Raw genomic sequence first — 53,028 nt, 5'->3', positions numbered from 1 at the left:
ATACAAATGAGGCCGGCTATGCGGGCCACTGCGTTGTTGACGGCAGATCCTATGCCTGCCTCCTCCGTTGGCACCGCACCGAGAATGGCTGCGGTGAGTGGTGCAACCAGGGTGGCAAGGCCCACGCCGAACACCACTTGGCCGGGGAAGACCTGCGTCCAATAATCCAACGGTTCCTGGATGGACAGCGACATGAGGAACCCGGCACCGCACAGCAAGGGGCCCGCCGCCATGAACCACCGGGGCCCGTGCTTACCGGCCAGTCCGCCGAAGTACGAGGCAGCCAGCATAAGGATCACGGTTCCGGGCAGCAGGGCGATCCCCGCCGTCGTGGCACCCATGCCGCCCACCTGCTGAAGGTAAATGCCCAGGACGAAGAATCCCAGGGAAATGGCACCGTAGATGGCCAGGGTGGCCAGGTTGCCCCAGCCGAAATTCCGGATGCCGAACAGCCGCAGCGGCAGCATAGGTTCTGCGGTCCTGTTCTCATGGAGCAGGAAAAGCACCAAGGCAAGGGCGCCCACCACCAACGGCAGCCACACCTGCGGGGCCGACCACCCCAGACGACCCTGCTCAATGAAGGCAAAGACCGGGCCGCCAAGCCCCACCATCGCCAGGGCAGCTCCTGTGTAGTCGATCTTCTTCCTCTTGTCCCTTGCGGCATCGGAACTTCGCAGCCGCACCAGCATCGGCCAGATCACCGCGGCTGGAATGACGTTGATGAAGAAGATGACACGCCAGGACAGCAGGTCAACGGAGACGCCCCCGATCAAAGGCGCAACGATCGCCGCCGCACTCGTCCAACCGGACCATTGGCCGATGGCCTTGGATTGGGCCGGACCGGAGAACGCCGTCACGATCATCGCCAAGGAACTTGGTACCAGGAGCGCGCCGGCAATCCCCTGCAGCGCGCGGGAGATCACCAACATTTCGCCGTTCCATGCCAAGCCGCACAGAACCGAGGTGACTGCGAACCCGGCCAGTCCCCATTCGAGGATCCTCGCCCTGCCAAAATGGTCCGACAACGAACCGGCAACAAGGATGAGGGAACCCAAGGTCAGCAGGTAGGCATCCACCACCCATTGTTGGATCACCAGGCCGCCGCCCAGTTCGCGCCCGATCGCCGGCAGGGCGAGATTAACCACAAAGCCATCCAGGATGGCGATGAAAGATGCCACGATCGCCACCGCCAGGACCCGCCGCTGCAAGGGTGTGCTGGGTGGCAGGGCCGCTTCAGCCGTCATGTGCACAGCCTACGCTTGCCGTATCGTTGAGTGGTGATCAGCAGACGTGATGCCGCTTTGGCCCTTGATATCTCCATGGAAATGGCCCAGCGCCACGGCATCCCGCCACGGCTGTCGGAATCGGACCTTCGTGATCTCCAGGACAACCCGCCGCAATGGTTGGTCCAGTCCCGCGCAAACCGTACCGGCAAACGTCCGGTGTGGGTGCACCTGGACTGCGCGGTCTGCAACTACTCCGAGGCAGTCAGGCCCAAGAAATGGTGGCCGGAGTTCTCATTCGTCTACTGCGGGCATCACCGCAGCAGGGAGCTGCCCGAGTTGTTCGCCGGGGACGTACGAACCGAGTATGAGGGTATCGGCAGCCGCTTCGTGGGCGTCGTGGACGTCCGCGCCGAAGACCAATAACCTCCTTCGGTCGTCCTGGCATCTGACCGGGAAGCCAAGGCTGCCTCAGCCCATTTCCGACGGAACCGCAACCAGCCCCACCAGATTTCCCTCCCGCAGAACCGTCAAGGGGAACGGCTGGCCGATCGCCTCCTCGAAGAGCAGCTTCTGCAGGCTCTCGGCACTGGAAACGGCCCGTCCTTGCGCTTGGAGAACCACATCCCCCGGCTGCAACCCGGACAACTCGGCCGGTGAACCGGCGATCACTTCCACGACGCGCAGCCCTTCCTTCTGGCCCGTGCGCACCACCGCGCTCGCGTCGAGCGGTATGGGTGTGCTCACCAGACCCAGATAGGCCCGGTGGACGCGACCATCCTTGAGAAGGGACGAGATGATCCGCTGGGTTGTCCTATTAATGGGAACCGCCAGGCCAAGTCCCAGCCCGGCAACGGCGGTATTGATGCCCACAATGCGCCCCTTGGTGTCAGCCAGCGCTCCCCCGGAGTTCCCGGGGTTCAGTGCTGCGTCGGTTTGGATCACATCTTCGATCACCCGCCTGTGCTCCCCTGCACGCACCGGAATGGACCTTCCGAGTCCGCTGACAACACCCGCCGTCACGGAGCCGGACAGCCCCAAGGGATTACCGACGGCGATGACCAACTGGCCCACCCGCAGGAATTCCGCGTTCCCCAACACAGCGGGAGGCGGGGTTCTGCCCAGTCCCCTAACCACGGCGAGGTCGGACAACGGATCGGCGCCCACCAGTTCGACGTCGCTTTGCTTGCCGTCAGCGAAGACGGCCCGGCCGGACTCGGTCCCGGCAACGACGTGGGCGTTGGTGAGCAGGTAGCCGTCGACGGTGAAGACCACAGCCGAGCCGCTACCCACCCGAACCCGGCCGTTGCGCCGGGTGCTGACCATCTCGATGGCGGCCACATGCGGCGTCACCGAGCCGGCCACGCGGATGACCGTTTGCGAGTACGCGTCCAGGACGTCGACGTCGTCGGCTTCGGTCCCGTTGCCCGGTCCAGTCCTGTTGTCTTCGAATGCAAACTCCTGACCGGCGTCCATCATGTTGCCTCCTGCCACCCGGCCGATGCCCCTGCGGGCCTATCCACTACAACCGATGCGCCGGGTCCCCTAGTCCTGTCCCGGCTACGCCGTGGGTGAACCTGCCGCGATGTACCGGCCGCGGAGTGGCCCCTGCCCCAGCGCCGGGCTTCCCCAGCACGGCACCGCCGGGCTGCAAGAGGGCAAAAGAAAGCCCCCGGACAAGTGTCCGAGGGCTTTCAGGGGTGGAGATGGGGGGAATTGAACCCCCGTCCGATGTCGTGTTGTCAGGGCTTCTCCGGGCGCAGTTTGCGTCGGATTTTCTCGGCCCCAGCCATCCTGCAAACAGGTGGCTGATCCAGGCCCAGTCATCTAAAAGTCCCGTTTACCCCAATGACGAAGGCAAACAGCAGTGGCTATCTAAATGACGCCAGGAACCGGGGCGATAGCAACCCCGGGCTGACGGACTGTCTTACTGCTTAGGCAGCAAGAGCGAAGTCAGTGCGCTTAGATTCGGCACTTATTGGTTTGCAGACAGCGTTAACGAGATAATTCTGCATCCTCGGCCCGCTTCACCTGTCGCGACTAACATCGTCGAAACCGATCATCCCCGTATTTTGTTACCAAACCGGCGTTTGCTCATCACTCCCGCCGGACTACCAATCATAACGCATGTTCCCCGAAGATCATTCCCGGGAACCCGCGCGGGTTCCGCGACCCGCTACGAGCGTCGGTTACGTTCCCGCAATTCGCGCAACGACTCGCGCTTGTCCTGCTGCTCCCGCAGCGTTTGGCGCTTGTCGTAGTCCTTCTTACCGCGGGCGATCGCGATTTCCACTTTTGCCCGCCCATCCAGGAAGTACAGCTGAAGGGGCACCACCGTGAACCCGGACTCGCGGATTTTGTGCGAAATCTTGTCCAGTTCTTCCCGGTGCAGCAAGAGCTTACGACGCCGGCGCGCGGCGTGGTTGGTCCAGCTCCCCTGGTTGTACTCCGGGATGTGGATGCCCTCCATCCACAACTCATCGTCATAGAAGGTGCAAAAGCCGTCCACCATGGAGGCATGGCCTTCACGGAGGGACTTCACCTCGGTACCCATCAGGGCAATGCCTGCCTCGTAGGTATCGAGGATCAGGTAGTTGTGCCGGGCCTTCCGATTGGTGGCCACTACCTTACGGCCACTTTCTTTGGGCACGGTAGAACTCCTTGCTGGTTGCGGATTCCAACCCAGTGTACGCCAGGGATGAGCCGGCTCTGTGCCGTGGCGGAATCAGTTCGCTCAGGGGAAAAAGACGCTACAGGAGGGTCATGGGATCCACGGCTGCACCGTTCAGCCACGTCTCAAAGTGCGCGTGGCAGCCGGTTGAGTTGCCGGTGCTTCCCGAGTAGGCGATCAGCTGGCCTTGCGAGACCCGCTGCCCGTTTGCCACCACGATGCTGCTGTTGTGGTAGTAAATGGTGGTCAACGAGTTTCCCTGAACAACCCCATGGGAAAGCTTGACGCGCCAACCGCCACCATCAGCGGAATTCCACCCGGAGTTGAACACCTCGCCGGCCGCCGCGGCATAGACCGGCGTGCCACACGATGCACCGAAGTCGATGCCCGTGTGCATGTAGCCTCCCGTGCCGTAGAAGTCGATGGTGCCCGGCGGGGTGGCTCGCCAGCCGAACCCGGAAGTGATGGGCACGTAGTTGGCAAACGGGTGCCGCAGGCCAAAGGCCGACGGCGACCCTACCGGCGGAACGTACACCGGCTCCGGCGGGGCCGGCTTGCCCTGCGCCGCAGCGGCGGCTGCGGCTGCCGCAGCCGCTTCGGCGGCGAGCCGGCGCTGCTCGGCCTCCCACGCCTCGCGCAACTTTCGATCGCGCTCCTCGATTTCGGCTGCCACGGTGTTCTGCTCGGCCTTGACCCGTGCGAGGTCCGCCTCGATGCCGGGCTTGGCTGCTTGGAGCTGGCTGTTGAGCCGGGTGGTGTCCTCAATCAGCTTGTCGACCTCGGCCTTCTTGCTGGCCGCTTCGTCCCGAGCGGCCTTTTCGCGTTCGAGGGCTGCGTCAGCCTTCGCCTTGAGGTCCTGAATCTCAGCTTCCACTGCTGCCAACCGCGCCTGCGAGTTGACGTTGGTGGCGTTTTGCTGGGTCAGCTTGGTCATCGCGGCGTTCTGGCTGCGCATCGCCTGATCGGCAAGGTCCATGGACTCTGTCAGGCTGCCCGATTCGTCCGATCCGAAGAGCAAGGCAATGTTGGTCGGCACCCCGCCTGACTTGTAGGCCTGGGAAGCAATCTGCCCGATCAACTTCTTGGTATCGGTGATCTTCTGCTTGTCGCTCTCAAGCTGCTCGGTGATCTTGGCCTTGTTCTGCTGCGCCAGTTCAACCCTGGCCGCCAATGCCTCGACTTCCTTGACGGCACTGGCCACCCGGCCCTGGGCTTCCAGGAGCGCTTGCTGGGCACCGGGAAGGCGGCCCTGGTAGATCACCAGATCCCCGGCCGCCTTCGCGATCTTTGCGTCGACGAATTCGAGGGATGCCTGGACCCGGGCAGATTCAGCCTCAAGGGCTGCCTGCTGGTCGTCCAGATTGTCTGCTTGCGCGGCCGGAACGCCCGAAAGGAGGCTTGCAGCCAGGCCGGCCGCTACGACGGCACCCAGAATCCTTGCTTGTCCGGACGCGAGGCGCCGGCGAAGAGACGTCCGGTCCATCGTGCTCATGGGGGTTCCTTTGCGTTTGCCGGCGTCGGGGGTTTGTTCTCGATCCACGGCTAAACCTTCAAGTAGCGCCGGAGGGTCAACAACGAGGATATCCCGGCCAGGCCGCCGCCAAGTGCAATGAGCACCGGTGCCAGTACCAGAACCTGCGTCGACGAGATGAACGGTGTATTCAAGAACTGCCTGGAGAGATCACCGTTGAGCCAGAAGTGCGCCATCAGCCACAGCGTGAGGGAGGCCAGGACAGCACCCACGACGGCGGCTATCACCCCTTCCAGGATGAACGGCAGCTGGATGACTGTCTTGGATGCACCTACAAGCCGCATGATGCCCGTTTCACGCCGCCTGCTGAACGCCGAGAGCCTGATGGTGGTGGTGATCAGCAGCACTGCGCAGAAGATCATCACGGCTGCGACGCCGACGGCAACCACCGAGGCACCGTTCATCCAGGAGAAGATCCTCTCCAGGACCTGCCTCTGGTCGCTGACTGTCTCGACGCCCGGCTGGGAGGAGAAGGTCTCGCTGATGATCTGGTACTTTTCCGGGTTCTTCATGTTGATCCGGAACGAAGCCGGCAACTGGTCCTCGGTGACCGAATCCACGATCGGCGAGTTGGAGAACTGGTCTTTGAAGTGTTTGTAGGCCTCGGCCTGCGACTCGAATTGGAAGTCGTTGACGTACTGCTTTACGGCCGGCGATTCGAGCATTGCCCGGATATTGTCCTGCTGCTCTTTCGTGGCGGGTCCGGAGGCACAACCAACGGTGGTGGAGCCATCGTTGCACAGGAAGACAGCAACCTGGACTTTGTCGTACCAGTAGCCCTTCATCTGGTTGATCTGCATTTGGAGCATCCCGGCTGCTCCCACGAACGTCAGCGACACGAAGGTCACCAGCACCACGGAGATCACCATGGACAGGTTCCGGCGCAACCCGCTGCCGATTTCCCCGAGGATAAACAGAAGCCTCACAGCTGGGCCCCCTGGGCGCGGTTGATTTCTTCGTCGCTTGCATCGCGGAGCCTCCGCGACTCCCCCACCACGGGAATCATGGACGTGTAAAGGGCCTTGGCTTCATCGCGGATGATCTTGCCGTTCTGCAGTTCCACCACGCGGCGGCGCATCTCGTTGACGATGTCGTCGTCGTGGGTGGCCATGACCACGGTGGTGCCGTTCTGGTTGATCTTGTCCAGGACGCCCATGATGCCCATGGACGTGATGGGGTCGAGGTTGCCGGTGGGTTCATCGGCCAGCAGGATTCCAGGCCGGTTGACGACCGCCCGGGCAATGGCAACACGCTGTTGCTCACCGCCGGACAGTTCATGCGGCATGCGGCGCTCTTTGCCTTCGAGGCCCACGGTTTTGAGGACTTCCGGGACGGTCTCGCGGATGATGGAGCGGCTCTTGCCGATCACCTGCATGGCGAAAGCCACGTTGGCAAAGACGTTTTTCTGCGGCAGGAGGCGGAAGTCCTGGAAGACCACCCCGATGCCGCGGCGAAGTTTGGGGACGCGCCAGCTTGAAATGTTGGCGACGTTCTGGCCGGCCACGTAGACAGAGCCGGACGTCGCTTTGTCTTCCTTCAGGATCAGCCTCAGGAAAGTGGACTTACCCGAGCCCGAGGCGCCCACGAGGAAGGTGAATTCACCGCGGTTGATCTCAAGGCTGACAGCATCGAGCGCCGGTCGCGCGTTCTGCTCGTAGACCTTGGTGACATTCTCAAATCTGATCATGACCCTCTTGACCCCGCCGGACATGACTTTTTGGCCCAGTCCAACAGCCGGAGCGCGGGCTTTCGAATGGGGGAAGTGAGAGCACCGGCCTCTCGACTATACGCAGGGGCAGGTGGCGATTTGGGCGGTTTGACGGGCGTGTCGCCAAAACCGCACCCAGTGGGGCGCTCCCCGTCACCGACACTTCCCGTTTGCCGCCCTGCTACGGGCGAGGGGTGTCCGGACCTACTCGGCGGCGTTGCGGTTGCCGGTGCGCCAGCGGATGCCTGCATCGATGAAGTCATCGATGTCGCCGTCGAGCACCGCGGAAGTATTTCCTACCTCGTGCTCGGTCCGGAGGTCCTTCACCATCTGGTACGGGTTCAGTACGTACGAGCGCATCTGGTCACCCCAGGATGCTTTGACGTCGCCGGCCAGGGCCTTCTTCTCGGCATCCTGCTGCTCTTTCTTGAGCAACAGCAAACGCGACTGGAGTACCCTCAGCGCGGCAGCACGGTTTTGCAGCTGTGACTTCTCGTTCTGCATGGACACCACAATTCCGGTGGGAATGTGGGTGAGCCTGACGGCCGAGTCGGTAGTGTTGACGGACTGTCCGCCGGGGCCGGAAGAGCGGAAAACATCCACGCGGATCTCATTGTCCGGGATCTCGATCGAGTCGGTCTGCTCAATCAGCGGGATGACTTCCACTGCGGCAAATGACGTTTGCCGCCGGCCTTGGTTGTCAAAGGGGCTGATGCGGACCAGGCGGTGCGTGCCTGCCTCGACGCTCAGGGTGCCGAAAGCATATGGAGCCTTCACTTCGAACGTGGCCGACTTCAGTCCCGCTTCTTCGGCATAGGAGGTGTCCATGACAGTGGTCGGGTAGCCATGGCGCTCTGCCCACCGCAGGTACATGCGCAACAGCATCTCGGCAAAGTCGGCGGCATCCACACCGCCCGCTCCTGCACGGATGGTCACGACGGCTTCACGTTCGTCATACTCGCCGGACAGCAGTGTCACGACCTCGAGTTCCGCGAGCGCCTTGCGGATGGATTCGAGCTCCTTTTCAGCTTCGGCCATCGAGGCCTCGTCGCCCTCGTCCTGGCCCAGTTCCACGAGGACTTCCAGATCGTCAATCCTCGCGGCGAGCTTGCTGAGGCGTTCCACCTCGGACTGGCGATGGGACAGGCGTGACGTCACTACCTGGGCCGACGCGGGATCGTCCCACAGGTCCGGGGCTCCGGCTTGCTCGCTCAACTCCGCGATTTCGGCCTTGAGGCCCTCGACATCGCTGACGTCTTCGATGGAGCTGTAAGTGGCGCGGAGCGCGCGGATTTCTGCGGGAAAGTCAATCTCAGCCATGGTCATTCAAGCCTACGCTATTGGCGGCACACGCCTTGTTCGGTTGCAGAAGGGCCCGGTTCGGGCGTCATTGAGTCAACCGTGACCTCGCGGCTGACGTGGCTTCCACGTAGATGCCTTCAGGAAGCAGGAAGCTGACCACCGGCGGATGGGCTACAGCGGACAGGGTCACCAGCGCAGTTCCTCCAGGACTGCTTCTTGTCCCCGGTTCGATGTGCAGCTTGTCATGGTGGGCATAGGCGTCACTGGCTGCCAAGTACGTCTGGACAGCAGCGGACACCCGTTCATCGCCCAATGACACGGAGGGCGCGGCGCCACCTTCCATGTCTCCGGCCATGAAAGTGTCCGACGCTGCGAGCGCGGCACCGTCGGCCAGGGACAGAAGCTTCTTGTGCTCTATATAGACGGCGGAAACGGCCATGACTACCGAGGCCGTCAACAGCGCCAGGAGGACAAATCCAATGGACAGCACGGCTATCTGCCCCTCCTCTTTGGGATGGGTTTCCTGCCGGCTCATCTGAAGCGGCCGGCCTTCTGTGTTGCAGAGGCATCCAAGTGGGCAGCATCGAGTTTCAAGACATCCCCAAACGGCACCATGGGCAGCTGTACTGACAGGTGGACTGAAACGGACACCGTTGCCCCGGGCGAGGGGCATTGGGGCCTGTCGCACGAGACATCCACGGTTGCTGCCTCTGCCGTGTAGCCATAGTCGCCCAACGCGACGGCCACCGCTTCCTCGGCAGCTGCCAGCGCCTGCCCGGGCTCCGGTTCGGACACAAAGACCTTGGCCGCTTGGTCGGCAGCGGCCACGACTGCGAACATGCCCGCCTGTATCTGGCCGATGGTGACAATGAAGTAGACAACAGGAACCATGAGCATGACAGACAAGAGCAGGAACTCAACCGCCGCACTGCCGGTCTCATCCTCAACCAGCCGCAGCATTCCCCGCCTTGGAACGTGGAGCCGTGATGACCGCATGGCCCGTGACCTGCAATGCGTGGCCAGGACCGATCAGGCCGAAGATCGGCAATGGAGCCTTGACGGTCACCTCGAGTGTGGACCGACCCTCAATGTCGATTTCCCTGGTACTGATATCGGATCCGAACCCGCTGTTGAGGCTCGTGCCGATCAGTTCGTTCGTCCTGGCTACGGCGTCAGCCGGGGTCCGATCCGCCAGTGCGCCGTATCTGGCCCCCGAGGCAGCAGCGTCAATCAGCAGGTTTCGGACATGCAGGACCAGCATCAGTTGGATGACCGACATGAACAGAAGCGTCAGCACTCCCCCCACAAGGACAAAGTCGACGACGGCGGATCCGCGTTCCCGTGCTCCGCTGTCCGTGGGAGGAGACCCGTCCGTCGCCCAAACCATCACTTGCCTACTTTGGCGATGGCCTGGTTGAAGAGGCCCTCAAGTGCCGGAGACGCCAAGGCCAGGAGGCCTGCAACCAGGATCGCTGACATCAATGTGATTGTGGCCTGATTTCACCTTCCGCATCTGCCGCGCCAAGAGACAGGCAGCTCCTGTAGATATCATGAGGCGTGATCTCAGCAGAAACTGTCACCGACGTCGCGAACTCTCCCCAGGTAGTGGCTGCCATCTGGGTGGCAAGTGGCGCACTGTTTGTTGGGCTGGTCAATGTTGGGGTGACGATTTGGCAAGGGCATTTGACTCGCACCGGCACAGCCTCTCGAGAGAACCGTGAACAGTGGTGGGACCGTTTTGTCTGGGCAGCCGAACGTGTGGAAGGGCCGGACGACGATTATCGGGAGCTCGGCGCCACTGTGCTACGTCAGCTCGCTTCCGTAGACTGGGTGGAAGCCAGTGATAAAGACATGATTGACGCGATCTTGGAAGACGTGACTGACGAGATTAGCGATGCGGACGTCGAGGAGGCATCTGATGAGCAAAATAACTAAAGCGCACATCATTGCAGCGCGGGGTCGCAAACAAATCCTGGAGGGGCAGAAGAAGCCCGTGCCAGCCAAGATTGAAAAGCTGGCCGCGCTGAGTTTGGCCAAGTTCCCGTCGACGCAAGACCGGCAATCGGCAATTAGCGCCGTACAGCAGCCAGCACCAGGCGTGGGTTCGACCGGCCGGACAAACGCTGCCTATCGTGGCCGAACGACTGTTCGCAATGCCAAGGCCGGAGAATTCATCAATAAGGCCTTGACGCGCAATTCTGGGAACCGAAAGTCTGTTGGAACCAGCATGAAGCCCAAGGGTTAAGTTCCCGGACCTACATCACCATCGAGGGACAACGGTAACGTGCGCTCGCGGGCGCCCCGGCTTGACGACGACGCGGTGAATGAGTCGTGACACCAGATCGCGCTTCGTGTCCATCGGCAGGATGGTCCAGTTTTCCAGCAGCTCTGGCACGAGCGAAGACGGCGGCCGGGTGGCGACAACTTGGGCGTCCCGCATGGAGGTTTCGATGTCGCCGCGTTGGGCTTCGATTTCGTCTCGCAGTCGGCGGTAGGTGTCATCGGGGATTGTCCCGTCGAGCATTTTGTTGGTGAGTTGGTCCAGTCGAGTTCCGAGCTTCACGAGCTGAGTTTTGAGGTGCGCGACTTTGTCGGTTGCTTTGGCGGCTTGCTGCTGGGCTTGGACTGCGTGCTCGGCTTCGGAGTCAATGTCGGCGGCCACGGATTCCAGCCAGGCAAGGAAGTCCTTCTCAACGGTGCTGGTCATGACGTAGCCGCCGTCGTGCTTGCGTTTGCTGCTGACGGCGGCGCATTTGTACTTGGGAGCACGGCCAGCTCCGAAGAGGCCAGCGTGCATTGCCGCACCGCATTCGCAGCGGATCATTCCGGAGAACAGGTAGGTGGACCGTTCGCTGCGCCTGTAAACCCTGCGGGCGCTTCTACGGGCTTGGTACTCGGTCCATTCGTCCTCCGTGATGATCGGCTCGTGGATGCCGGGAACCCGTTCTCCGTGGTGGGTGATGTACCCGGCCCCGAATCCTTGGTCGAGGATTCGTCGGACGGTCCGGTCTGACCAGAGCCCGTCTGAGGAGACGCCGTAGCCGGTGACTGGGCGGGTCGGGCCGTCGTTGAGCCACTTGACTAAGGCGTAGACCGACTGCCCGGCAATGTAGCGCCTGTAAAGTTCCGCGAGGACGGGGCCCGTTACTGGGTCGGGGGTGAATCCCGTTTCCTTGGTGTATTGATATCCGAAACGGGGCTTTCCATTCGCAGGGACACCGGTCTTCACCCGGCGGGCGTGCGCTTCCTTCCACTGCTCCCCCATCCGCTCCGACTCGAAGGCCGCCAGCTCAGCCAGCATGCCCCGGGCGAACCGTCCCGAGGACGTGGAGGTGTCCATAGGTTCCGTCGCTGACTCAAGGCGCCCCCCGATACCCTCAACACGGTCAACAGCGATAGCCCAGTCCAGACGGTTCCTGGACACACGACTGACCTTCCACACCACCAGGACGTCAGCGGTTCCGGCTTCGATAATGCCGATGGCTCGCTCGACCTGCCGGCGCTTCCAGAAGCGCCCGGTCATGTCCAGATCCGAGATGGTTTCCACGATCTCGTACCCGCTGCGCTCGCAGTGCTGTTCGATGGCTGCGAGTTGCAGTTCTGGGCTGATCATTCCGTCGCGTTCTTTGGACACGCGAATGTAGGCGACAGCCCGTTGGGGCGAGTCAGGTACTGCCTTGAGATTGGCCCTCGGCATGGCATTCTTCCTGTTCTTGGGTGTGCGTGCGTGGGGTGTTTAGAGCTGTTGTAGCTCAATGGCGAGGAGCGTTGCCCATTCCTTCGATGTCAGGTGGTCGAAACGGTCCTGCAGGACTTCCTCTGTGACCCAGAGTTCATCGGCAAGTTCCGGGAACGATCTAGCCCAACGTAGGCCCTTGACCAGCTGGTCGATGGTGACGAGCCTCCGGGCGGCTTCTGCCCGGACTTCAGCTTCTACCGCGACAGGCTGACACCCGGTGTGTTTCCGTTCGACATGGATGAGTTCATGTGTGAGCGCGCAGCGGCGCTCGACCTGATCCAGGCCTTTATTGAGCCAAATCCTATCTACGCCGTTGGTACGTCCAGGAGCGCCGTCGGGCATGACGACCCAGGACAGACGGACGTGGGTTAGGGCGCGAAGGATCCCCCATGGATGAAACACAATTCGCGACAGTACAGGCTGGCTATGACATCAAGCGGCCCAGACGTCCAGCCTCACTCTTTGGATCTTCAAGCGCTGCTCAGGTTGGGCCTCGATTCCCTTTACCAGGTACAGGTGAGGCTCGGGTCTCAACTCTTCAATAACGAACTGCAGGCCGGCGACGATCGTGGCGGATTCGAGCGCAAATCCCCTGATGCCGGCGTGCTTTCCCATCCTGTGGCAGATCCACTGAAGTCCGTTATCGAAGATCGCCCGACGCTCATCCTCAATTCGATGCTGATTGCGGTCCTTCGTAATAATCGCTTCATATCCACGACGCCGGATCTCAGTGAATAGCTCGACATCCTTAACCTTGGTCAGATCTTCGTCCTGGGCGGTACCGAATTCGTGGTTGAGGTAAACGGCGGCAAGAGGCTTGGCGACCAAAGGGCTGAGGTTCTCATCCAGAAAGAATTTCACGCGGCCAAGCCTCGCTTCATAGAGCGAACCTCAGCATCGAAAGACAAGGCGTCGGCTGCGCCGGCCACGGAAACGCTCGGGTAATACAGCGGAACTTCCTCAACAGTGATGGTGTCGTTATCGACCAGGGAGGCGATTGTGTCATAGGTGACGCGAGTACCGTCCACAGTGGGCCACCCGCCGACGCGGCCGGGTAGAACTTCCAGATGGGCACGGGGGCGCAAGAAATTCACGACCTCACGACCACTGCGATTCACGAACGAATCAAATACCTCTTCAAAGGTGAACAGGCTGATTTGCCCAGGAGCCTTGACCAGATCAACTACGCGTCCCTCCTCATCAGCTACGCCAATGCTCTTGCCGTCAGTGCCGAATCGATACTGCGAGGGATGCTCGGTGAAAGCGAGCGGATCAAGATTCGCATAAGCCTTTCGGATCTTCTGCAGAGATATCTGACTCCGAAGGAAAGCGACGGTGCGAATGGCAACAAGATCCCGAAACGAATAGACGGCAGGATTCGTGTCCTGAATTTCAGGTACAACAAGGCCCCGCTGACGCCAACGAGTCAACTGCGAGACAGACGTCCCTGTGAGAACCGCTGTCAAGTCAATGGGAAATGCCATAATCGTTCACCTCCTTCATGCAGGGCAACCTTGTTAGGCGCAATGATATGGCACGAGCTCCGGTCAGCCTCTGCGCAAAGCCCACTCATTCAGCATCGTCACGATCTTGCGACTCTTCCCCACGCTCAGACCATTCGCGCTCGCGATCCTCGTGACTGGTCGGGCCGGTATACGCTGCCAACTCTTGCCAGTTGTCTGGCAGCGGGATGTTGCCGTCCGAGGGATCGCCCGATACGTCCGGGATCATCTTCTGTCCAGCGCGAGCGTTACGGCGCTCGCTGGCTTTGCTGAAGTCGATGGGTCCGTTGCGTCCGTGAAGCAGTTCATTCCTTACCGCCCTTTCATTGGGCTCAGGGGACTCCCGAAGGCCACCTAAAACAACGAGGAGCATTTGCTTTTCGCGTTCACCCAGGGTCGGGTCACGGCGTATTGCTTCCTCCGTTGTCAGGTCTGCGCTGTTGTAGGTGACAATGCCCATGCTGGCTAGCGCCGCTTGGGCCACCATTGCCTTGCTAACACCCAACCCATCCGCGAGAGCGGAGACGGTTTCGATGTTGAGCGTTACAACCGGGTTGTTCCTGATCCTTGAGATGTTCGATTTGCTCAGCTTGTGCCCCTTGCTGGCTGCACGGGCGACTACGTCAGGATCTGACCAGCCATTGGCGGACCGGACGTCATCGATGAGTGCTGCTAGTGCGTGGCGTTGCTTCACAACATTGAATCTTTCTGCGAACGGATAGGAATGTCGAACGAGTGGACACTAGGGATGGATGCCCTGTGGACACTAGAAATTTCCGAACTTTCCCCAACTCTGCCATAGGAACAGGGCTTTTTGGGCTTGCGGAGTGGACACTGCAATGTTTACGATGGACACACAGACTGGACACAAGGACAGGAAGGCAGTACAGTGACTATCACGTCGATCGCCCGACCGGCGACAAAACTAGGAGATATCTGGATGATCCTCAAAGATCCCAAGAAGCTTGCGAAGCTCATGGTGATCCAGGAAGTCGGCCAGAGGGAGCTGGCGCGAGCCGCCGGATGGAAGGCTCACTCTTATTTAGGGCGCCTGCTCGCGGGGACGGCATCCCATGTCGATCCCGAACCAGCGGCCCGAATCGCGTCATATCTGGGCGTAGGCGTGGACGATCTTTTCTTGGTCAGGGTGGACAGTTCAAGTGTCCAAAGTGGACAGACGGAAAAGATTCACAGTCGAAGTCACAGTGTTCGCAACCAAAGGAGGATGCACGCATGAGCGGTTACCGCACCGTCCATCGTGTTCAGTCCGTGGTCGAGCACCCCACGGATCTCTACCCGAGCGGCGTCTCTGTTCAGCAGCATCGGGTCGAGGTGATCGCTTGGAATGCGGAGGCGCCGTCCTTGGTGTCGATCAGCTCGGGCTACGACAAAGAGGTCACTATGTTCCAGGTCGAGGATCTGGACTTGTTCATCGAGTTGCTGCAGCAGACGAAGGCGCTGCTTGAAGCAGCACCCAAAGGCCCCGGTGCGGCAGCATCTTCCCCCGCTGCTGTCGCGCCGGTCACCAAGGAAAGAGAGGAAGCATCATGAAGTGGTTCCTCGCCGGAGCCGCTCTGCTCGCGGGCGTTGGCATCTGGCGACTTGGCCTTTGGGTGAGTGACGCGGCAACTACCGATTTTGTAGGGCCTTGGTCTCTGACTGTCGGGATTGCTGCGGGAACAGCCGCCGTAACCGTCTGGCTAATTTCTGATGAGGCCGGTTTGTGATGCGGAACCGGCCATGCCTCACCCAGTCACCGAGGGCGAGAGCAAGCTCCTCACTGATTGGCTCCCTACCAGCAAAACGGGTCTTTTCACGGAGCATCTCTGCGCCTGACGTTCGGCCTTTTTTGGTGAGCATCAGTATGCGAGCTACGCCGCTGGAGAGCCCGGTCATGTGGAAGGTGTACGAACCAGGAGGGCGTTCCTTTGAAACCTCCTCTAGGAAGCTTCCAGCTTCCCTGATGAGTTCGAGGCTCGCTTCCATCCGCTCGGCCCTCTCGGCCGAAAGGCGTTCGATCCGCTTGGTTATAAGGACCGTGAGCCAAGGAATAACGATTGCGACCACCACCCCGAAGGCAAAAGTGATTGTGCCCGAGGAAAGTGCGTCACCGAGATTGAACGGCGCGGTTTCCGCGTATACGAGCAAAGGCGCTACCAGAGGATTCCCCATTTTTCCCTATCCCTCAGTTTCCCCCGCGACACCCGCAGGGGGCAGTAAAAAGGCGGTCCAGTTTCATTCCGCCAAGAACCAACTGGACCGCCCGTAAGTAACCCAAGAGCCAGGCACCTGATCTGAACAAGGCCTGGCTCTCGAATCAGAAATGAGTCTACCAATGATGATCAGAAGACTTCGGCAGCTCCCACCGGAAGCCCGCCCCCATATTGCCGCCGCTGGCAGGGTCCTCGCGCAGGCCACGGCAAGGATGAACACCATGAGCCCTCGGGAGATAGCCGAGGCTGCCTACACGCCCGGGGGCCCGTCGAGGGAGCAGCTGGAGAAGCTCGCAGAGGCCCGACTTATGGGTCAGTCCATCCGGCACACTCCACCTGCAGAGGTGGCTTGATGATGGACCGCAATGAAGCAACGGACCTATTGCCTCGCCATGCGTATTTCCACGCCGTGGACAGGCAAGGTGAGACCGACGCCATTGTGGAGAAAATGATCCCGTTCGAGCAGAGCCGCCGGCACAAGCTGCTGCTCTCCGCCGTCCAGGACGCGGAGAACCTGATCACCGCTCTCAAGACCACACGCCAGTTCGACCGCCACGGCAACATTGAACTGGTGCTTCCCCAGATATCGGATGCCCTCGCGGACGCGGTGATGAAGACGAGGAACTTCATCGCGGACGTTGAAACCTGCGCTGACCGCTATCGCAAGACCGTGACTGACTCTTCCGAGGCTGCCGGGGGGCAGCCCGTTGAACCGGCGGCTGCCGTCGAATCCCCCGACGTGCCGGCGGCAGCTGCCCCATCCCCGATGACCGTTCGTGTGCTGCTGGATCCGCGCGTCGCGAAGGGGCTGGATGAGTCGGCGGAGTCCATTCCGAAGCCCGGCCCGCATCTGTCATCGGGGACGGTCTTTGATCCGGCTCGTCCATGGCGGAACCAGCTGGCGAGCCTTGATCGTGCTGCCGCCGGCAGGGCCCAGCAGCTGAGGGGTGGCGGAAGATGACGAAGACGAGGAAGAAGTCGTTCGCGGTGGTGCATCCCATCGGTCATCGCCCGTTCCAGGACACGTGCGAGTTGTACTACCGCAGCAGTGCGGAGTTCAAGCAGCAGATGACTGCTTACGCACGTCGTAAGTGGCCTTTGCCGCAGGTCATTGAGATCGATATGTCCACGAACACGATTGTCGTGAACGGAGTCGATCGGGGGAAGTTCTCGGAGCATGAGTACCGGGAGTCCGCACAGCGGGCCATTCAGACAGGGATTGACCTGTGATGCGCCCGTCGGCGCGGGTCGGCCAGAATCGCCGCCGCGCTTTCTTGTACGGGCCTCTGGTCATCCTCGGTGCCACCTTGGTCTTGATGATGACGGGCACCGCGAACGGCGTTTACCTCGCTGGTCTGTTGATTCTCTTGGCGGGCGCGGGTGGCTTCGTTCTTGAGTCAGGGCCGCAGCCCAGGCGCAGAAGATGATGACCGGCGATTGGGGGCGCCGATGACAGATAGACCACCCGGCGCCCGCCCCGGCGCCGGCCCTTTACCCCAGACAGCGGACGCTGTCCCGGTCCTTGCTCAGAAGGACCAGGAGAACGTCCACCGCCAGAGGCAGGTACCAGCCACAGAACAAGAGTGGCTTGGCAACCCAGTAGTCCGTGATGACGCTGCGTTGCGCCTTCTCCGCATCGAACGAACCACCACCCGCGCCCTTTCTGCGCTGCAGGATGGCGAACTCGATGCTGCCATCAGCCGGCTGCAGGCCGCGCTGACCCTTGCCCTGGCGGAGCAAGCAATTACGACACCTTGCGAAGGACAATCATGACCACCATCGAACACAGAAGAATCGCCGTCGAGGATCTGATCGACAACCCAGACAATCCCCGTTCTGATCTTGGACCGGATCAGGATCTCGTGGAGCTGGCCAACAGCTTGGCCAAGGACGGCAATACGGACGACTGCCACGTCGTGCCCGTCACTGACGGCGAGGACGCCGGCAAGTGGATGCTGTTGGAGGGCCACCGACGGAAGGCTGCAGCACTCCTTGGCAACGTCACAGAGCTGGATTGCAAGATTCGGCATGACCTGGACACGAAGGCGAAGCAGATCGCTTTCATGATCACGGCGAACACGCATCGTGAGAACTTCACGGAGATGGACACGGCCCGTGGAGTGCAGTCCCTGCTGGACTGCGAGGGCATGAACGTCAAGGCTGTCGCTAAGTCGCTGAGTCGGGGTGAGAAGTACGTCCGGTCCCGGTCGAAGATGACGAAGCTATCGACGGCCGCCCAGGGCAAGATCGAGGACTCGACTCTGAACATCGAGCAGGCGATGGAGCTGCTCACTTTCGCCGATGACAAGGAAGCCGAAGAGCGGCTGTTGAAGGTAGCGGACAAACCCAATGACTGGGAGGTTCGTCTTGCCGCGGAGAAGGAACTGCGTGCATGGCGGGAAAACCTGCCGCGGCTGACGGCCGAATTGCAGGGCGCCGGTGTTGAAGTCGCTGACCGCCCGGAAGGGCCGCAGTGGGAATGGAAGGACTTTTCCCCCACATATGCCGACCATGAGATCACTGAGGCCGTGGAGCGCGATCTCGTTGCAATCGTCCACCCCGACTTCCCGAAGATCACTTGGGCCCGCAAACGTGAAGCCCAGAAGCCGTGGACCCCTCCTGAGAAAACTCCTGAGGAAATCGCGGCCGCGGTTCGCCGCGGCGAGATTATCCGCGGCTTGGAGCTGGCGGCGCCGGTTCGTGAGGCGTTCCTTAGGGGCGCCCTGAAGAAACCGGAGGCCAGTGTCGTGCATCAGCTGGCGCTGGACATGGCCGAACAGCTTCCTCTCGCCGCCGTGGGGTTTTGGCTTGGCATCGAAGAGCACGAGGAGATTGATGACCAGGAAATCGTTGACGGGATCGCCAAGCTTTCCACCGACCAGTTGATCGTCCTGAACCACCTGGTACGTCACGGCGGGAACAAAGAGGAACTGCTCGCAGACCTAGCTGCTTGGGGACGCGACACAGGCTACATGTCCACAGGACCCTGGCGTGAATCGCTGGAGCACTCCTACAGCTACAAGTGGACAGAAGCCGAGCTGGACGCCATCCAGTACTTCGCCGCCCAGAAGGCCGCCACTGCAGAAGGTGACGACGATGACGAAGCCTAGCCACTTCCTCAAGCGCAATGCCGACAACGAGCCCGTCTGCGGCTGCGGCTTCCGCCCCGCCATCCTGGACGATGCCGCACCTGTCGGAATCCAGTGGAAGGCAAAGCGTGACGTCCTGGACCACGTGGACGCGCTATCCGGCTTCCGTCCATCTGCGCCGTTTGACGGGAGCCAGGACCGGAAATTCCCCCGGGCTGGCGTCCGCCCAGGCGCCAGCGGCCGCTGGAAGCTCACGCTCTGGGACGAGGAAGGTGTGATGCACCCTCTTCCACTGAAGAGCCAATGGCACGACACGGCGCGGGAAGCGTTCGAGTTCGGCCAGCTCATTATCGGGGCGCATTGGCGGTCCGGCACACGCCTCAACGGAACGGGCCGCTGATGCCCTGGACGCGACTGGAAAAGCACTGGCAACAGCAGAAGTTCCGGGTCTACCGGAACCGCCACGACGAAGCCCTACGGATCAGCGCGGCGCTCACCATCCGCCGTCAGAACCTCCTCGCAGAGATCCTCGCCGACGACCTTGACGGACTCGACACCATCCATAAGTCCCGCCGCCTCCGCCAAACCGAAGACGAACTGGACCGCGCCCGCATCGACCTCATATCAGCCAGGGCAGCCCTCGAAGCCGAAGAAGCCCAGCACTATACCCACGAACCACGAGAGGCCAGAAGATGACAGCCACGATCACCGACCCCACCACAACCACAGAACCGGCGCTCGCAGATCTGGCGATTACTGCCACCGGCGCCGAATGGCTGAGGAAGCTCGCAGCGGTGGGTGCTGCAGTATCTTCCCGGCCTGCCGTGCCGATCCTCAGTTTCGTCGTGTTGGAGTGCAATCGCGGAAAGGCCACGCTTACCGGTTATGACTACTCGACCTCAGCCGTCGTCAAACTGAACAATGAAGCCGTTGGGGCATTGCGTAACGGCAAGGCCCTGGCCCCGCATTCCTGGCTGGTCCGAACGATCCGCGTGCTGACGGCCCGGAAGAGGGACATTCCCGTGACTGTGGCCGCGAAGACGCTTCTCGGCCGGCCGATGATCACCGTCACTGCCGCTGGTTTCACCATTCCCCGGCTTCATGATGCCCCGCTTTCGGAGTATCCGGACCTCCCCGCCTATGGCGAGCTGGACACGTTTGAACTGGACCGGGATGCGCTGGCGTCCGCCATGGACCGGGCTTCTATCGCTGCCAGCTTCGACGAGACGCTTCCTATCCTGACCGCTATCGAGATGCAGAGCAATGGTAGGTCGCTGACGCTCCAGTCAACGGACCGCTACCGTTTGTCCTCGGAAACGCTCAAGTTGACGAAGGAAGTCCAAGACTTCAGGTTCCTTCTCCCGGCCAAGACGTGGAAGGCCATCGCCAGGCACCTCAATGGCGAGAAGGTCACCCTCGGTGTTCTGGTCTCCGGGGATGTTCACGGAAAGGACGGCGGCCGGGCGAGCATACACCTGGCGTCAGGTGACTCCGCATTCACGCTGACGGGCGTCCTAGGTGACTACCCCAAGATCAAATCCCTGTTCGATCTGGACTTCGGCATGACCTTGGAAGTCAATCGCAGAGATCTGATCGACCAGGTCATCGTTGCCCGGGAACTGAATGACTACAACGAGCCCGGCTTGCTGAAAATCGGGCCTAGCGCCGTGACCCTCGCGCCGAGCTTTGCCGAGGGAGGAAGCGAAGTCGCTACCCCTATCCTCCTGGCGGATACCACCAACATCGACGCCCCTGACATAGCCGCCTACAACCCACAGTTCCTCCTGGATGCGCTGAAGGCGATCAACACCGACGTAGTGCGTTTCTCCTTCTACAACATGGTCAAACCGACATGCATCTCGCCTGTCACGGCCAAAGGCGAAAAGCCCAGCACGTACAGACACCTGCTCATGCCGGTACGCCTGCCTCACCGTGTTGGAGGCGAGTGAACCGTGACCGAGGCAGAAGAAGACGCGATGCTGGCTCAGCTGCTCAGTCGCCCGGCGAAGATCGCCACGTGCAGCGCGTGCAGGAAAGCCCTCAACGGCCAGGACGAGTGTGATTGCTCATGACCGTCGGTATCGAAGCACCACGGCTGAAGGCCCTCACGGTCAAGAACCCTTGGGCATGGGCGATCATCAACGCAGGGAAGAACGTCGAGAACCGCTCACAACCAACCTCGCACCGGGGAACGCTCTACATCCACATCGCCAAGCGCGATGACGAAGCAGGCCACGAGAACGAAGCAATCAGGCAGGCCCGGGCTGAAGCTTCCCAAGCTGTCAGGAACCACCTTCAGCTGCAGGGCTACGTCCTCGGCACCGTGGAAGTCGTGGGCTGCCACCACTCCTCCGACTGCAAGACCAAGGACGGCTACTGCTCCGAATGGGCCCGGCCCGGTTTCTACCACTGGGAGCTATCCCAGCCCCGCCCGCTCGCATGCCCGTTCCCGGAAGTAGGCAAGCTCAACATCTGGAACCTGGAGGCGACATCATGACCAAGAAACCACTGGAGCTAACCATCTTCGCCCCTGTGCCGGAACAACCCACGGCGGCCCGGGCCGCCCTCACCGAGAAGATCCTGGCCTTCGGGGCACACATGGCGTGGCACGCGGATCGCACGCGAGAGCACATCCTTTCCCGTAAGAAACGACTTGCGGACACCGAACTGGCAGCAGAGTTCTGGCACGCATCGCAGGTCGCGACCTACGCCCGCGCTCGCATCGACTGGGGTATGGACAGCTGGTTCGGGACATCGGCTGACAGGGCCGAGGACATCGAGCATGTGCTCCAGCGGTTCGCCGAGCTGCCCCACTTCGACGAGGAGGAATCGTGACCGTCGAAGACGAGCGACCAAGAGATAAGACACCCATCCTGACAGCGAAGCTCGACCAGCTGCTCCACGAACATCCTGACTTTTACGCCCAAATCTTCCCGGCCAAGGAGGGACCAGCAATGGGATCAATCGGCCAGACGGCGAGCTCTGCCGAAAGTCGAAGATCGGCGGCTGATGAGCCACGCATGGTGTAACAACTGCGGCCACTACCACGGAGCCCCAGGCAACAGCTGGCCGTCTTGCAACGGCTTCATCTACCCCGAAGAAAAACAAGGAATCCGCCGATGCGCATGCACCGGCCCAACCACTGAACGAGAGGATGCATAGTGACCAGCAAGTACGACGCCGCCTACATGAAGCGCTGGAAGATCGACCACGACCACGGCCTCACCCGAACCACCACACCCGCCCGCGCCAGCGAACACATTCGCCAGCTCGTCAGCCAACACGGCGTCAGAATCCGGTCAATTGCAGACGCCGCCGGCATATCAGCAGGCACCATCAGCCTGCTGAATCGCGGCAAACAAACCAGCATCAAACGCACCTACGAAGCCAAGATCCTCGCAGTCACCGCCGAAAAGATCTTCAATCGCAGCCTGAGCACCGGCTTCGTCCCAAACATCGGCGCCCGCCGACGTTTGCAGGCTCTCATGGCAATCGGCTGGCGACACCAGGACCTGACAAAGCGGGTCGGATTCAGCACAGGCACAATGATGCACCAACGCGGAAACTACATCAGCCAGTTCAAGCACGAGGCAGTGCTGAAGGTCTATGACCAGCTATGGAACGTACCTGGCCCAGCCGATGGCCGCACCATGACCCGCGTGGCCAAAGCAGGATACGCGCCACCCTTGGCCTGGGACGACGAAACCATAGACGACCCCGCAGCCGCGCCGGACCTCGGAACCCCTCTAAACAGCCGAGGCCGGCCAGCACTAGGCGAAGCCAGGATCAAGAAGATAGACGCGCTCGCCGAAGATGTCGATTATCTGCGCCGCACCGGAGCCGGCATCGAAGAGATCGAGCAGCGAACGGGAAAACGCTGGGCCGACATCCGTTCAGAGCTCCACCGTGCCGGACATCAGGAAGTCTGCGACAAGCTACTGATCCAGCTGGACAACCCAAAGCGAGCCCCGCGGAAGGCCGCGGCGTGAGAACTACAAGAATCAACACCCAGGTCCCGAAGAAAGAAGGTCCACCCAGTGCCATGGCTGAAGCAGGGCGACGCGGCGGCGAATCACCCCATCGTCCTCGCAGCTGTGGAAATGGAAGACGCGGATGACCGAATCCTCAACGAATGCTTCGGCTTCGTGGCCCGCTGCGCCACCCAGGCTGCAGCGTATGAGCAGGACTACATCATCAGCGTCGGCACCGCCCGGCAGATGGCCGGATCACTGGGCCGCTACAACGAACTTATAAAAGCTGCGAAGTACTGCGGCTACCTCACCGAAACCAAGATCACCGTGGAAGGCGAAGAACGCAAAGCCTTCAAACTGGTTGAAGACAATGACCTCTTCCACATGATCCTCAAGGCAGAAAGAGAGTGGAACAACCAGAGGAAGAGAGACACCCGCAACCCCGAGCTCACGTGGAGAGTTAGAGCCCGCGACGGCGACGCCTGCCGCTACTGCGGCAAATCCGTGGCTTGGGGAGACACCAAGTCAGGGCGCGGCGCAACCTACGACCACACCAACCCCGGCCAGGCCGGCACCGTAGACACCCTCGTTGTCTGCTGCCGGGAGTGCAACGGACGCAGACAAGATGACCCCGAAAGCAACTGGAAGACCCTCCCAGTCCCGGCAGAGCCCCTCATCGGCGAAGCAACGGCCGCTTTCATCGCCAAACACGGCACCCCGATAGAACCCACCTACACCCGACCAGGCACACCGGCCGCCACCAAAGCGGCAACGGACGAGACGCAAGCCGTAGAGCAGCCCACGCAGGCAGCTCCGGCACACAAAGAGGCAACGGCACACTCCGGCCCCGAAAGCGACTCCGCAGCACACAAAGCCACGGTCAGGCACTCCCCGGCAGCAACGGCACACCCTGCTGTAACGGCACACCCGGCTGTAACGGCACGAAGGACCAACACCAGACCAAATCCGGACCCAGGACACAGGTATCCCGGATCTGGATTTGTCGGGACGGGTAGGGACGGGACGGGTCAGGCAGGTAAGGGAAGTGCAGGGCAGGAAGCCCCGCTCACCTCCCAGGGCAAACCCAAGAACCAAACCAGAAGAAGACGCCCCCGCAACCGAGGACGAAACTGAACATGCGTACCAAACGACTTTCATCACACAACTCACCATCAGAAGACCAACTGCAGGGGTCTGTCCTGGAACTGGCCCAATACTTCGGATACGAACTGCGCTACCACAACCCAGATAGCCGGCGCTCGCAGGCAGGCTTTCCGGATCTCGTTCTCGGCAGCTTGTCCAGGAGGCGAGTCCTGTTCCGTGAACTGAAGACTTCAACGGGTCGGGTGCGCCCTGCCCAGGTCCTTTGCTTGAAGATCCTCGAATTGGCCGGCCTCGATGTTGGTGTGTGGCGTCCCGAGGATCTGCACAGCGGACGAATCCAGCGAGAACTGAGAGGGGACAAATGACCACCTGCACGACGGAGGATTGCAACCGGCAGACTTCGCTCTACCTGTGCACTGACTGCATCGTGGAGTTGGATTCACTGCTTGCTGATGTCGGCCCACTGCTGCAGTTTATCGGTGGAGCCATCGATCAGACGGCTGTGACCAGGAGCCCGGGCGCAAGCGGTGGCGGTGGCGGTGTAGCGAAGTCCCGGCCTGCCATGAATGTGGATGCTTACCTGCTGCGGGCATGGCTGCACCAGCTCCCGGCCCGTGCATACGACGCGGCAGCGGACAACCCCGACGCTGGGAAGATCCTGTTCATGGCCCGCGACTGGATCCAGAAGGCCCGCGACCTTGTGTGGGGGCCGGAAGACTCCCGGGTCTACGGGCGCTGCGAGGAACCACTTGAAGGAGAAGATGGGGACGATAGCCCGATCCCCTGCGATGGGCGACTGGTTGCCCATCCAGACGACGCCACGGTCAAGTGCCCCGAGTGCAATACAGTCCACAACGTCAGCGATGTACTGGCGAAGCTGAGACGCAAGGTAAGAGGGGAGCCAATGACACCATCGGGAGTCAGGGACCTGCTGCGGGCTAAGGCGAAAGCGGTCATCACCAAGAAGGACATCGAGAACTGGGTTAGCAGGGGAAAACTGCGCTACGTGCTAGACCACGTCAGCAGCAACAGCAGAGACCGGAAGATCTACTACCCAGGAGACGTACTGCAAGTGTTCGAAGACATGAGGGCACGCAATAGAGCGTTGATGTGATTTTGTAGCTCAGAATGTAGTACCCTCAAAACGAGGGGATAGCTGTCCCTAAAGCTTTTGGAAGGCCTCGACGGATTACCGTCGGGGCCTTCGTCGTGTCCGAAGGTGGTGACGCTGGCGTGAACGGCATGAGCATCCCCGCTTGGTCGGGACGCCGGGCAGGTGAAGCGCTTCTCAAGGTCAAGGCCGAGGGGCGCCGCAAGGACAAGCCCTGCATCATCTGTAAGCAGGGCATCGACTACTCGCTGACCTACCCGCATGAGCAGTCCTGCAGCGTGCAGCACGTGAAGTCACGGAAGCTGTACCCGCATCTGACGTGGGAGCCCAGCAACTGGGAGCCAGCCCATCTGTCTTGCAATAAGGCAGCTGGCCCGGGTGAAGACCTCGGCATGGGCGTCACATCCGAGGACTGGTAACCGTGCCCCGGACAGTCGTTGTGCTGTGTGGCCCACCAGGTGCCGGCAAGACCACGGCGGCCAGGCAGTCAGGCCTGCAGGTCTTCGACCGCGACGACCGGCAGTGGTCAAGTGAGAAGCAGTTCACCGAGGCGCTCGCCGCGCTCGGCTCGGATCGACGGGCTCAAGCTGTGGTCATCAGGACCGGGGCAACGTCGGCGGCCCGGGCCAAGGCGGCGCAGCTGGTCGCTGCCACTCACGTCTACTTGCTGACCTCCGATCAGAACGAGCTGGCCCATCGCATCAGGCAACGAGACCGGGCCGACAAGGTCACCACCCTTGTTGGTGTCAGGACTTGGTTCGAACGATTCGACCGTGCTGACGGCGTCAGGGACTTCCCCGGCTGGTCCGGGATCCATGAACCGGACCTAGGGGTGGTATCCGACAACTGGTAGGCCACCAAAAAATCCAGCCTGCCGCCGTCCCGGACACTCCCCGCCTGCACCTCCCTCTCCCCCCGGGCTCGCGCCGCATGGATTTGATCCGAAAACGTTGAATTGGCGGGGAAAACGGACCCATCATCTTACCCGAAAGGCCGGTTCGAATATGGCAATTGCTGGCAATCTCACACTGGTCATTTCAGCCCGTATCGGTGACGGCGAACCGCACGATATCGGTGAGATTGAACTGCCCGTCGTGACTGAGCAGATTCACACAGTTGGGAACGTCTCGATCACCGCCCGCACTCGCGTCGACGAAGCGGAGCTTGCCAACAAGCTCAAAGATTTCGCCGCTGCAGTCGGTGACGAACTGGCGGATGCGGTTCCGGAGCGGGCTAGTGACCGCCTGCGAAGGATGATCGGCCCCGCATTAGAGATCGATCCCCCGTCCCCCGACTTCACCGCCCGGTTGGCCGAGTCAAAACGTCTGACGGCCGAGACCTTCATTCCGTCCTTCCTGGACCTGCCCGAGCACGTCATCATAGGAGCCCGCCAGGAAGGCAAAACACGTTTGGCTTTGAAATGGCTGGACGATGCCCATGAAGGCGTGACACGTGTCTTGATCGTCAAAGACAGTCACCAGGCCGAACAGCTCAACCTTGAACGTGGACGCCCACGCCGAGACGCCAGCATCATCGGCTACCGGACCCTGATTAACCAAGGCGCTCGCAAGGGTGTCGAGTACGGCATCGACGAGACAGACCAGATCCTTGCGGACCTTCTGGGCTTGAGGTCCTCGCTGCGGCTGGTGACCGTCTGCCACGCCGACACGCGGCAATCAGAGCCGTAGCATGCACGATCGCCGAGCCTTTAGGGAAGCTCACGAAGGCGGCGAATCGATCCGAGGGATCAGCAGAGGCCGCGGGGCCTCTCGGAACGCTGTGCGCCGGGCCCTGCGCCCCGGCGCAAGAGAGAGCTACTATCGGCCCTCAGCGTCCGAGGACGCCGAACCAGCCGTGCGGGACGTTCTGGCCGACTACCCAGCAATGAGCGTCTCGGATATCGCCCTGCTGATCGACTGGCGGAAGTCCCGTCGGCAACTGTCAGAACTGGTGGCCCGGCTGCGGCCCCGGACCGTCTCCGAATGGCCTGCCATTGAGGCCCGCCCGTTGCACTCGATCACCATCGGCCGCCTGTCCACGAAGCCGCTCGACGTCGGCAAGATGAACATCGGGGAGTTGAACCTATGACCAAGCGCAAACCGTCCGACGCCCATGAGCCAGTCGAGGCCCCCGACCACCTGCCCAAACCCGTAGCGGACGTGTGGCGCGAAATCGTGGCCAGCAATGACCTCGTGGGAAAGGTTGACCGGGTCGCACTGGAAACCTACTGCACCCTCACCGCCCGCCTACGCGAAGCCCGCGGCCGCATCGAAGACGAAGGCATGGTTGTCACCGACACCCGGGGCAAGGTCATCCCTCACCCCGCGCTCGCTGTCGAGAGGTCCACTGCCGAGCAGATCCGAGTGTGGGGCGACCGCTTTGCCCCTCTCGTGAAGCCGACCAGGAAGAGCGGCTACATCGCCGACGCGACCGCCCGAACTATCACCGAGGCCAAGCACCTGCACGGGGCGCGCTTCGCCGGTCCCGTCGCTGCGTTGAAGACGCTGGCGTGGATGATCGACGAAGCCCAGCGGGACAGCATGGAGGCCCTTCAAAAGGCCATGACCACGACGGTCCCCCAGTATCTGAAAGCCTGCGCCGAGCTGCAGGTAACACCGGCCTCGATCCCGGGTGTCGGAGTTCCCGCCGCTGTACCTGCAGAGGGCGATGCGCCGGCCGATGAGTCCAAGCCGGAGGGTGCGAGTGTCACAGACTTCCAAGCTCGCGCCAGGGCACGCCGCTCCGGTTAGTGGCCCTAACGCGGTTGACCCGGGTGACTACTATCGCCAGGTCTGCCACGTTCCAGAACCAGATCAGACCGGGGTTAAGAAGCCTAAGATCTACGGCTACGCCGAGCCTCGGATCTGCACTCCGCCGCTGCGGGCGTTGACGCCGGACACAACGCTTGGTTATGACGTCATCGACTTCGCACGCGATGTCCTGGGCGTGGATCTGTATCCGTGGCAGAAGGTGCTGCTGTGCCGGATGCTGGAGCTGCTCCCTGATGGCTCTCTGAGGTTCCGGACGGCAGTTGTGCTGATCGCCCGGCAGAACGGCAAGAGCACGCTGTCACAGGTGCTGGCGCTGTGGTTCATGATCGTCTGGGGCTGGCCCCTGGTCATGGGGACCGCGCAGGATCTCGAAACCGCTGAGGAAGTTTGGCAGGGTGCCGTAGACCTCGTGGAAGAGGACGAGAACCTATCCAAGCTCCTAAAGCGAGTCGTGAAGGTCAACGGCAAGAAGGCCCTCGAGCTGAAGCCGCAAGACGCGGACACCAAGACGGGCAAGAAGACTGGCCCCCGGTACAAGGTCAAGGCAGCCAACCGCCGCGCTGGCCGTGGCTTCACTGGCAACCTCATCATGCTCGACGAACTGCGTGAACATCAGAACTGGGAAGCTTGGGGCGCGATCACCAAGACGACCATGGCGCAGGCCGAGGCGCTGATCCTTGCCCTGTCCAATGCCGGCGATATGACCTCCATTGTTCTGAAGTACCTCCGGAAGATGGCCCACGAGGCCATCGGGGATCCGGACGGCATCTGTGAAGAAATCGGAGCTGCGGGGCCGACGGCGCTCGACGTCGCTGATCTGGTTGAGGGCGATCTTGACGACATCGACGATGACGAGCTGGCCGAGTTCGAACAGGACGAAGACACCCTCGGCCTCTGGGAATGGTCCATGGCCCCCGGAACGGACAAGCGCGACCGTAAGGGGTGGGCACAAGCCAACCCTTCCCTGAATTGGAACCCGGGCTTCACCGAGCGCACCATCGCCGCAGCCTGCCGCACGGACCCCGAATGGGTCTTCCGCACTGAGGTCGGCTGCCAATGGTCAGAGGGCACCTTAACGGGGCCGTTCCCGCCAGGTGCGTGGGACAAAGGCAAGAACGTCCTGGTCAACCGTGACGACGGAACAGTGGGCGTTGCCGACGATGATCGGATCGTTCCGGGCTCCCCAGTATGGGCGGGTGTGGATCAATCGCACGACCGGTCCATGACCTACATCGCCTTTGGTGGCTTCAGGGCCGATGGGAAGTACCAGGTCGAAGTCGTGACCGCCCGGCCCGGCTCGGACTGGGTCAAGGAATGGCTGATGGACGACAAGCGCCGGGGCAGGATCAAGGCGGTTGCCGGCCAGTCCAGGGGCGCGCCGATCTCTCCACTGATGGAGGATCTGGAGGCCGACGAAGAGTTCACCATCCCGGTTGTTGAGTGGTCAGGAAGCGACCTCACGAGCGGCTGGGCCGACGTCTTTGACGCGGTTCGCGATGAGACGGTCAGGCACAACCCACAGCCGGTTCTGGACACCGCGGCAGCCGTCGCGGTCCTCAAGGTCTTCAGTGGCGGTGCAGCGTTGCCTGACCGCAACGCGTCCCCGGCGGAGATCGCCCCGCTGATGGCCTTCATCGCTGCGAAGTGGCTGATGAGCCGCCGTGTCATCGAACCGCCCCCACCGCCGCCGCCACCGGCAGCGGTGACAACCGAGGAATCCACCTACGTCGAAGACAACGTCGCCCACGTGGGCTTTTGATGAAAGGAGTACGCCTTGGTGAAATGGTTCAAATCGGCAAGCTCACGCAAGAACAAAGCCGAACTCGGCACAGCGGCTCCCGTCACGGAAGTTGGCTACGCGACGACCGCCAGTGACTGGTGGACTGATCTTGACGTCGAGGAAACACCGGAACTGCGGTGGCCTCACAACATCGAGGTCTACGACCGGATGCGCAGGCAAGACGCCCAGATCACTTCGGTACTGCGGGCCATGACCCTACCGATCCGCCGCACCAAGTGGCGGATCGACGGCAGCGGTTGCCGCCCCGAGGTGGCCCAGCGTGTGGCCGACGATCTTGGTCTCCCATTGGTTGGGGCCGAGAACAACCCGGTGATCCGGACCCGTGACCGGTTCTCCTGGTCCGAACATCTTCGGCTTGCCCTGCTGATGCTTCCGTTTGGCCATTCGGTGTTTGAGCAGCAATACCGCATCGATGAAGCAGGACAGGCCCGCCTCCGTAAGCTGGCCTGGCGACCACCCAAGACGCTATCCCGCATCGACGTGGCACCGGATGGCGGGCTGGTGGCGATCCATCAGCACAACGCCAAAGAACCCATGGGCGTGGCGCGGCTGGTTGTGTACGTCAATGACCGAGAGGGCGGCAACTGGCTCGGCCAGTCCATCCTCCGTCCCGCCTATAAGAACTGGCTGCTGAAGGACCGTGCCCTGCGCGTTCAGGCCCAGACCTTGGACCGCAACGGCATGGGCGTCCCGGTGTACACAGCTTCGAAGCTTCCTGACTCCGTCACCGGTGAGGATCGAATCGCGCGGGAGAACAAGGAAATCGACGCCGGCCTGAAGCTGGCCAAGGGCATCCGTTCGGGCGACAACTCGGGCGGGTCCATTCCGCATGATGCGGAGCTCGAACTGAAGGGCGTCACAGGCACTTTGCCGGATGCTGACACGCCGATCCGCTACTACGACGAACAGATCGCCCGCGCCGTCCTGGCACACTTCCTGAACCTCGGCACGGAGACAGGTTCCTGGGCGCTGGGATCTACCTTCGCCGACTTCTTCACCCTGTCGCTGCAGACGCTGGCGATGCAGATCGCTGACACGGCTACCCAGCACATCATCGAGGACATCGTGGACGTCAACTGGGGGATCAATGAACCGGCCCCCAAGCTGGTCTTCGAAGAGATCGGATCCCGCCACGCCCCCACGGCTGAGGCAATCAAGATGCTCATCGACTGCGGGGCAATAAAGGCAGACCAGAAGTTGGACGACTTCCTGCGAACGGTCTACGGTTTGCCCGGTTTCGATGAAGCCACGGCAAGGGAAGCACTCCCCCGAACTGCAACGGAGACAACATGACACTTCAAATGCTCAAGCCCTCCGCAGCGTCGGCGCCTTGGTACCGGATGGAGGCCTCTACCGAAGCCGACACGGCGGACCTCTATATCTACGAGATGATCGACAGCTGGTGGGGTGTGAGCGCTTCCCGGTTCGTCCGCGAACTGTCCGAGCTGGATGTGTCCACCATCAACTTGTTCGTCAACTCCCCTGGCGGCTCGGTCTATGACGGAGTCGCGATCATGAACGCCCTTCGCCGGCATAAGGCGACCGTTGTGGCCACGGTGGACGGGCTGGCCGCCTCGGCAGCCTCGTTCATCATTCAAGCCGCCGATGAGGTGGTTATGGGGCAAGGGTCGGAGCTGATGATCCATGAGGCGTGGTCCTTCGCGTACGGCAATGCCGAGACGCTCCAGAAGGTAGCCGGAGACCTGGACCGGATCTCCGGGACCATCGCCGGCATCTACGCCGAGCGGGCAGGCGGCAGCGTGGAAGAGTGGCGTGCGGCCATGAAGGCAGAGACCTGGTACACGGCGGATGAAGCCGTCACCGCAGGGCTCGCTGACCGCGTTGCCAAAGTATCCAAGAAACCCGAGACCGAGGACGCAAGCAACCGCTTCGACCTCTCCATCTTTGCCCACGCCGGACGCCAGAATGCGCCGGCGCCGGCAGTCAATGGCCGTCACGAACGCCGCCCCCAGCTCAGTCTGGTCAACGGCTCAGCACTCACAGCGGCAGCTCACATGGTCGAGAAGACCATCCAGAAACCTCCGGCCGAGCCGAAGGAAACCACCACCCCCGAAGAGAAAGGAACCGGCACTATGTCGGAAAAACTGAACAAGGGGCTTCGTGAACGGCTCGGCATCCGGGCTGACACGGAACTCGACGAAGACCAGCTGCTCGAAGCCTTGGACGAGGCGCTCGAAGAGCAGGAGACCGAAGAGGCGCCTGCAGCTGCACCAGCGGCGCATGCGCCCGGAACGGTCGTACTGGACGCAGCCCAATACCAGGAGCTGCGTAACGCCGCTGATGATGGCCGGCTGGCCCGTCAGCAGCAACTGGCAGACGAACGAAACGCACTCGTCAACGCCGCCGTGCAGGACGGTCGCATTCCCCCGGCCCGCCGCGATCACTGGCTCAACTCCCTTGAGGCAGATCCGGGCATGGCTGACACCCTCGCCTCCCTCGAACCGGGGTTGATCCCCGTGGACACGGTGGGCTACACGGGCGGCGTGGAGGACTCCACGGACGAAGCCCGAGCTTACGACCACATCTTCCCGAAGGAGTCCTGATTATGGGCCAGTACCTGCCCCTGTTCCGTCCCGGCCAGACAGTGACCTTCGGCGTCACGGCTGCTGTCACTGGCGGCCATCCCGTTGAAGTCGGAACCTCCGACCGTTCCGTGGCTCCCGCCGGAGCTGCCTCGACGAAGGTCATCGGCGTCGCAGGCCATGACGCGGCAATCGGCGACAAGGTGACCGTCGAAATCAACAAGACGGTCCACCTGCTCACGGCTTCCGGCGCGGTCACTCGCGGCCAGCGGCTCGAAGCGGCGGGCGCGGGCAAGGTCCGAACCTTGGCCGCGGGTACCGCGTACTACATCGCGCTCACATCGGCCGCTGACGGCGCTGCCGTTGAGGCTCTCGAACTCTAGAAGGGACGGTAGCTAGATGAGGACTTACCCCCTCACCCCAAGTCAGATCTCGCAGGCTTCTGCGCAAGAGCTGATCGCATTCATTCAGAGCCCCACGCAACTGGCCCGCCGTCTCGGTGAAATCCTGACGGCCCAGCAGTTCATTGGCCTGTTCCTGCTGCAGGGGCGTTACGAGGTCAAGGGCGGGGCCATCGCGGTCCCGGTCAACGAGAAGATCCGCACCGAACGCGGCTCTGAAAAGGTCGCCCCGGGCGCCGAGTACAAGCTGACACCCTTGAGTGCTGAGCAGTACGAGATCTACACGGCTCAGAAGGAAGGCCTCGCCACGGAGGTCACCGATGAGGAAGTCGGCCGCAGCCTGCGCCGGCCCATCGATGAGGCTCTGCTGTTCCTGCAGACGGAACTGGTATTCAGCGCCAATGAACTGGCCCTCGGCGTCATCATGTCCGCTGTAACCCAGACGCTCGCCGCTGGCGCGGCCTGGACGAACGGAAAGCAGATCCTCAAGGACGCGCTTCGCGTGCAGGCAGCTGCACGCCGCCTGAAACTCGGCTACGCCATCGACACCGTTGTCCTGAACGGTGAACAGCATGCCGAGGTCATCCCCGAGCTGCTCGACGTCCTCCCGGACAGCGACACGACCGCTCTCACCGGCAACTTCCCCACTATCGGCGGCATCACTTGGATCGCCAGTGATGATGACGAGTTCTCCGATCCGCTGTTCGTGGACCGTCGCCGTCTCGGTGGCATCGGACGGGAGAATATCCCCTCCCCCGAGTACCGTCCGGTGGGCAACGATACGGGCGTTGAGGTCGCGACTTTCCGGGAGAAGTCGGATAAGACGCGGATCCAGGCCCGCAATCCGCATGTGCCGGTCGTAGCGAACCCGCTCGCTGGTTTCCACCTGACCGGAACGGGGGCCTAATCATGGCTGAATCCACAGCACAGTACAAGGTGACCGCCACGGTCGTGAAGGTTGCAGTGGGTCCCGCTGACGGCAACCGTGTCGCTCGCTTCGTGGAACGTGGCGATCTCATCCCCGATGGCGTTGACCAGGGCCTCCTGAAACAGCTCGAGAAGCTGGGCCGCATCGAGAAGGTCAAGGCCGCACCCGCGGGCGCATCGGAGGCCGATAAGGCGGCTGCGGCGAAAGCCGAAGCCGAGGCCAAGGCAGCTGCAGATGCCAAAGCAGCGGCCGATGCCAAGGCGGCCGCTGACGCCAAAACCGCTGCTGGCAAGACCGCGGCTGCTAAGTAGAGGGGGTGGGCGTCATGGCCAATGATCTCGCTGATCTTGGGACTCTTGAAAAGGCCTGGCGCCCGCTCACCGCTGCTGAACGGCCCAAGGCAGAGTACTACGTGGGTATGGCCTCACGGGCCATCAGACGGCGTTGGCAAGACATCGACCTGCGCATCACTAACCCCGGCGACCGCCTGACTCATGAGGACGTCGCCGATGTTGTAGTGCAAATGGTCCTTAGCGCGGTGGACGGCCCGCCCGTCCGTGGCGCGAAGTCCTTCTCAGAATCGGTCGGCCCCATGTCCCGCACGGCAACACTGCTAGCCGGCAGCACCAACCCCGCAAACATCGAAGACTGGATGGTTGAAGTCATCGAAGGGCGAAGTGCAGCCCTCCCGCAATTCCACGCCCCGCCATCGGGCAGGTACGAAAACCTGTTCGAATGGCAGGAAGGCAGGAGCTGATGTTCCCCCTACCGAACGGCGAAACCGTCAAACGAGAGCGCGCAGCGCTCGCCGAGGATGCCTTCTCCGGCGAGCACACCGTTCGCGATTGGTCTGACCCGGAAACGATTGACCTCATCGGTGTCGCTATTGCTCCATCAAGCAGCACTGAATCGGTAACACCAGAACGAAACGCCGTCACGACAGCGATGAGCCTCTACGGGCCCCCAGGTATCGATGTGCTCCCTTTCGACCGCATACGCGCCCGTTCGGGCTTGTGGGAGGTAGAAGGCGAAGTCGCTGACTGGAAGAACGCTTTTACTGGCTGGACTCCCGGGGTGGAATTCCGAGTCAAGAAGGTGGTGGGCTGATGGCGGACGTGCAGTTCAATAATGACTTCTTCGAAAAGCTGGGGCGATCCCCGGAAGTTGTTGGTTTGTGCGTTGAAATGGCCGAGAAAATCGCTACGACGGCCCGCAGCACTGCTCCACGTGACTCCAACGCGTATGCGGAGAGCATCCACGTCGAGGTTGTCCGCAGGAACCGCCGTAACGCGGCCTTGGTCATCGCTGCTGACCCGAAGAGCATGCTCATTGAGTCCAAGACTGGGAACCTCGCGCGGGCATTGAATCAGGTGAAGAAGAGTGGGTAGCCGGGTCCTCTTCACCGATCTGGAGCTGTACCTGACAGGGCGAATCCGGCAGGAGTTGGCAGCAATCGCCGCGCCGATAACTCAGAACGTCTTTGTCAGCAACCAGTTCCCGAGCCCTGCCCGTCCCAAGGCCGTGGTCGTCCGGGACGACAGCGGCCCTCAAACCTCGATCATCACCAAGGAACCGAGTATCGGCATCACCGTGCTGGCCGGCGATGATCCCACCCAGGGGCAGCAAGCCACGGAGCTGGCCAACCTGGTCTTCATGATCGTGGGCGACTGCGCTGGCCCCGAGCCGGGAAACCCTGTCGCCAAAGTCGTCAACGCCACGGGCCCTTTCAAGGTCACTGAGGAATCCGGGCAGCCGCGCCGATACATGACCTTCGAGCTCGCCGTTGTGGGCATCCCCTTCACGTAAGCACTAACCAAACAATCATCCAGCCATTCACGCCCGTGGATGGCTTCTTCTTTTGGAGGCTAAAAATGGGCCCTGACGAGCTCGGTAATGACGTTTCCGCCGTTGGTGTACCGGTAACCGGTCACATCGGCTTCGCACCGGAAGGCACCCCTGGCCCTACGCCGGCAGCAGGTGCTTCCCGTTCCTTCACCCTGGACCCGGAATACAAAGTCCCCGGCCTCCTCACCGAGGATGGCGGCTTCGAGTGGACGCTGGAACCGGACGGCGATCCAATCGTGTTCTGGCAGGACGGCTATTCCCTGCCCACCGGTATCGCAACCGCTGAGCTGGTCCTGAAGCTCGCCCAGACGGATGAGACTGTCCGGTCCATCACCCGAGGTAAGACCGCTGATGAGAACGGCTACATGACCGTCGACGCTGGCGGTCACTCCGTGCAGTACTCCGTGTTCACGGAGGAAATCTTCAAGAACGGCGTCATCCGTCGACGCTGGGCGCCGAAGGTCAGCATCAAGACGGTCAAGGAAGACAAGAACGAGCGCGGCAACGTCCTCGGTTACGAAGTCACCCTGACCATCCACCGCTCGCCGCTCGTGAACAACGAACACTTTGGCGAATGGCTGATCCCCGCTCTGGCGTCGATCACCACGCCCAGCCTCACTGCGGTGAAGGGCGATCCGGATCCTGCCGGTACTGGCGAGTTGGTGACGATCACCGGTACGGGCTTTGCGACCACGACAGCCGTGACCGTTGGCGGCACGGCAGTGTCCGACTTCGATGTGGTGTCCAACACCGAGCTGACGGCGGTTCTGCCCGCTGGCGCCGCTGGCCCGGCCAACGTGGTCGTCACGAACTCCGTGGGCGCCTCCGCGCCGTTCTCCTACACCCGCGACGTTTAGTCGCCTCTCTACCTGTGGTCCTGCGCTCCTTGATGGGTGGGCGCAGGGCTGCAGCTCAACCCATCACCACCCATCGGATAGTGAGAGCACATCATGACTAAAGCAGCAGCTGAAAAGCCCCGCTTCCTCGTAGTTGAAGACAAGCTTGTCTGCCAGAGCACCGAGGGCGAAATCGCCATCCCACTGCGCTTCAAGACCAAGCTTCTCCGGCAGTTCGGCAGCATGGACCAGATGGACGCGTTCTTCCTGATCCTGGACGAAATCGCCGGCCCTGAGACCGTGGCCACGATCGATGAACTCGACATCATGGAGACAACCGAAATCATGGTCGAGTTCTTCAAGGAATTCGAGGCCAAGGTGCAGGCCACCATGGGGGAATTGCAGCGCTCCTCGAAGTAGTCGAGGAGCACCGCCCCGCACTTACCTATGACTTCCGGAATCGGCTGCACTGCTCCATCGAGGACATTGGCGGCTCAGTGAGTTACCGCGAAGCCATCGACCTGATTGATCGCCTGCGTACCGAGATGGGTTCCCATCTGTTCGCGTCCATGAGTGGCTGGTCCTTCGCGATGGACAGGGAGAGCTTCTACGGCGCCCTGCTGCTCACCAAGGTCCACAACGCATTGTCCTCCAAGGGGGATGCCCCGCTGCGTCTGCCGTGGCCATGGGATGAGCAGGAAACGCCGGAAGCCGAGAAGGTCACCGCCGAGGAACGCGAGCAGCTGACAGCTGAGCTGAAGCAGAGCAGCGCCTTCGGTCAATTACGCACATAGAGGAGGGCTGATGACTTCCGAGGTTGGATCCGGCCAGGTAGCCATCTTCCCTACGTTCCGTGGTTTCCGCAGCAAGACCAACGCGGAGATGTCCGGCGCTGGCCGCGAAGGCGGCAGGAGCTTCAATTCTGCCTTCAACGTCGGCGCCGGAGACCCGGGCCAGGCCCTGATCAAGAAGCTGAACGCTCAGATCGCTTCCGGGTCCAAGGCGCTCTCAAGCGCCCGCTTGGCTGAGCAGGACGCAGCCGGTAAGGTCCGTGTCGCCGAGGCTGCGCTGGCTGAGGCCCGGGCCAAGGGCGGGGAAACCAGCTCCCGCGCCATCGCAGCTGAGGAACGTCTCGCGGCAGCTCAGCGGAAGCTTGTAGACGCCCAGACCAAAACCAAGCAGTCCACAGACCAGCTGAAGGACGCCCAAGCCAAACTGGCTGACGTGACCAGCGATGCGGGGTCTTCCGGTGAGCAGTCCGCCAACAGGTTCACCCGCGGCTGGCAATCCCTGAAGCAACGCCTTTCCTCCACTGTCCGCAGCTCCGTGGATGACGCCGGGAACGCTGCCAAGTCCTCAGCGGAGGACGCCGGCAAGAAGTCCGGTGGGGCTTTCAGCGCAGGTTTCAAGGGTGCCATGGGTGCTCTTGCCGGGGTTTTCGCCTTCGATACGGTCAAGGACTTCTTTAGCGGCGCTGTGAAAGGCGCTGGGGACCTGGAGCAGTCCGCAGGTGCCATCCAGTCCGTATTCAAGGGCAGCGCCTCCGAGATGCTCAAGTGGTCTACGGAGGCCCAGAACAGTGTCGGGCTGACGCAGAACGAGTTCAACGAACTCGGAACTCTTATTGGTGCGCAGCTCAAAAACGGCGGCACCGCCATGGACGAGCTGGCACCAAAGACCAACCAGCTTATCGGCCTCGGTGCTGACCTGTCCTCCATGTTCGGCGGCACGTCACGAGAAGCCATTGAGGCCCTATCTTCGGCCCTGAAGGGTGAACGCGACCCCATTGAGCGGTACGGCGTCTCGCTGAACCAAGCCAAGATCGACGCCGAAGCAGCGGCGCTGGGCTTCAAGAAGGTCGATGGGGCGTTCGAGAACAACGCCCAGCAGGCGGCGACCCTGTCGCTGATCATGAAGCAGACAGCTGACGCGCAGGGCAACTTCGCCAAGGAGAACGACACCCTTGCAGGTCAGCAGCAGCGCGCGGCTGCTGGGTGGAAGAACATCACCACCTCGATTGGCGGGCTGTTCCTACCGACGCTGACCAAGGTCTACGGCTTTATCAACACCAGCATCCTGCCAACGATCCAAAGCCTCATTAACCAGCTAGGCGATGGTGGACTGGCAGGGATCTTCCCAGGCCTCAGTGGCGCGGTCAGCAACTTCTGGTCCGGCCTGACCATGGGCGGTGATGTTCGAGCCGAATTCGATGGCCAGTTGTCAGGGTTCGTGGCCTTCGGCGCTGGCCTGCGGGCCGCCTTCGACATCGTGAAGCCCCTGTTCCAGCAGGTCGGGGCAGTGGTGGCTGACCTGGCCCCCACGGCTCTGGAGTTTCTGTCTGCGTTTTCTCCGATAGGCCTGATCTTCCAAGCTTTGCAGCCTGTCCTGCCGCAAATCGTGGCGCTGCTGAGCAGCCTCGCCGGGGTGGCAAGCGGGCTGCTTACCAGCGCCATGGTCCAACTGACGCCGTTGGTGCAGCAACTAGTAACCATGCTGGCGAGCAACTTTGTCAGCATGATGCCCTTGGTGACATCGCTGTTCACGCTGTTCCAGGACCTTCTGGTGGCTCTGGTACCAGTGGTGATGAGCCTGTTGGCGGCGATCCTCCCGCTGGCAACGACGCTGCTCACCCAGCTGGCTCCGATCTTCACGGAACTGACCACGGCCGTCCTGCCGCCATTGATTTCGATCATCGGCAACATCGTGGCGGCCATCGCTCCCCTGGTCACGACTATCGCAGGCCTGTTGATCCCGATCATTCAGGCACTGATGCCTATCATCGTCACCGTCTTCGGTGTGATCGTGGACATCATCAGCGCGGCAATGCTGGTAGTGCAAGGGATCATCGAGGTCGTCACCGGGATCATCTCCGGGAACTGGGCGCAGGTTTGGTCCGGGATCCTGAACATCATCGGCGGCGTTTTCCAGCTGATCATCAACGTCATATCCGGCGCGATTCAGCTTGTAATGTCCGTTGTCCTGAATGGCCTGAACGCCTTGGTGGGCTTCTTCACCTCCGCCTTTACGGGGATCGTGAACTACGTAGTCACCTCGTGGACGTCCATCATCACTGGCGCCCAAGGGATGCTCGCGGACCTCCTCGGCTTCTTTGGTGGCATTGGTGACGCCGTACTCGGGGCCTTGGGCAACATCGGTGGGCTGCTGCTGGAATCCGGCAAGGCTCTCATCCAGGGCTTCATTGACGGAATCATGGGCATGGCCGGGGCCATCGGGGACGCCGTAGGCGGGGTGCTCGAAGGGGTCCGCGATTTCTTCCCGTTCTCCCCCGCCAAACGTGGCCCGTTCTCCGGGTCCGGGTACACCAGTCACTCCGGTAAGGCGCTGGCCGGCGACTTCGCGAAGGGGATGGTCAGCGAAGAGGCGAAGGTCCAAGCAGCGGCGAACACCATCATGACCGCGGCTACGCTCACTGGCTCCACTGCTGTCGGAGGCGGGCAGGCGGCCACAGCCGGAGCCGTTGGGGCGAAACCTGGAACGGTCGTGCACGTGAGCATGCCTATCCGGGATCATATGAGCCCTGAGGGCGTGGCAAGGGCATTCGATAACCAACTCAACTACAAGCTGAGGACAGTGAATGCTTGACGAACTGTATGTGGTCGTGGATGGGCTGGAGTTCCACGGGAGACCGGGGCTCGGCCCGTTCACGATCACGGAAGACGGCTTGGATGGGTGGACTGACAGTGTGCCTTTGAGGGGCGAGAAGCTGGCGTGGCCGCAGGGTCACGGGTCGCTGGTACTCCCCCGCTATCAGGAGTCCCGCACGGTGACGCTTACCGGGGCGATCCTTGGCAAGAACATCATGGATCGTGAGATGCAGATGAATGCCCTGTCCGGCCTGCTCGCGTATGGGCAGCTCGGGCGGGTGCAGGTCACCAAGGGCGGCATCACCCAGTGGGCGGACGCTTCACGCGACAGCCTCAGCATCGATGAAATCAGGGGTAGTAACAACGCCACGTTCCAGCTGCAGCTGTGGTGCCCGGACCCGCGGAAGTTCGGTCAGGCCAGGGGCCCGTTCGTGGCCTCGGTCGGATCGAACGCTGCTGGTGTGCACCATAAGGGCAACGCGGGCGCCACGCCGGTCATTCAGGTGTCCGGCAACATGCCAGGCGGTTACGTCCTGACCATTAAGGGGCAGGTCTTCACGGTCACGCAGCCTCTGGTTCCTGGTCAGCCGCACGAGGTCGACTACGGGACCGGGCGGGTGCGCATCACCGGGAACGTCATTCACGGCGGTATCGGGTACGGCTTCACCCCGCTGGTAACCCCGGGCACTCCCACGGTGCTGGCCATCGCCCCACGCCCGCCCTTCACGGGCACGGCCACGGCCACCCTCACGCTCTTCGACACCTACATTTAGGAGGCTCGTGTGTGGAAGTACTACTCCATCAGCACGGACTCGTGGGCTGACAAGATTGAAATCCCCGCGATGTCTTTCACTGGTGGGCGGGCTCTGAACACTGGCAGCCGTGGATCGGCAACGTTCAAGGTCAAAGACCCAACTGTGGCTGAGGTTCTGAGTCTTTCTTCCATCCAGCTGATGGAGCGGGCCCTGGTGGCCACGTGGAACGATAACGCCGTGTACGCGGGCTTCCTCGTGGACGCGGAAGAAGACCAGAACAACGGGACGCTCACGGTGCAGCATGAGGACATCTGGTGGATTCTCGCCCGCCGCTACCTCCTGTCCATTCGGGGCGACGGTGACCAGTCCGCACCGCCGATCCGGTGGAGCAACGTCACGCTCGCTTCCATAGCGAACCTCATCGTGAAGAAACTCCTCACCGGCAACCCGGATGCCCGGTACAACCTGCCAATCATCACCAGCGCCGCGGTGGCCGGCACAGCCACCCGTGAGTACTACGGGTACGAGTTCCTCAACGGCGGCGCTGCCCTGGATGACATCATGACCGCTGACGGCGGCCCGAACATCGAGTTCGACTGCAACTGGAACGGGCCCGGCCTTGAATGGGTGATGCGCTCCGGCGTGCTGGACTCCGGGCTGTGGGAGTGGGACTCCACAGCTGCGCAGACCGAGGTTGACCAGCTGAAGCTGAAGACCAACGCGCAGAACATGGTCAACAAGGTCATTGGTACTGGTGAAGGCTCCGAGCGTGACCGGCTCGTGCGGGACGCTGCGGACTTCAGCCGGCCTATCCCGGCGTTGGAGCTGGTCAAGAACTTTGGCAGCAAGGACGGCGAAGAATTGCTGTCCCGCGCCACGGCGGCCTTGCACGCCAGCAACGACCCCACCCAACAGCTGAGCTTCAGGATCCCCACCACGGGCGAGGTTTCCGTGGCGGACCTGCGACTGGGTGGCACGGCCCGGGTGAAGTCCTCAGGCTTCTACTACCTTGACGCCGGGTGGCATGACTGGCGTCTTATCTCCTTCGACTTCGACCAGGAATGGATCAATCTTCAGTTCCAGCAGATAGGCGGTTGACGTGGTAGCGATCGATAACATGGCGGACCCTATGCGGGCCCTTCAGGAGCTGGTGCGCAGGGTGGAGCGGTTGGAGAACAACACCAATCAGAACCGCTCCGCTATCGGCCGTGGCGGCCTGTCGGTGTATGACGGTGGCATGATCACCATCGAAAACGGCGGCCTCCGGGTCACCGGCTCGGCGGAAATCATCGGCACCCTGAACGCCAACGGCACGATCAACATGACGGGCCTGTTTATCGCTTCCGGTGAGATGCAGCTCAACGGCACCACCGTGGCCACGGGTGAGTTCAACATTGACGGGCCTCTCCTGGTGGACGGGAATACCACGTTCAACGGTGAGCTGACCATCAACGGCATCACCAACATCACGGGAGACACTACAGTGACGGGGAAACTGGTCACTGACGGACCCGTGGACATCAACGGGCTGACCAACATCACCGGGGATCTGGAAGTGTCCGGCACGATGGACATCAACGGGGCCGCGACCCTGAACAACGATCTGACCGTGGCCGCTGGAAAGAAGATCAAGCTCGGCGGGCTGACTCTGGAGAACACCGGGACTGGCGGCGGCACCCTGAACTTCCCCAACGGCTCAGTATCATCCAGCACTGCATTAGGGATGCTGCTGGCCAGCGGAGTCGCCATCGAACTTGCGGCACCGGCCTTGAAGCTCAGCGGCCTACCGGATGTCACCGGCTTTACAGCAAACGTTCACATTGATGGAAACGGCAGACTCCGCCGTATCACTTAGCGAATGTGCTGTACTGCGTGCACAGATCCCGGCTCGCGTACGAGGCCACAGCCGCGGCATTTTCAATGGCGATAGCATCTGAGCCTGCCAGGCCAGCGATATCCTCGCGACTCTTACCCTCAGCAAAAAGCCCGCAAGCTACTTCCGCACCCTTCAGAAGGTCATCGTCTGAGGGGATCACTCCATCGCGCCACGCGTTGAGAGCATTCTTCACGCCCGCAAGGTACCGGCCGCGGGCGCTGTCGTCGTAGAACTCAGGCGGCAGGCCTGCGGTCGGAGACGGAACGGCGCTCGCAGAGGGGACGGCCAGCAGAGGGGCGATCTTCGAAGAGGCAACCGCAGATTCCGAGCTAGTGGCAGCCGGAGTGGCCTCGCCAGAGGGCGCAGAGCACGCAGTGAGTCCGAGTAAGCCAATGATGATGAGTCCCCCAAGTTTTCGCATGCGGCGATTCTACCGAGCGTCGAGACAGATTAAAACACCAAGGCCCCGCTTCTCCGGGGCCTTTTCCTTGCCCAGGAGGCGACATGCCAGCAGTACCCGGCAATCTTACGGAGGTCAATTTCGGGCACCTCGTTGGGAAAGCCCCCGAAATTATATTCACCCTCAACGCGCCGAACGCGAAGCCCGGGGTGATGATCCCTACCGAACCTGTCTCAGTAGCCCCGGCTGGGGATGGTTCGTTCACAGCGAACCTTCAGTCCACCGAGGACATGATGGACGACGCCTGGTACACGGTCTCGATCAAGTGGCTCGATTCCCCAGGGAAGTACGTGAAGGCGGACTGGCCAGACTGGCAGCTGCGTGTCCCGCTTGGCGGTGGCACGTTCTCGGACCTGTTTGGCCGGCCGCCGAAGAACTCGTTGATGTTCTACGTTTCTCTGTCCGCGCCTACCAACGTTCCGCAGGGCTCGTGGTGGCTTGAGGATGACCCAGCCGACCCTGACAACCCCCTCAACACGGGGAATCTCCACCAATTGAGGAAGGTCTGATGGCTAACAACTGGGCATGGGTTTATGTCGCGAACATCCGTGGCGCGAGGGGTCCTCAGGGCCCGGCTGGTACGGGGTTCAAGGGCACGCTGCCGAACAATACCGACGTCAACACGCTGACGAAGCAGACCGACTCTGGTTTCTGGCACCTGTCCGCGAACAACACCTATACGGGCCTGCCTGCCGGGTTCAGCGGTGCTGGCCAGATCGAGGTGAGCGTCACCGGCGCTTCCTCGGGTGAGCACCGGGTGGTCCGGTACGGGTTCCCTGAGACGTTCCGGCGCAGCATCAAGAACTACTTTTCCACCCCGAAGACGTTCACTGATTGGGAGTTGGAGAAGGACCGCATCATTGATGTGCCTGCGGGCGCGAACCTTGATGACTACCGGACCACTGGCCGGTACATGGTGCAGAACACCACGATTGCCACGTCTTTGACTGGTGGGTGGCCTACTCAGATCCCTCGCGGCCCGGTCTACTTCGAGGTTGAGGCGACCGTTGCCGGGATCGTGTTCCAGCAGATGTACTCCTACGGGGCGTCGCACACTGCACTGTCCCGCGCCACGGTGGCACTCACCCCCACACCGTTCCCGTTTGGTGCGTGGAAGGACCTGGGCGCGGCGTCGAGCGCCACTGACCCGTCCAACGCTGGGTTGGCGAACGCTGTCCGGCAGGATGACTTCTCGTTCCGGCGCGGCGGCGCCAAGAAACTCCCGTTTGGTGCCGGTGCTGCGTCGCTGCGGTTCGATCATGGGTTGAACAATTTTGACACTGAGGCGCGGCCCCTGTTGGAGGCCAGGAACCTCAAGTACCTGCTCGCGCTGAACTCGCGGGGCTGGTCCACGGCGGAGAACAACCTTGTGACCGCGGCCATGGTGGATGCGTGGGTTGCTGGCGGGTTGTGCAAGATCGGCAACCACGGCGCCCACCACAACGACTGCACCACGCTGGCGGCGTTGCAGGACTGCATTGTTACTGGCCTGGCTGAGCTCAAAGCCCAGCTGCCGTCCGCATCCATTGATGGGTGGTTCGTGCCCGGTGTCGGCGGGACAAACTACAACGGCTTCAACGGCGGTCAAACCCCGGAATCGTTCTACACCACGGACGCGGGCCGCCTGATCCTCGAGAACCATGCTGTGTCGTCTGGGGCGTTCCCGAACACAGCCCAGCGCATCCTGGACGGCAGGGTGCGTAACGGTATGGGGCATTTCACCATGGACACCTCCACTGTCTCCGCGATCACAGCCCAAATCGATTCTGCGATTGCGAACCGGACCGGGTTGCAGCTCATGTGCCACCCCTCCCTGCTGAACACGTCCGGGAACATCACCTCCGCCAACCTGGCCACGGTCCTGGATTATCTGGTGACGAAGCAATCAGCCGGGGATCTTGTGGTGCTGGACCCGTACGAACTGCTCCTCGCGGACGCACGATGACCCGCCGGAAACGGCAATGACAGGAGGGGCAAGCGTGTGGATGCAGCGATCATCACCGCTGTTGGGGGGATCCTCATCGCCTGCGGCGGCGGCGCTTGGAAGCTCATCGACCGGGCAGACAAGAAACGCGAACGGAGGGAGGCGGCCGTGGAAGAACTCCTGAAAGCCAGGGTTGCCTCCCTCGAAGCCCAGCTCGCTCAGAAAGAAGCGCAGCTGGCACAGAAGGACACCGACTTCGAGAAAGAACGTCGCCGGTCCAAACGGTACAACTCCCGAGTCAAAGCAGCCGCCGGCAAGTGGCGGGAGCAGCTGCTGATGCACGACATCCAACCCGATCCCGCCGAATGGCCGACGGAGGATGAGCATGACGACACTGAATGATCCGGAACTGGAAGCGGCGCAGGCTGAGGCCGCGAAGTCGAGGCAGGCGGACAAGCGAACGAAATTGTTGCTTGCCGGCCTGTCTCTTCTTTTGCTGGCCGCTGTGGCTGTTGCCGGGTGGCTGGCGTTCGATAACCACCGTTTGGCTGTGTCGAATGCTCAGTACGGGGCGGAGCAGGCGCAGGAGAAACAGAACCTTGCGCAAGCGGCCACGGACGCGCTGTGCAAGTCCACGGACCAGGACGCGGCGGCCAGTGAGACGTGCCGGAACCTTGAACGGGCGGCGACCGAACCGACGCAGGGGCCGCAGGGCGTTCAGGGTATTCAGGGCATCCCGGGCCCGCAAGGCATTCAGGGGCCGCAAGGTGATCCCGGCCCGAAGGGCGACAAAGGAGATAAGGGAGACCCTGGGGCTGTTGGGGAAAGCGGCGCTGACGGCAGTGATTCGTCCGTTCCGGGGCCGCCCGGCCCGCAAGGCGAGCGAGGACCCACAGGCCCTGTCGGCCCAGCCGGGCCACCCGGTGCTGACGGGGCGAACGGCGCCAACGGTGCTGACGGAAAGGACGGCGCCGCGCCCACATCCATAACGTTCACCGATCAGGACGGCGTTACCCACACCTGCACACCCAACCCGCCCGGGTCCACCACCTACACATGCGCAGCCACGGCAGCGCCAAAGACTTAGGAGCGTCATGGCATTCGAGCTTTCACGGTTCCAGTTCTGGCTCACCTCGGTCCTCGGCGCGTACATAGACGTTGACCGGGCCTATGGCGCCCAGTGCTGGGACCTTCACGCGCACTTCGCGAACTTCTTCGGCCTCCCCGTTGTGAACACCACGGGCGGGACGGGCCGGTGGGCTGGGTACGCGGGCACCATGTACCGGGACTACCCGCAAACACCGGCGATCAAAGCCTCATATATTCAGGTGCCACCCACCGAGGCGGCCAAGCCAGGCGATCAAGCGATCTGGGGCGACTCGTTCTGGTACTACCCAGCCACCCACGTCGCCGTTGTGATCGAAGACCGCGGCTACGACTACATCCGCTGCGCCTCGCAAAACAGCTCCGAAAGCCGCTGGGACAACCCCTTCCCCGGGCAGTCGTCCGGGCCGGTCCTTGACCAGTGGCTCCCCAAGCAGGGCCTCCTTGGCTACCTGCGACCAGTCGAAAGCCTTGTCCTGCAAGGCCAAATCATCACACCAGAGGAGGACACCTTGTCCGCTGACGAAGTGCGCCAGATCAACGACCACACGACTCTCATGCTGAATCAGATCGCCCTCGATGGGCAACTAGGTGGCCGGACACGCGGCGGCATGGCCGACGTTGCTGACAAGGTTGCCGACGTCTGGACCTGGCTGCGCGGCGGCGAGAGCGGCAAGCGCCTCGCTGGTCCCATCCCCGCCATGCTCGCAAGCATCCAAGGGCAGAACGCGGGCCTGTTGGAGGCAGTGAAGCAGTTGGCTGCCAAGCCCGGCTCCCCCGTCGATCTGTCCGCCGTCGAGCAGGCGGCCAAGGCAGGCGCCGCTTCCGCGCTGGCGGATCTGCAGGCGACCGCCACCACCACCGTCACTTTGAGCCAGGAAGGCTGACCCATGCTGACTTCTATTCTGCGGACTGTGGTCCCTGCTTTGTGGGCGGGGTTCATCAACTGGGCTTTGGTTGTTGTTCCCGTCCTTGAACCTCACCGGGAAGAGCTGCTGGGATATGGCCTGCCTCTCGCGGTGATGGCCTCGGCGGTGTTGACGGCGGCTTGGTATGCGTTCTGGCGGTGGTTGCAGCCGCGCCTGCCGGATTGGCTGGCCCGTGTGGTGCTTGGTTCGTCGAAGACTCCTGAGTATGGGCGGCATGAGGCGGGAGCACCCGTCACGGGCAGCATCACGATCGAGAACGCGGGCGGCAACGTTTACGACTCCCGCGAACGCCCCGGAAAATAACCCACCCACCCGCCGTCACTGATCGGAGTATGACCCCATGACACGCACTGTCACTGTTGGTGACGACCTCACCCTCCCCGCACCCGTCAAAGTCGCAGACGGCAACCTGCCCGCACGACTCCAAGACGCGGCACTTAATGCCACTTATGGCATCCCGAAACTGGACAAAGCCGAGGCTTCGACTACGTATTTGAAGGTTTCAGAAGCACCTCTAACTCCGGAGCGGTTCGGGGCGCAGGGCAACGGTTCGGCAAATGACACAGCTGCGCTGAATGACATGTTTGCCGCGTTGGTCCCCGGAGGGTCAATCCAGTTCCTGCCGAATCGTCGCTACATCACCGCCGGCGGGCACACCATTACGACACCGTCCGTTCTGATTCAGGGCGCATCCGGTCGAGCGCAGACCTACAATTCCTCTGGACAGCTATATCTGCGCAACGGCGCCAACGTCGACATGCTGACGATCGCAGCCAATCAGGTTACGATCCGTGATCTTACGCTCTATGGAAACTACAACAACCAGACGGCCCCCAGCCGTGGGCTAGTGTTCCCGAGCACCAGCGCGGCAAACTATCTGTTATTGGATGCCGTCTGGGTGGATTCCTTCAACGGCGACAATTATTCCTTCGACTCGTCCGGGGGTACGCTCTCCGGCACCATCAAGAATTGTGAGTCTCGGTTCGCCAAAGGGTACGGCATGCGCTTCTTCGGAGGAGCGACAGATATGCAGGTACTTGCCGGTTATATCGACCAAAACGATCTCTCCGGTGTCATGTGTTCCTCCGGAGATCTGTCACTCGACGGCGTCCACATCTGGGGGAACGGACGCGGCGCTTCAGGCGACCGGGACGGTATCACCTTTCAATCGTCAAACGGCAACCGCGTCAACAACTGCTACATAGAGCAGAACAAAGAGGGCGCAGGAATCCGCTTCAAATCTGGAGTCAATAAGGGGCACATAGTCTCAGGCTGCGACATCTGGGAGAACGGGTTCAATGGCATCTACGCATTCGGCGCTTCACAACTTGCCATTACGGGCGGTAACCAAATCCGACAGAACAACTGGAAAGGTGGAAGCGGCCAGGCGGGCGCTGGCATCGTCCTGGACTCGTGCACGGCAGTGAACACCAGCGGAAACATCATGCATAGCACGGGCCTTAACCGACAAACGTATGGCTACTTCGAGGTGGGTACGGCAAACGCCGGATGTCTCTTCGCCAATAACGTCTCGCGAGCCGCCGATCACACCACCGGCAACTGGGTGATCGCAGCGGGGACAGCCTCCCCAACAACGGTAGGCGTAAACGTTGGGTAAGAGCCCCTGTAATGTTGAAAGGCGCCCCACCGTTGACTCATCGCCCATGAGACCCGACGGTGGGGCGCGCCCAATTTAACCCGCTAGGAGAGGCGTGAGTGCTTCACCTAGATGCTTATGAAGCGTTCTGGCGTAGGTCGCAGTCAAATGGTTGTTGTCTCGGTAAACAAGAATCCCCTCGATGATAGCCGGGCACTTCTCCGCGGTGCAGAACGCCTTGCTCAGGTCGATCAGGTCGATTTTGGGGTCGTTATCAGCGGCCCGGACCTCGGGCCCGTCCTTCCATAGAACCTGATCGGCCGGGAGGGCGCAGGCCGTGAGGGACTTCTCGTTCTTCGCTACACAGTCCGGGACAGCAACCTCCGGTCGCGGGGTATCCCGCAACATAATCGTCTTGATCCCGACCTTCTGCAAAGGCTTCATCGCTTCGCTGATCATCTGGGCCAGCGGCTGCTTGCTCGCCTCGAAGCTCAGAGTCCCACCCTCGATGATGCGGTAACGGCTCATCGCTGAGACAACAGCTTCCGGCGACGTAGCGAGGATCTGCTGAGTCACGTTATCCACCCACTGAGAGCAGGCCGCATACGGCTGGCCATCGTACTCGACCTCCCCAGCGACGAACGGACAAGCCCCCTTGGTATAGGTATCGACGCGGATCTTTTCCTTAGCGGCCCAGTCTTCGAAGGCCGGAACGAGCATCGCAGCGTGCGAATCTCCGACGAGCGCAATTACTCGGCTCGATCCCAGATCGCCGAAAGAGCAGACCTTCGCTTCGGTGGACTCGGCATTCAGCATGCAACCGTTCCTGTTGACGACTGGAACGTCATCCTTCGCGTTCACCGCTGTTGGGGTGATGGAAGAGAAAGTGTCCTTGATTTCAAGCGGGGCCCCATCCGCAAGAGCCTCAGCCCCAACGGGCTTTGCCTTAACGCCAGTGACTTGCTGCGGGGTGAAGGTAACGGCCGAGGGCGGCGGCGGCGGTGTTACCGACACAGCGAGGATCATCGCGGCGGCAGCAGCGGCGAGCGTCATCATGAGGCCGCTGGCGATTTTAGATCCATCAGTCTGAGCTTCAAGAATTTTTGTCTGAAGCGGCTTCTCCACGTACTTCAGGCTGAGCCACGCGGGAACGATCGACATTGCAACGATGACAAGCCCAGTGGTTTCAGTTAGGCCCCCAAGAACCACCCCGCCAATGACAACAAGCGGCCAATGCCACAGGTACAGCGAGTACGACAGCTCACCTATCTTGACCATGGGCCATGTGCCCAAGGCGAGGATTGGGCCGGCGTTCCCGGCGGTTGGACCGGACCATATGATTAGGGCCGCGCCAAGGACGGGGAGTAGTGCTGTGTAGCTCGGGAACGGCAACGCAGTCGTGTATGTGGCGGCAGCGTAAATGATCGCAGCGAGGCCAAGCCAGCCAATGACAGCAGACACAGCCTTAGGAGCCTTGAAGCCCCGGCCCGCAGCGATGGCGAACGCCGCCCCGATTGCAAGTTCCCAGATGCGGGTGGCAGTGGTGAAGTATGCGCCCCCCGGGTTTGTGGCTGTGTAGTACACCGACCAGGCAAGTGACGGGACAGCGACAAGTGCCACCGTGATCAGGAGGCCCTTCTGCAAGCGGAAGCCCCATTTCAGGGCAAGCCATGTGACGAAAGCCAGAAGCGCGGGCCAGAAGATGTAGAACTGTTCCTCAACGGCGAGGGACCAGAAGTGTTGGAAGGGGCTGGGCTCTTGGTCCCGGGCGAGATAGTCCACGGAACTAGCGGCAAAAAGCCAGTTCACGTAGTAGAGGGAGCTGCCTATGCCATCCAACCCGGTCTGCACCCACCGCGTAGCGGGCATCAGCCAATAGGTAAGGCCGAGCGTCGCCAGGATCGCTACGGTGGCGGCGGGCAGGATTCGGGCTATGCGACGAATGTAGAAGTTCTTGATCGACATAGAACCATCGCGGCGGAGTTCACGAACAATGCCGCCGGTGATGAGGAACCCTGAGATTACGAAGAAGACATCCACGCCCACGAACCCGCCAGGCAGCCAGCTAACGCCAGCATGGTAGAGCAGTACGACACCAACTGCGATAGCTCGCAAGCCCTGGATGTCTAGACGTAGGTGCTTTGAACCTGATTTGCTTTGCTCGCGGTTGCGCACAGCTGTTTTTGGCATGGAATCCCCCAGAGAAAAACACGACGGTGATCAAAGTGTATGGCTTAGGGCCTAGACTCACTGAATCCGTCACTGCTCGACAGAATAAATCCGCTTTTGTTTAGTGACGATGATCGGCCCATCCTGCACCCGCCCACGCGCCAGAAAACTAACCGGCCCGCCAAAGCAACCCCCACCCTTCACCGGGTGGGGGTCCTTTCGGCGTTCTAGTACTGGTCGGTGCGGATGGTGATGGCTCGGCAGTTTTCGGGGACCAGTGCGTGGGCCTTGGTCAGCGCGTCCGTGTAGTCCGTCCCGGTGGCGGTCACGGTGCCTTGCCCGCCAGCGCTGTCCACGATCGTCAGGGTTACTTCCATAGTGCCAAGTTTAGCGAGCCGCGCCTCTTCACTTATGCGGCTGCCGGGCATACTATTCCGGCCATGAGCGACACCGATCCTAGGCTCTCCGATCAGGTCGCTGCACGCCTCAGAGCAGCGCTGGCAGTGATGGGAATGAGTAAATCCGAGGCCGCACGGCAGCTCGGGACGAGCCAAGCGAACTTCAGCCGACAGACGTGGAACGGGGTTCCGTTAACTGTGGATGATTTGGAGGATATTGAGAAGCGGTTGGGAATCCCAACGAAATACCTGCTCGGCATGACGGATGACCTGCCCGGCGTGAAGCGACGCCGCTGAATTACATTGTCAGACCCTGGGCGTACGCTCACCGCATGGATGAGTTCGAGACGAAAGCGTTGCAGGGTGACTGGTTGGCGGCCGTGACGGTCCTCTCCCGCATCAGCGTCCGGCCAGACGTGCTGGAGGCCCTCATGACCCCGGACGCGCACAAGGAGGTCGTCCTAGGCGTGCTCAGCAGGCCTGACGTCACCCCTGGGCAGATCGCGTGGGCGGCGACATTCGATAACGCGCAGGTCCTCGGGCGTGTGGTGTCCAACCCCAAAACCCCGCTCCCCCTCGTCCGGGAAATCCGGGAACGGGCTGAGGGCAGACCGGAGGATATTTGGGTGCACCTCGCCGCGTACTGCGGGCGGGTCCTCGACCGGGCGGCGAAAGAGTCAGGGCTGCACGGCGGCTAAACCCCGGAGCAGGTGAGATCAGACCATAGTCACTAAGGTGATCATGACCCAACCCGGAACGTCGCCCCGTTCGGGATGGTCTTCCTCGTACCCGACCAACTTTTGTCCAAGGGTCGTAGCCGCAACCATAAGGCGGGCCGCCGGGGTCCACGGTGCACGAGGGTCCGATGCGTGGTTCTCTTCGATTCTTTTCATGTCACTCCTATGAGTTGGTTGTGATGGTGATCAGTTCTGTTTGCTGCGGCTGGAGTCGTGGGGCCTCGTCAAAGACTGATGTCCAAGGCGACCACGGCCGGGAAGGCCGCAAAGATGACGGTCAGGGGCAGGACGCCAAAGACCAGGGGGACCATCATGCCGATTTCCTTGCGCCCGGCCGACTCCATGAGCTCCCGCTTGGCTGCATCGCGGACGTCGGCCGCTTGGGCCCGCAGAACCTCGGCCAGAGGCGTGCCCCGGTCCACAGCCACCACCAGACCGTCCACAAAGCGGACTACCGCCGGCACCTCGGTTCTTGCGGAGAAAGCCTGCAACGCTTCAGTGAAGGGTTTGCCGGATCGTGCGTCGGCCAACACCTCAGCGAACTCCTTGGCGAGTTCCCCATTGGACGTCCTGCAGATCCTTTCCATCGCATTGAGTGCGCTTTCACCCGCCGCCACTGCAAGTGCCAACAGCTCGGCAACACCCGGGAACTCCGCCAAAAACGCCGCCTCGCGCCTCTTGATCCTCAGGTCCAGGACAAAGCTCCGCAGCAAATACCCGCCCGCAGCACTGCCCGCAACGGCAATCAGCGCTGCAAGGGGGAAGAACCTTCCGGAAACCGCGCTCGCCAGGACCCCGAGCACTGCAAGCAGGACTCCGCCGGCCGCCCACAGCAATTGCTCGGCCCTGAAGTCGACCACTGACTTCGCGGCACCTGCCCGGGCCAGCTTGCGCGCAAGGGCGGTCCCGCCGGGATCGAAACGAGCCAGGAAGCCGAGCCCCTCGCGAACCACCGGCCGCAGGATGCGCTCCAAAGGCCCAAAGGGTGCAACATCCCGGCCGATCGGGCGAAGGAGACGGGAGTGGAGATTATGGGCCCTTAGTTGCGGCTCCACCCTGTCCTGGAAAGTTGGCTTCCGCATGAAAGGCAACCTCACCATGACAAGCCAGGATCCTGCCCCCAACAGCAAGCCAAGAGCGACCGCTGGACCCAAAGCGGCCGTCATCGAAGCACCCTGACATCTT

The 53,028-nt window shown here is 61.8% G+C and carries 73 protein-coding genes and 1 other RNA gene (2 of these 74 cut by a window edge); 50 read left to right on the top strand and 24 right to left on the bottom strand.

The annotated features are described in order from the left end of the window. On the bottom strand, window positions 1-1,250 hold the 5' portion of the coding sequence (locus HMI59_RS07840) for an MFS transporter (protein ID WP_193593305.1). The gene continues 217 nt to the left of window position 1, outside the view; the window shows 1,250 of its 1,467 coding nt (coding positions 1-1,250); it begins with the start codon at window positions 1,248-1,250; its stop codon lies beyond the left edge, outside the window. A 69-nt stretch (window positions 1,251-1,319) separates the two neighbouring features. On the opposite strand from HMI59_RS07840, the gene HMI59_RS07835 reads away from it, so the two are divergent. Then, window positions 1,320-1,649 carry a hypothetical protein gene (locus tag HMI59_RS07835; protein WP_052474081.1) on the top strand — a complete coding sequence of 110 codons (330 nt, stop codon included), beginning with the start codon at window positions 1,320-1,322 and terminating at the stop codon, window positions 1,647-1,649. Window positions 1,650-1,694: 45 nt separating this feature from the next. Here the strand turns inward: HMI59_RS07835 and HMI59_RS07830 are convergent, their stop codons facing one another. From HMI59_RS07830 to HMI59_RS07785, 10 genes are all read right to left on the bottom strand, one after another. Continuing rightward, a complete protein-coding gene (locus HMI59_RS07830) occupies window positions 1,695-2,699 on the bottom strand; it encodes a S1C family serine protease (protein ID WP_193593703.1) in 1,005 nt (334 codons plus the stop codon). 222 nt (window positions 2,700-2,921) lie between these two features. Then, window positions 2,922-3,290, bottom strand: a transfer-messenger RNA (tmRNA) gene (gene ssrA, locus HMI59_RS07825). 109 nt (window positions 3,291-3,399) lie between these two features. After that, window positions 3,400-3,873 carry an SsrA-binding protein SmpB gene (gene smpB / locus HMI59_RS07820; protein ID WP_193593304.1) on the bottom strand — a complete coding sequence of 158 codons (474 nt, stop codon included), beginning with the start codon at window positions 3,871-3,873 and terminating at the stop codon, window positions 3,400-3,402. A 100-nt stretch (window positions 3,874-3,973) separates the two neighbouring features. Then, complete coding sequence (locus tag HMI59_RS07815; protein ID WP_043426089.1) at window positions 3,974-5,386, bottom strand: M23 family metallopeptidase; 1,413 nt, start codon at window positions 5,384-5,386, stop codon at window positions 3,974-3,976. A 50-nt stretch (window positions 5,387-5,436) separates the two neighbouring features. Next, complete coding sequence (ftsX, locus tag HMI59_RS07810) at window positions 5,437-6,351, bottom strand: permease-like cell division protein FtsX (RefSeq protein ID WP_021471905.1); 915 nt, start codon at window positions 6,349-6,351, stop codon at window positions 5,437-5,439. Beyond that, on the bottom strand, window positions 6,348-7,112 hold the full coding sequence (gene ftsE, locus HMI59_RS07805) for a cell division ATP-binding protein FtsE (protein WP_031216372.1): 765 nt from the start codon (window positions 7,110-7,112) through the stop codon (window positions 6,348-6,350). Before ftsE ends, ftsX begins: the two co-directional genes overlap by 4 nt. Before the next feature lie 225 nt (window positions 7,113-7,337). Next, window positions 7,338-8,453 carry a peptide chain release factor 2 gene (gene prfB, locus HMI59_RS07800; protein WP_031216370.1) on the bottom strand — a complete coding sequence of 372 codons (1,116 nt, stop codon included), beginning with the start codon at window positions 8,451-8,453 and terminating at the stop codon, window positions 7,338-7,340. A gap of 67 nt (window positions 8,454-8,520) precedes the next feature. Then, window positions 8,521-8,970, bottom strand: coding sequence for a pilus assembly protein TadG-related protein (locus HMI59_RS07795; protein ID WP_021471902.1), 450 nt, complete (start codon window positions 8,968-8,970; stop codon window positions 8,521-8,523). Then, the gene (locus HMI59_RS07790; RefSeq protein ID WP_021471901.1) at window positions 8,967-9,395 is read right to left on the bottom strand and encodes a hypothetical protein; all 429 of its coding nucleotides are present in this window, start codon (window positions 9,393-9,395) and stop codon (window positions 8,967-8,969) included. Before HMI59_RS07790 ends, HMI59_RS07795 begins: the two co-directional genes overlap by 4 nt. Beyond that, window positions 9,379-9,822, bottom strand: a complete 444-nt coding sequence (locus HMI59_RS07785) for a TadE/TadG family type IV pilus assembly protein (RefSeq protein WP_021471900.1) — start codon at window positions 9,820-9,822, stop codon at window positions 9,379-9,381. The genes HMI59_RS07790 and HMI59_RS07785 overlap by 17 nt, the downstream gene beginning before the upstream one ends. A gap of 170 nt (window positions 9,823-9,992) precedes the next feature. Between HMI59_RS07785 and HMI59_RS07780 the strand changes: the two genes are divergently transcribed. Both HMI59_RS07780 and HMI59_RS07775 read left to right on the top strand, forming a co-directional pair. Beyond that, window positions 9,993-10,370 (top strand): hypothetical protein, encoded by a 378-nt coding sequence (locus tag HMI59_RS07780; protein WP_193593303.1) that lies wholly within the window; start codon window positions 9,993-9,995, stop codon window positions 10,368-10,370. Then, entirely contained in the window at window positions 10,354-10,680 is a 327-nt protein-coding gene (locus tag HMI59_RS07775) for a hypothetical protein (protein ID WP_193593302.1), read from the top strand. The genes HMI59_RS07780 and HMI59_RS07775 overlap by 17 nt, the downstream gene beginning before the upstream one ends. 15 nt (window positions 10,681-10,695) lie before the next feature. On the opposite strand, the gene HMI59_RS07770 is transcribed toward HMI59_RS07775, so the two are convergent. From HMI59_RS07770 to HMI59_RS07750, 5 genes are all read right to left on the bottom strand, one after another. Continuing rightward, complete coding sequence (locus HMI59_RS07770) at window positions 10,696-12,132, bottom strand: recombinase family protein (RefSeq protein ID WP_193593301.1); 1,437 nt, start codon at window positions 12,130-12,132, stop codon at window positions 10,696-10,698. A gap of 39 nt (window positions 12,133-12,171) precedes the next feature. Next, on the bottom strand, window positions 12,172-12,576 hold the full coding sequence (locus HMI59_RS07765; protein ID WP_193593300.1) for an ImmA/IrrE family metallo-endopeptidase: 405 nt from the start codon (window positions 12,574-12,576) through the stop codon (window positions 12,172-12,174). A gap of 30 nt (window positions 12,577-12,606) precedes the next feature. Then, on the bottom strand, window positions 12,607-13,035 hold the full coding sequence (locus HMI59_RS07760; protein WP_193593299.1) for a hypothetical protein: 429 nt from the start codon (window positions 13,033-13,035) through the stop codon (window positions 12,607-12,609). After that, on the bottom strand, window positions 13,032-13,658 hold the full coding sequence (locus HMI59_RS07755; protein WP_193593298.1) for a DUF433 domain-containing protein: 627 nt from the start codon (window positions 13,656-13,658) through the stop codon (window positions 13,032-13,034). The genes HMI59_RS07760 and HMI59_RS07755 overlap by 4 nt, the downstream gene beginning before the upstream one ends. Before the next feature lie 85 nt (window positions 13,659-13,743). Next, window positions 13,744-14,370: a hypothetical protein gene (locus HMI59_RS07750; RefSeq protein WP_193593297.1), complete on the bottom strand. Its 627-nt coding sequence runs from the start codon at window positions 14,368-14,370 to the stop codon at window positions 13,744-13,746. A gap of 195 nt (window positions 14,371-14,565) precedes the next feature. On the opposite strand from HMI59_RS07750, the gene HMI59_RS07745 reads away from it, so the two are divergent. Both HMI59_RS07745 and HMI59_RS07740 read left to right on the top strand, forming a co-directional pair. Beyond that, window positions 14,566-14,913, top strand: coding sequence for a helix-turn-helix transcriptional regulator (locus HMI59_RS07745; RefSeq protein ID WP_227471571.1), 348 nt, complete (start codon window positions 14,566-14,568; stop codon window positions 14,911-14,913). Beyond that, window positions 14,910-15,227: a hypothetical protein gene (locus HMI59_RS07740; protein ID WP_193593296.1), complete on the top strand. Its 318-nt coding sequence runs from the start codon at window positions 14,910-14,912 to the stop codon at window positions 15,225-15,227. Before HMI59_RS07745 ends, HMI59_RS07740 begins: the two co-directional genes overlap by 4 nt. 78 nt (window positions 15,228-15,305) lie before the next feature. On the opposite strand, the gene HMI59_RS07735 is transcribed toward HMI59_RS07740, so the two are convergent. Beyond that, on the bottom strand, window positions 15,306-15,848 hold the full coding sequence (locus tag HMI59_RS07735; RefSeq protein WP_193593295.1) for a hypothetical protein: 543 nt from the start codon (window positions 15,846-15,848) through the stop codon (window positions 15,306-15,308). A 163-nt stretch (window positions 15,849-16,011) separates the two neighbouring features. Between HMI59_RS07735 and HMI59_RS07730 the strand changes: the two genes are divergently transcribed. The 3 genes from HMI59_RS07730 to HMI59_RS07720 are packed head-to-tail and all read left to right on the top strand — an operon-like array spanning window position 16,012 to window position 17,119. Continuing rightward, window positions 16,012-16,242, top strand: a complete 231-nt coding sequence (locus HMI59_RS07730; RefSeq protein ID WP_193593294.1) for a hypothetical protein — start codon at window positions 16,012-16,014, stop codon at window positions 16,240-16,242. Next, the gene (locus HMI59_RS07725; protein WP_193593293.1) at window positions 16,242-16,850 is read left to right on the top strand and encodes a hypothetical protein; all 609 of its coding nucleotides are present in this window, start codon (window positions 16,242-16,244) and stop codon (window positions 16,848-16,850) included. Before HMI59_RS07730 ends, HMI59_RS07725 begins: the two co-directional genes overlap by 1 nt. After that, window positions 16,847-17,119: a hypothetical protein gene (locus HMI59_RS07720; RefSeq protein WP_193593292.1), complete on the top strand. Its 273-nt coding sequence runs from the start codon at window positions 16,847-16,849 to the stop codon at window positions 17,117-17,119. The genes HMI59_RS07725 and HMI59_RS07720 overlap by 4 nt, the downstream gene beginning before the upstream one ends. 261 nt (window positions 17,120-17,380) lie before the next feature. Here the strand turns inward: HMI59_RS07720 and HMI59_RS07715 are convergent, their stop codons facing one another. Continuing rightward, window positions 17,381-17,629, bottom strand: coding sequence for a hypothetical protein (locus HMI59_RS07715; RefSeq protein WP_193593291.1), 249 nt, complete (start codon window positions 17,627-17,629; stop codon window positions 17,381-17,383). A gap of 29 nt (window positions 17,630-17,658) precedes the next feature. Here HMI59_RS07715 and HMI59_RS07710 point away from each other — a divergent pair, with 29 nt between their 5' ends. The 33 genes from HMI59_RS07710 (at window position 17,659) to HMI59_RS07550 (ending at window position 42,504) form a co-directional block, all read left to right on the top strand. Then, entirely contained in the window at window positions 17,659-18,999 is a 1,341-nt protein-coding gene (locus HMI59_RS07710; protein WP_193593290.1) for a ParB/RepB/Spo0J family partition protein, read from the top strand. After that, entirely contained in the window at window positions 18,986-19,378 is a 393-nt protein-coding gene (locus HMI59_RS07705) for a hypothetical protein (RefSeq protein WP_193593289.1), read from the top strand. The genes HMI59_RS07710 and HMI59_RS07705 overlap by 14 nt, the downstream gene beginning before the upstream one ends. Next, window positions 19,378-19,674: a hypothetical protein gene (locus tag HMI59_RS07700; RefSeq protein ID WP_193593288.1), complete on the top strand. Its 297-nt coding sequence runs from the start codon at window positions 19,378-19,380 to the stop codon at window positions 19,672-19,674. The genes HMI59_RS07705 and HMI59_RS07700 overlap by 1 nt, the downstream gene beginning before the upstream one ends. Beyond that, on the top strand, window positions 19,671-20,927 hold the full coding sequence (locus tag HMI59_RS07695) for a DNA polymerase III subunit beta (RefSeq protein ID WP_193593287.1): 1,257 nt from the start codon (window positions 19,671-19,673) through the stop codon (window positions 20,925-20,927). The genes HMI59_RS07700 and HMI59_RS07695 overlap by 4 nt, the downstream gene beginning before the upstream one ends. Before the next feature lie 119 nt (window positions 20,928-21,046). Continuing rightward, on the top strand, window positions 21,047-21,475 hold the full coding sequence (locus HMI59_RS07690) for an ASCH domain-containing protein (protein ID WP_193593286.1): 429 nt from the start codon (window positions 21,047-21,049) through the stop codon (window positions 21,473-21,475). Next, complete coding sequence (locus HMI59_RS07685; protein ID WP_193593285.1) at window positions 21,472-21,813, top strand: hypothetical protein; 342 nt, start codon at window positions 21,472-21,474, stop codon at window positions 21,811-21,813. Before HMI59_RS07690 ends, HMI59_RS07685 begins: the two co-directional genes overlap by 4 nt. Further along, window positions 21,810-22,007, top strand: a complete 198-nt coding sequence (locus HMI59_RS07680; RefSeq protein ID WP_193593284.1) for a hypothetical protein — start codon at window positions 21,810-21,812, stop codon at window positions 22,005-22,007. The genes HMI59_RS07685 and HMI59_RS07680 overlap by 4 nt, the downstream gene beginning before the upstream one ends. Before the next feature lie 132 nt (window positions 22,008-22,139). Then, a complete protein-coding gene (locus tag HMI59_RS07675) occupies window positions 22,140-22,967 on the top strand; it encodes a hypothetical protein (RefSeq protein ID WP_193593283.1) in 828 nt (275 codons plus the stop codon). A 48-nt stretch (window positions 22,968-23,015) separates the two neighbouring features. After that, a complete protein-coding gene (locus tag HMI59_RS07670; RefSeq protein WP_193593282.1) occupies window positions 23,016-24,083 on the top strand; it encodes an HNH endonuclease in 1,068 nt (355 codons plus the stop codon). A gap of 2 nt (window positions 24,084-24,085) precedes the next feature. Further along, the gene (locus HMI59_RS07665; protein ID WP_193593281.1) at window positions 24,086-24,418 is read left to right on the top strand and encodes a VRR-NUC domain-containing protein; all 333 of its coding nucleotides are present in this window, start codon (window positions 24,086-24,088) and stop codon (window positions 24,416-24,418) included. After that, window positions 24,415-25,167, top strand: a complete 753-nt coding sequence (locus HMI59_RS07660; RefSeq protein ID WP_193593280.1) for a hypothetical protein — start codon at window positions 24,415-24,417, stop codon at window positions 25,165-25,167. The genes HMI59_RS07665 and HMI59_RS07660 overlap by 4 nt, the downstream gene beginning before the upstream one ends. Before the next feature lie 128 nt (window positions 25,168-25,295). Then, window positions 25,296-25,583 carry an HNH endonuclease gene (locus HMI59_RS07655; protein WP_193593279.1) on the top strand — a complete coding sequence of 96 codons (288 nt, stop codon included), beginning with the start codon at window positions 25,296-25,298 and terminating at the stop codon, window positions 25,581-25,583. A gap of 2 nt (window positions 25,584-25,585) precedes the next feature. Beyond that, window positions 25,586-26,017 carry a hypothetical protein gene (locus HMI59_RS07650; protein ID WP_193593278.1) on the top strand — a complete coding sequence of 144 codons (432 nt, stop codon included), beginning with the start codon at window positions 25,586-25,588 and terminating at the stop codon, window positions 26,015-26,017. A gap of 151 nt (window positions 26,018-26,168) precedes the next feature. After that, window positions 26,169-26,852, top strand: a complete 684-nt coding sequence (locus tag HMI59_RS07645) for a hypothetical protein (RefSeq protein ID WP_193593277.1) — start codon at window positions 26,169-26,171, stop codon at window positions 26,850-26,852. Between the two features lie 196 nt (window positions 26,853-27,048). Next, on the top strand, window positions 27,049-27,252 hold the full coding sequence (locus tag HMI59_RS07640) for a hypothetical protein (protein ID WP_193593276.1): 204 nt from the start codon (window positions 27,049-27,051) through the stop codon (window positions 27,250-27,252). Further along, window positions 27,249-27,914 carry a P27 family phage terminase small subunit gene (locus HMI59_RS07635; RefSeq protein ID WP_193593275.1) on the top strand — a complete coding sequence of 222 codons (666 nt, stop codon included), beginning with the start codon at window positions 27,249-27,251 and terminating at the stop codon, window positions 27,912-27,914. The genes HMI59_RS07640 and HMI59_RS07635 overlap by 4 nt, the downstream gene beginning before the upstream one ends. Before the next feature lie 136 nt (window positions 27,915-28,050). Beyond that, window positions 28,051-29,694, top strand: a complete 1,644-nt coding sequence (locus tag HMI59_RS07630; RefSeq protein ID WP_193593274.1) for a terminase large subunit domain-containing protein — start codon at window positions 28,051-28,053, stop codon at window positions 29,692-29,694. Window positions 29,695-29,712: 18 nt separating this feature from the next. Continuing rightward, window positions 29,713-31,029: a hypothetical protein gene (locus HMI59_RS07625; protein WP_193593701.1), complete on the top strand. Its 1,317-nt coding sequence runs from the start codon at window positions 29,713-29,715 to the stop codon at window positions 31,027-31,029. Next, window positions 31,026-32,300, top strand: a complete 1,275-nt coding sequence (locus HMI59_RS07620; protein ID WP_193593273.1) for a head maturation protease, ClpP-related — start codon at window positions 31,026-31,028, stop codon at window positions 32,298-32,300. The genes HMI59_RS07625 and HMI59_RS07620 overlap by 4 nt, the downstream gene beginning before the upstream one ends. A 2-nt stretch (window positions 32,301-32,302) precedes the next feature. Then, complete coding sequence (locus HMI59_RS07615) at window positions 32,303-32,662, top strand: capsid cement protein (protein ID WP_193593272.1); 360 nt, start codon at window positions 32,303-32,305, stop codon at window positions 32,660-32,662. A gap of 16 nt (window positions 32,663-32,678) precedes the next feature. Further along, the gene (locus tag HMI59_RS07610; protein ID WP_193593271.1) at window positions 32,679-33,587 is read left to right on the top strand and encodes a hypothetical protein; all 909 of its coding nucleotides are present in this window, start codon (window positions 32,679-32,681) and stop codon (window positions 33,585-33,587) included. 2 nt (window positions 33,588-33,589) lie between these two features. Continuing rightward, window positions 33,590-33,919, top strand: a complete 330-nt coding sequence (locus tag HMI59_RS07605; RefSeq protein WP_193593270.1) for a hypothetical protein — start codon at window positions 33,590-33,592, stop codon at window positions 33,917-33,919. Window positions 33,920-33,933: 14 nt separating this feature from the next. Next, window positions 33,934-34,365 carry a hypothetical protein gene (locus tag HMI59_RS07600; RefSeq protein ID WP_193593269.1) on the top strand — a complete coding sequence of 144 codons (432 nt, stop codon included), beginning with the start codon at window positions 33,934-33,936 and terminating at the stop codon, window positions 34,363-34,365. Then, window positions 34,365-34,715 (top strand): hypothetical protein, encoded by a 351-nt coding sequence (locus tag HMI59_RS07595; protein WP_193593268.1) that lies wholly within the window; start codon window positions 34,365-34,367, stop codon window positions 34,713-34,715. Before HMI59_RS07600 ends, HMI59_RS07595 begins: the two co-directional genes overlap by 1 nt. Beyond that, on the top strand, window positions 34,715-34,996 hold the full coding sequence (locus tag HMI59_RS07590) for an HK97 gp10 family phage protein (RefSeq protein ID WP_193593267.1): 282 nt from the start codon (window positions 34,715-34,717) through the stop codon (window positions 34,994-34,996). Before HMI59_RS07595 ends, HMI59_RS07590 begins: the two co-directional genes overlap by 1 nt. Further along, the gene (locus HMI59_RS07585; RefSeq protein WP_193593266.1) at window positions 34,989-35,414 is read left to right on the top strand and encodes a hypothetical protein; all 426 of its coding nucleotides are present in this window, start codon (window positions 34,989-34,991) and stop codon (window positions 35,412-35,414) included. Before HMI59_RS07590 ends, HMI59_RS07585 begins: the two co-directional genes overlap by 8 nt. Window positions 35,415-35,479: 65 nt before the next feature. Further along, on the top strand, window positions 35,480-36,310 hold the full coding sequence (locus HMI59_RS25625; RefSeq protein WP_227471570.1) for an IPT/TIG domain-containing protein: 831 nt from the start codon (window positions 35,480-35,482) through the stop codon (window positions 36,308-36,310). 93 nt (window positions 36,311-36,403) lie between these two features. Next, complete coding sequence (locus HMI59_RS07575) at window positions 36,404-36,709, top strand: hypothetical protein (protein ID WP_193593265.1); 306 nt, start codon at window positions 36,404-36,406, stop codon at window positions 36,707-36,709. Window positions 36,710-36,786: 77 nt separating this feature from the next. Then, window positions 36,787-37,083, top strand: coding sequence for a hypothetical protein (locus tag HMI59_RS07570; protein WP_193593264.1), 297 nt, complete (start codon window positions 36,787-36,789; stop codon window positions 37,081-37,083). 10 nt (window positions 37,084-37,093) lie between these two features. Further along, a complete protein-coding gene (locus HMI59_RS07565; protein ID WP_193593263.1) occupies window positions 37,094-39,892 on the top strand; it encodes a hypothetical protein in 2,799 nt (932 codons plus the stop codon). Then, window positions 39,885-40,667: a phage tail domain-containing protein gene (locus tag HMI59_RS07560; protein WP_193593262.1), complete on the top strand. Its 783-nt coding sequence runs from the start codon at window positions 39,885-39,887 to the stop codon at window positions 40,665-40,667. The genes HMI59_RS07565 and HMI59_RS07560 overlap by 8 nt, the downstream gene beginning before the upstream one ends. Before the next feature lie 9 nt (window positions 40,668-40,676). Beyond that, window positions 40,677-41,747: a hypothetical protein gene (locus tag HMI59_RS07555; RefSeq protein ID WP_193593261.1), complete on the top strand. Its 1,071-nt coding sequence runs from the start codon at window positions 40,677-40,679 to the stop codon at window positions 41,745-41,747. 1 nt (window position 41,748) lies between these two features. Beyond that, window positions 41,749-42,504 carry a hypothetical protein gene (locus HMI59_RS07550; protein WP_193593260.1) on the top strand — a complete coding sequence of 252 codons (756 nt, stop codon included), beginning with the start codon at window positions 41,749-41,751 and terminating at the stop codon, window positions 42,502-42,504. On the opposite strand, the gene HMI59_RS07545 is transcribed toward HMI59_RS07550, so the two are convergent. Continuing rightward, a complete protein-coding gene (locus HMI59_RS07545; RefSeq protein WP_193593259.1) occupies window positions 42,497-42,946 on the bottom strand; it encodes a hypothetical protein in 450 nt (149 codons plus the stop codon). The two genes, HMI59_RS07550 and HMI59_RS07545, sit on opposite strands and share 8 nt — an antisense overlap. An 83-nt stretch (window positions 42,947-43,029) precedes the next feature. Between HMI59_RS07545 and HMI59_RS07540 the strand changes: the two genes are divergently transcribed. Genes HMI59_RS07540 through HMI59_RS07510 form a run of 7 tightly spaced genes read left to right on the top strand, consistent with a single transcriptional unit; the run spans window position 43,030 to window position 48,560 of the window. Then, on the top strand, window positions 43,030-43,494 hold the full coding sequence (locus HMI59_RS07540; protein WP_193593258.1) for a hypothetical protein: 465 nt from the start codon (window positions 43,030-43,032) through the stop codon (window positions 43,492-43,494). Next, entirely contained in the window at window positions 43,494-44,930 is a 1,437-nt protein-coding gene (locus HMI59_RS07535; protein WP_193593257.1) for a polysaccharide deacetylase family protein, read from the top strand. Before HMI59_RS07540 ends, HMI59_RS07535 begins: the two co-directional genes overlap by 1 nt. Window positions 44,931-44,966: 36 nt before the next feature. Continuing rightward, entirely contained in the window at window positions 44,967-45,311 is a 345-nt protein-coding gene (locus tag HMI59_RS07530) for a hypothetical protein (protein WP_193593256.1), read from the top strand. Further along, window positions 45,295-45,996 carry a collagen-like protein gene (locus HMI59_RS07525; RefSeq protein ID WP_227471569.1) on the top strand — a complete coding sequence of 234 codons (702 nt, stop codon included), beginning with the start codon at window positions 45,295-45,297 and terminating at the stop codon, window positions 45,994-45,996. The genes HMI59_RS07530 and HMI59_RS07525 overlap by 17 nt, the downstream gene beginning before the upstream one ends. A 7-nt stretch (window positions 45,997-46,003) precedes the next feature. Then, window positions 46,004-46,900: a hypothetical protein gene (locus HMI59_RS07520; protein ID WP_193593254.1), complete on the top strand. Its 897-nt coding sequence runs from the start codon at window positions 46,004-46,006 to the stop codon at window positions 46,898-46,900. A 3-nt stretch (window positions 46,901-46,903) separates the two neighbouring features. Continuing rightward, complete coding sequence (locus HMI59_RS07515) at window positions 46,904-47,245, top strand: hypothetical protein (RefSeq protein WP_193593253.1); 342 nt, start codon at window positions 46,904-46,906, stop codon at window positions 47,243-47,245. Window positions 47,246-47,282: 37 nt separating this feature from the next. Then, on the top strand, window positions 47,283-48,560 hold the full coding sequence (locus tag HMI59_RS07510) for a right-handed parallel beta-helix repeat-containing protein (RefSeq protein ID WP_193593252.1): 1,278 nt from the start codon (window positions 47,283-47,285) through the stop codon (window positions 48,558-48,560). 75 nt (window positions 48,561-48,635) lie between these two features. Here HMI59_RS07510 and HMI59_RS07505 read toward each other — a convergent pair whose 3' ends face one another. Both HMI59_RS07505 and HMI59_RS07500 read right to left on the bottom strand, forming a co-directional pair. Further along, window positions 48,636-50,729, bottom strand: coding sequence for an acyltransferase family protein (locus tag HMI59_RS07505; protein WP_193593251.1), 2,094 nt, complete (start codon window positions 50,727-50,729; stop codon window positions 48,636-48,638). Window positions 50,730-50,935: 206 nt separating this feature from the next. Then, complete coding sequence (locus HMI59_RS07500; protein WP_193593250.1) at window positions 50,936-51,085, bottom strand: hypothetical protein; 150 nt, start codon at window positions 51,083-51,085, stop codon at window positions 50,936-50,938. 63 nt (window positions 51,086-51,148) lie between these two features. Between HMI59_RS07500 and HMI59_RS07495 the strand changes: the two genes are divergently transcribed. Together HMI59_RS07495 and HMI59_RS07490 are read left to right on the top strand one after the other, a co-directional pair. After that, on the top strand, window positions 51,149-51,403 hold the full coding sequence (locus HMI59_RS07495; RefSeq protein ID WP_193593249.1) for a hypothetical protein: 255 nt from the start codon (window positions 51,149-51,151) through the stop codon (window positions 51,401-51,403). Window positions 51,404-51,438: 35 nt separating this feature from the next. Continuing rightward, complete coding sequence (locus HMI59_RS07490) at window positions 51,439-51,804, top strand: hypothetical protein (protein WP_193593248.1); 366 nt, start codon at window positions 51,439-51,441, stop codon at window positions 51,802-51,804. Between the two features lie 18 nt (window positions 51,805-51,822). On the opposite strand, the gene HMI59_RS07485 is transcribed toward HMI59_RS07490, so the two are convergent. The 3 genes from HMI59_RS07485 to HMI59_RS07475 all read right to left on the bottom strand — a co-directional run. Further along, entirely contained in the window at window positions 51,823-51,999 is a 177-nt protein-coding gene (locus tag HMI59_RS07485; protein WP_193593247.1) for a hypothetical protein, read from the bottom strand. Window positions 52,000-52,067: 68 nt separating this feature from the next. Beyond that, complete coding sequence (locus tag HMI59_RS07480) at window positions 52,068-53,009, bottom strand: type II secretion system F family protein (RefSeq protein ID WP_021471898.1); 942 nt, start codon at window positions 53,007-53,009, stop codon at window positions 52,068-52,070. Continuing rightward, window positions 53,006-53,028: the 3' portion of a type II secretion system F family protein gene (locus HMI59_RS07475; protein WP_021471897.1), read on the bottom strand. Its footprint extends 835 nt past the window's final position; only the last 23 of its 858 coding nucleotides appear in the window; its start codon lies off the right edge, out of view — the gene reads right to left on this strand; it ends in the stop codon at window positions 53,006-53,008. Before HMI59_RS07475 ends, HMI59_RS07480 begins: the two co-directional genes overlap by 4 nt.

The organism is Paenarthrobacter sp. YJN-5 (assembly GCF_015040095.1).
GTDB lineage: Bacteria > Actinomycetota > Actinomycetes > Actinomycetales > Micrococcaceae > Arthrobacter > Arthrobacter ureafaciens.
Note: the sequence above shows the minus strand (reverse complement) of the source record. Positions and strands in the feature narration are given on the sequence as shown.

Excerpts from the sequence above, each read along its gene's own strand:
- HMI59_RS07835 (WP_052474081.1), top strand. The coding sequence starts at position 1,320 with ATGGAAATGGCCCAGCGCCACGGCATCCCGCCACGGCTGTCGGAATCG.
- HMI59_RS07830 (WP_193593703.1), bottom strand. The coding sequence starts at position 2,699 with ATGGACGCCGGTCAGGAGTTTGCATTCGAAGACAACAGGACTGGACCG.
- HMI59_RS07815 (WP_043426089.1), bottom strand. The coding sequence starts at position 5,386 with ATGAGCACGATGGACCGGACGTCTCTTCGCCGGCGCCTCGCGTCCGGA.
- ftsE (WP_031216372.1), bottom strand. The coding sequence starts at position 7,112 with ATGATCAGATTTGAGAATGTCACCAAGGTCTACGAGCAGAACGCGCGA.
- prfB (WP_031216370.1), bottom strand. The coding sequence starts at position 8,453 with ATGGCTGAGATTGACTTTCCCGCAGAAATCCGCGCGCTCCGCGCCACT.
- HMI59_RS07795 (WP_021471902.1), bottom strand. The coding sequence starts at position 8,970 with ATGAGCCGGCAGGAAACCCATCCCAAAGAGGAGGGGCAGATAGCCGTG.
- HMI59_RS07790 (WP_021471901.1), bottom strand. The coding sequence starts at position 9,395 with ATGCTGCGGCTGGTTGAGGATGAGACCGGCAGTGCGGCGGTTGAGTTC.
- HMI59_RS07785 (WP_021471900.1), bottom strand. The coding sequence starts at position 9,822 with ATGGTTTGGGCGACGGACGGGTCTCCTCCCACGGACAGCGGAGCACGG.
- HMI59_RS07775 (WP_193593302.1), top strand. The coding sequence starts at position 10,354 with ATGAGCAAAATAACTAAAGCGCACATCATTGCAGCGCGGGGTCGCAAA.
- HMI59_RS07770 (WP_193593301.1), bottom strand. The coding sequence starts at position 12,132 with ATGCCGAGGGCCAATCTCAAGGCAGTACCTGACTCGCCCCAACGGGCT.
- HMI59_RS07755 (WP_193593298.1), bottom strand. The coding sequence starts at position 13,658 with ATGGCATTTCCCATTGACTTGACAGCGGTTCTCACAGGGACGTCTGTC.
- HMI59_RS07740 (WP_193593296.1), top strand. The coding sequence starts at position 14,910 with ATGAGCGGTTACCGCACCGTCCATCGTGTTCAGTCCGTGGTCGAGCAC.
- HMI59_RS07735 (WP_193593295.1), bottom strand. The coding sequence starts at position 15,848 with ATGGGGAATCCTCTGGTAGCGCCTTTGCTCGTATACGCGGAAACCGCG.
- HMI59_RS07730 (WP_193593294.1), top strand. The coding sequence starts at position 16,012 with ATGATGATCAGAAGACTTCGGCAGCTCCCACCGGAAGCCCGCCCCCAT.
- HMI59_RS07725 (WP_193593293.1), top strand. The coding sequence starts at position 16,242 with ATGATGGACCGCAATGAAGCAACGGACCTATTGCCTCGCCATGCGTAT.
- HMI59_RS07720 (WP_193593292.1), top strand. The coding sequence starts at position 16,847 with ATGACGAAGACGAGGAAGAAGTCGTTCGCGGTGGTGCATCCCATCGGT.
- HMI59_RS07710 (WP_193593290.1), top strand. The coding sequence starts at position 17,659 with ATGACCACCATCGAACACAGAAGAATCGCCGTCGAGGATCTGATCGAC.
- HMI59_RS07705 (WP_193593289.1), top strand. The coding sequence starts at position 18,986 with ATGACGAAGCCTAGCCACTTCCTCAAGCGCAATGCCGACAACGAGCCC.
- HMI59_RS07700 (WP_193593288.1), top strand. The coding sequence starts at position 19,378 with ATGCCCTGGACGCGACTGGAAAAGCACTGGCAACAGCAGAAGTTCCGG.
- HMI59_RS07695 (WP_193593287.1), top strand. The coding sequence starts at position 19,671 with ATGACAGCCACGATCACCGACCCCACCACAACCACAGAACCGGCGCTC.
- HMI59_RS07690 (WP_193593286.1), top strand. The coding sequence starts at position 21,047 with ATGACCGTCGGTATCGAAGCACCACGGCTGAAGGCCCTCACGGTCAAG.
- HMI59_RS07685 (WP_193593285.1), top strand. The coding sequence starts at position 21,472 with ATGACCAAGAAACCACTGGAGCTAACCATCTTCGCCCCTGTGCCGGAA.
- HMI59_RS07665 (WP_193593281.1), top strand. The coding sequence starts at position 24,086 with ATGCGTACCAAACGACTTTCATCACACAACTCACCATCAGAAGACCAA.
- HMI59_RS07660 (WP_193593280.1), top strand. The coding sequence starts at position 24,415 with ATGACCACCTGCACGACGGAGGATTGCAACCGGCAGACTTCGCTCTAC.
- HMI59_RS07655 (WP_193593279.1), top strand. The coding sequence starts at position 25,296 with ATGAGCATCCCCGCTTGGTCGGGACGCCGGGCAGGTGAAGCGCTTCTC.
- HMI59_RS07645 (WP_193593277.1), top strand. The coding sequence starts at position 26,169 with ATGGCAATTGCTGGCAATCTCACACTGGTCATTTCAGCCCGTATCGGT.
- HMI59_RS07640 (WP_193593276.1), top strand. The coding sequence starts at position 27,049 with ATGAGCGTCTCGGATATCGCCCTGCTGATCGACTGGCGGAAGTCCCGT.
- HMI59_RS07635 (WP_193593275.1), top strand. The coding sequence starts at position 27,249 with ATGACCAAGCGCAAACCGTCCGACGCCCATGAGCCAGTCGAGGCCCCC.
- HMI59_RS07620 (WP_193593273.1), top strand. The coding sequence starts at position 31,026 with ATGACACTTCAAATGCTCAAGCCCTCCGCAGCGTCGGCGCCTTGGTAC.
- HMI59_RS07615 (WP_193593272.1), top strand. The coding sequence starts at position 32,303 with ATGGGCCAGTACCTGCCCCTGTTCCGTCCCGGCCAGACAGTGACCTTC.
- HMI59_RS07610 (WP_193593271.1), top strand. The coding sequence starts at position 32,679 with ATGAGGACTTACCCCCTCACCCCAAGTCAGATCTCGCAGGCTTCTGCG.
- HMI59_RS07605 (WP_193593270.1), top strand. The coding sequence starts at position 33,590 with ATGGCTGAATCCACAGCACAGTACAAGGTGACCGCCACGGTCGTGAAG.
- HMI59_RS07600 (WP_193593269.1), top strand. The coding sequence starts at position 33,934 with ATGGCCAATGATCTCGCTGATCTTGGGACTCTTGAAAAGGCCTGGCGC.
- HMI59_RS07595 (WP_193593268.1), top strand. The coding sequence starts at position 34,365 with ATGTTCCCCCTACCGAACGGCGAAACCGTCAAACGAGAGCGCGCAGCG.
- HMI59_RS07590 (WP_193593267.1), top strand. The coding sequence starts at position 34,715 with ATGGCGGACGTGCAGTTCAATAATGACTTCTTCGAAAAGCTGGGGCGA.
- HMI59_RS25625 (WP_227471570.1), top strand. The coding sequence starts at position 35,480 with ATGGGCCCTGACGAGCTCGGTAATGACGTTTCCGCCGTTGGTGTACCG.
- HMI59_RS07575 (WP_193593265.1), top strand. The coding sequence starts at position 36,404 with ATGACTAAAGCAGCAGCTGAAAAGCCCCGCTTCCTCGTAGTTGAAGAC.
- HMI59_RS07565 (WP_193593263.1), top strand. The coding sequence starts at position 37,094 with ATGACTTCCGAGGTTGGATCCGGCCAGGTAGCCATCTTCCCTACGTTC.
- HMI59_RS07560 (WP_193593262.1), top strand. The coding sequence starts at position 39,885 with ATGCTTGACGAACTGTATGTGGTCGTGGATGGGCTGGAGTTCCACGGG.
- HMI59_RS07545 (WP_193593259.1), bottom strand. The coding sequence starts at position 42,946 with ATGCGAAAACTTGGGGGACTCATCATCATTGGCTTACTCGGACTCACT.
- HMI59_RS07540 (WP_193593258.1), top strand. The coding sequence starts at position 43,030 with ATGCCAGCAGTACCCGGCAATCTTACGGAGGTCAATTTCGGGCACCTC.
- HMI59_RS07535 (WP_193593257.1), top strand. The coding sequence starts at position 43,494 with ATGGCTAACAACTGGGCATGGGTTTATGTCGCGAACATCCGTGGCGCG.
- HMI59_RS07525 (WP_227471569.1), top strand. The coding sequence starts at position 45,295 with ATGACGACACTGAATGATCCGGAACTGGAAGCGGCGCAGGCTGAGGCC.
- HMI59_RS07520 (WP_193593254.1), top strand. The coding sequence starts at position 46,004 with ATGGCATTCGAGCTTTCACGGTTCCAGTTCTGGCTCACCTCGGTCCTC.
- HMI59_RS07515 (WP_193593253.1), top strand. The coding sequence starts at position 46,904 with ATGCTGACTTCTATTCTGCGGACTGTGGTCCCTGCTTTGTGGGCGGGG.
- HMI59_RS07510 (WP_193593252.1), top strand. The coding sequence starts at position 47,283 with ATGACACGCACTGTCACTGTTGGTGACGACCTCACCCTCCCCGCACCC.
- HMI59_RS07505 (WP_193593251.1), bottom strand. The coding sequence starts at position 50,729 with ATGCCAAAAACAGCTGTGCGCAACCGCGAGCAAAGCAAATCAGGTTCA.
- HMI59_RS07500 (WP_193593250.1), bottom strand. The coding sequence starts at position 51,085 with ATGGAAGTAACCCTGACGATCGTGGACAGCGCTGGCGGGCAAGGCACC.
- HMI59_RS07495 (WP_193593249.1), top strand. The coding sequence starts at position 51,149 with ATGAGCGACACCGATCCTAGGCTCTCCGATCAGGTCGCTGCACGCCTC.
- HMI59_RS07490 (WP_193593248.1), top strand. The coding sequence starts at position 51,439 with ATGGATGAGTTCGAGACGAAAGCGTTGCAGGGTGACTGGTTGGCGGCC.
- HMI59_RS07485 (WP_193593247.1), bottom strand. The coding sequence starts at position 51,999 with ATGAAAAGAATCGAAGAGAACCACGCATCGGACCCTCGTGCACCGTGG.
- HMI59_RS07480 (WP_021471898.1), bottom strand. The coding sequence starts at position 53,009 with ATGACGGCCGCTTTGGGTCCAGCGGTCGCTCTTGGCTTGCTGTTGGGG.